Here is a 57,671-nt window from a genome sequence, read left to right as displayed (position 1 = left end):
TTCTGCTGCTGATAAAGCGCATGATGATGCCGCTCACGGGATAACCGGTGGATTGCTGACTAGAGATATTAAGGTGGTTTTGGAAGGAGAGGAGCATGCTGTGACGGTATCTCCTGATAAGACTATCCTTGAAGCTGGACTCTCACAGAATTTGAATATGCCTTATAGCTGTCAAAGTGGCCTTTGCACCGCTTGTAGAGGTAAATTGCTTAGTGGTAAAGTGAAAATGGATGAGGATGCAGGACTTAGTCCACATGAAATCGAGGCAGGCTATGTGCTATGCTGTGTGGGACATCCACTTACGGATGATGTGAAGATCACTATTGAGTAATTCAGAAAATCTTATTAAGACTCCTATTTTGGAAATTCAGGAATACAGGAAGGTTTACAAAAACCTTGATCGACTTATTTTGATATTATTGGTTTTGGTTCTTCCAATTTTCGGGATGATCTATTTATATCAATCCTCCGGGAAAGTAACCTGGAATCTTCCAGAGTTACCGATTCTAGTAGGTCAGATTTTGTCTGGAGCTGGAATAGGTCTTCTTTTGGCTCAGTATTTACTTTTTCGTAAAAGAGTACAGGCTGTTTTTCGGGCAGAGGATTTGTTGGCAAAGCTAAAAATATATGCGAATGCTACTCGTGAGCGATATGTGATGCTTTTCGTGGTTGCTTTGATTTGCTCGGCGGGATTGCTCTTTTTTGGATCGGCTATCTATAATGTCATTTTTGCCATAGCACTTTTCTTTTTTTCTGTGGCTAAGCCTAGTCCAGAACGAATCAAAACTTTGCTTAAACTGAACAAAGAAGATGCTGAGGTTATACGATTGGCATCTAGACCAGAGTAAGTTTTTTTAGATGTTAGACATTAGAGATAAGATGTTAGAATCAAGAGGTTAGAGCCAAATTTTTTTTAAGGGCTGAAAGCCCTGAATACTTCAGCCCAGCTCGAAGGGCTGGGCTGAAATTGATAGTAATTTATAGCTCTGAAGGAGCGCAATAATACATACAGAAGTTATTTCGCTCTTTCAGAGCTTTTTTTTAACCCGGACTATGCATTAGGCTTTGTAGCGAGGGTTCAAACTGCAAGGAAATCAGTCACTTTGTAGATCGAGTCGTCCCGTACGAACGGGACCGGGAGCCTGCCGGCAAAGGCAGGAGCGAAAAGTGAAGCATAGCGACTGATTTTGAGGCGGTTTGAAGCCGTAGTAGATTTGCTAATGCATAATTCCATCTAACTTCTCCTGCAGTTAGCCGCTCTACGTTACTTTTCGCAAGTCTTAGAATGCGGGTTTAACATTCGGAATTTCCCAACCCGGCCCTAATAGGCCGGGCTTTGATATATGGGGCTTTCAGCCCAATTTTTCTGACCGCAATAATCCCAGTGCTCTTAGCGAAAACCTCCGTGCACCCTGCTGTTAAAATTTTCCACGAAAAAAGCCAACCCATACAGATTGGCCTTTTAAGATAATCATAGCTAATTAATTTTCAATCGTGATGTTACCTGATGAAATGGATCCTTTCACCCATGCGGACGCGTCGTTGTCAATTTCAAGGTTTTTACCCGTATTGATTCCTCCCACTCTTAGATTGCCCGAAGAGGCTTTCAAGGAAAAGTTATAATCTTTCAAGTTTGAAGGGGTTTGTATTTTGAAATTCCCTGAAGTACCGTTGAAATTGGTATTACCACTTAATCCAGCGTTTGTAGCCCGAATGTTTCCAGAAGTAAATTTCATAGAGCCTAAAGATCCAATGTTACTCAACTTAGCATTTCCAGAGGTTAGCGCCAGGCTTAGCTCGCCTTTCACTCGGTCTGCTGTCAAAGAGCCACTGGTGGATTGGTAGTCCACGCTGCCGCCCACATTGCTGATTTCCGCATTTCCTGAAGTTACCCCTGCATCAATATCCCCTGATACTTTATCTATATAAAGTGAACCTGAACTTGCTTTGATAGCTAAATCCCCCGAGATATTTGTTGCTGTGATTTTACCTGAAGAAACTCTCAAGTCGGTCTTATCACCAATTACTTTATCTACTGTGAGGGTTCCTGAGGAGTTTTTCATGTTTAGATCTATATTCATCGGTCCTGTGATTTTGATATAGCCCTTGTTTCGGTTATTTCCCCAAGATGAATTTCTGGAGCTTTGTTCGTAGGAGATTTTCAACACATCACCTATAGTCACGAAAATGATATCCTGGTTATCATCGTTTGATTCCAGATAGGCTTCCACATTGACATCAGAACCTGATCCTCCCATATAGGAGACATCCAGCCAGCCACCGCTTACTTCGATGGCTTTGATGTTAGGATAGTTTTTATTGGCATCTACCAATACATTCTGCGCAAAGCTGACAACTGAGATCAGCATCATGGCTAAAGCCAAGCTTGATAATTTAAAGTATTTTTTCATAGTTCTGATGTTTATCTGATAGCAACTCCGAAGCTCAGTGCTTGAACTTCTGGGCCTAGGTTTTCTTGGAAAAGGTTATTTAAATCATAGTTAAAGAATAGCGTGACATCGCTTACACCTATTTCTGCACGTGCTCCATAGCGGAAGTTTTCTACGTACATGTTAGACTTTTCAAATTGCTTTTGTTTTTTGCCATTTTCATCGTCATATACATATTTGCCTCTTCCTCCGATTCTTACACCTGCATATCCACCCAGCCCAAGTCGTAGTTTTTGATTATTGGAAAGTAGGGTAGGCACTAGCGTGAAATTGAGATAGGAAGCTGAAATTTTGGATTTAGTACCAGTGCCAGGCCCGGCAAATTCTACCCAATCTATACCATCTGGATTTTTTACCGCTATTAGGCTTCTGTCCTCCAGTTTGAAATTGTACCAGTTAACTCCTAAGGAAGAATATAGGTGGAAATTTTTGGAAACTCTGGTGGTTCCCAAGATATTGATAGCATAGTACCAAGATCCCCATGGCTTCACTGTTGGCATTCTGTCAGTAGGAGTTACCTGATTGATTCCTAGTTCGGTGTCCAAATCAGCTGTAAATCGACTTCTTTTATGAATATCACTGATTTTCACTTCATCATTCTCTTGGACGTCAAGAATCCATTTTCCATCTTCTTTCTGCTGATAAGTCCAAGTGTTTCCAAAAACTTTGATGACTTTACTTTTAGTGTAAATCACCGTGTCGGGCTTGTCCTGAGCAAAGGCATGGGTTAGCGTAAGGATAAATAATAGTAGTGGTAGTAGGGTAGTTTTCATTTTTTTAAAAGTTTAGGAAAAGNCAAAAACTTTGATGACTTTACTTTTAGTGTAAATCACCGTGTCGGGCTTGTCCTGAGCAAAGGCATGGGTTAGCGTAAGGATAAATAATAGTAGTGGTAGTAGGGTAGTTTTCATTTTTTTAAAAGTTTAGGAAAAGGGCTTTTTAAGCCCTTTTGATTAAAATACTATTCCAAAAGTGATAGGGTTAAGTTCTGGACCTTTGCCTTCTTGAAATAATTCATTCAGGTCGTAAGTGGTGAAGAATTTGACTCTTCCTATTCCAAGTTCTCCCCGTATACCATATCTGAAGTTCTGGAGGTAAAGGCCAGTATCTTGCTTGTCTTTGCTACGGCCTGAACCTTCCAATTCCTTGTAGACATATTTTGATTGACCTCCAAGTCTGTATCCTGCATAAGGTCCTGCGGCAATTCGTACACCTCTTCTGCCATTGTCATTCATTTTGCCAAAATCCAATTCCAGCATTGTCATAGCAGTGAGGTAGGAAGCAGAAATTTTGCTCTTGAATCCATCTATATCTGTTCTTTGGATGAAGTCAATCGATTCATCGCCTCGTATAGCCTGAAAGTCTCTGTTTTCAAACTTGAAGTTGTAGAACTGAAATCCCAAGCCGAAGTCCCAGTAGAATCCTTTAGAAATTCGCTGTGCAGCCATCCAATTGATTCCTACATTCCAGCTACCCCAGCCTTTTACAGCATATGGCTTATCAGAGGTTGGGAATTTGCCATCTTCCAGGTAATTGTTTACACCCAGATCCAGGTTAAAATAGGTTCTGAACGGAGGGTCACTTTTTCTTTTCAAGCCTGGCTCAAAGCGTACTTTGGTGTTTTCTCCTGTTTCATCTACCAAAAGTCTCATATTTCCTATATAGACTTCAGTCTCAGTTCCATCTTCTGTCACCTTTACTACTTGCCTAGAGGTGCCATCTTTTTTCTTGATTTCCACGATGGTAGTTTCTCCGCTTTCTTCATCTTCTTCCAAGTCCAACTCTCTGATGATCTGATTGATATTCATCAGCTTGAGCTTTTCAAAGTCTTCTTTGCTGTCTACGATGATGACGATTCTTCCGGATTTCCCGAATTCTACCACGACGCTGTCACTTGCAACTTTGTGGTCTATTGATGGCACAGTTCCGGCAAATCCCATTTGCACGATTGCCATCAAACAAAATAATAGAAGGTATTTATTCATGTTAAGTTTCGATTAATGCTAGTTGGTGAAGTTTACTTTTCTGCTTTGGTTTTGCGGGTTGTGATCGAGGCGAACAGATTGTCTTTTGCATCCTGCAGGTCTGCAAATCCCTGATCTACTTTGCCTAATAAGCCCTCCACTTCGTTGACAGTTTTGCCGATCTCGGCTAATAGGTTTTTATCTTTAGGCTCCTCAGTCAGTCCGTTTGAATAAATTTTCACTCGATAAGTAGGCTCTTCCTCAGCAGGCTCATTTACTTCTGCGACTGCATTTTCCAAATTTAAAGTAGGGAGTTCCGCTTGTGCGATTTCAGGAGTTTCCAAGGTGATTTTTGGAGCTTCTTCTTTCGCTAGCACTACAGGATTTGCTTCCTCTTTTTTCTCTTCCAAAGCAATCAGATTTTGAGGAGTAGTTTGCTGAGATTTCTGCGTTTTAGAAGAAGAATCAGCAGGCTTTGCTTTAGGTTTTGTGGTAGTAGTTGGCGTAGTTTTTAATTCCTCAGCAGCCTGCTGATTTTCTGTACCGGTTTGTTTATTATCAGTTTCTTCTGGTGTATTGATTTCGGGTTGAGTTTCAGTCTGAGTTGGAGAGTCAATTATTTCTTCCGTCTGACTATCAGCCAACATAGGCTTTTCTACGGATACATCTCCTTCTCGCAATACCAAGTAGCCAACTGTGAAAAGGATAGTCAGTGAGGCAGCAGCTGCCCACCAAATTCCTTTGTAGGATTTTGATTTCTGAGGAAGCTGAGACTCCAGTCTTTCCCAGGCAAGTTTGCTTGGTCTTTCTGTATGGTTTTCGAGTTTTTCTTTGAAAAACTGATCCAGGTTATTTTTTTCCTTAGCCATTGATTGTCCTTTCTTTTGGTGTTTGACTGGCAATTTTTTCCTTCAATGTATTTCTTGCCCGATTGAGCTGAGACTTTGAAGTGCTTTCGCTTATTCCCAAGAGAGCTCCAATCTCTTGGTGAGAGAAACCTTCGATTGCGTAGAGGTTGAATACTGTCCGATATCCTACCGGGAGGTTTTCTACCATTCTCATCAGATCTTCAGTTTCCATGTGATTGAGTTCGTAGTTGTGATCCTGATATTCCGAATCATTTTCCATATTGATCTCCATCATGAGATGACGGTGACTTCTCAGCGTCATAAGTGCTTGCGTGACGATGATCCTTTTCATCCAGCCTTCGAAACTCCCTTTTGACTGAAACTGAGATAGTTTTTCGAAGATTTTCATAAAGCCTTCTATCATCACATCTTCGGCATGTTCCCGATCTTTTAAGTATCGGATGCAGATGGCCAAAAATTTCCCCGAGTACTGATCATACAAGTGGCGCTGCGCCATTCGGTCGCCTTGGAGGCATCCTTGTATTAATCCTGATTCGGTTGAAAAATTGACTCTGCTGAACATTCGATTTAGCTTTCAATTAGGTAGATGCCCGTACTGAAAAAATGGTTGCGTGGGTTAGTGAAAAAAAGTTAATATTTTTTACTTACTGAGATGCTCTGGACTTTTGTCAATCGTAAATGACTTGAAATAAGTGATTTACGGGAAATTTAACAGCACGTTTTATATTCATTTTTATTGTATCAAAATTAAGGATTAAAATGTAAAGGTCTCCGCATGATCAAATTATCATCATGCGGAGACCTTTCTGTCCTCTTTGAATCAATATATTTGAAAGCTGTCGAACTATTTGGTTCAACCCTTTCAAGGTTGGGAACCTGATTTTTGTTCTTATTTCCACGGGTTGCACCCATGGTTATTCATGGTTTGATCCTTTCAGGATCATTAATTTGATTGAATTAAAATTTCGAATTCTTCTGAATTAGTACGCCGCCTTATAATTCACCACTACATCAAGCAATGTCCATTCATTTTCTTTTACCGTAACTGGCTGGATATTGCCATCTCCGTCAAATATGCTGGCGAAAAGCCCGCCTTCCTCTACGGTCAGAATGGAATATCTACCAGGGCTGAGATTGACAGAGTATCGTCCGTTTTCGTCAGTTTCGATTTCGGTGATGGGTTTGGCAGCCACAGATTTGAAAAGTCCATCTTCTAAGGTCACATCAGAGATTTTCATTAATGGATAGACACGCACTGTTCTTTTCACTGGCTCGCCTATAGTTGTCCTCTTATTCTTCTTGCCTTCCTCCGCTATCATAGGCATCTGGTTGCCTTCCAGCCATGTGACCTTTCCTACCACACCCTGGCCTTCAGGCTGATATGGTGCACATTGGAAAAGCATTAAGGTAAATGCAGAAGCGAAAAGCAATTTTACTAGTTGGTTCATGAGTTGATGGATTAATGGGTTAGTGCATGAGTAAATACTCTAGCTTATCAAATTCCCTCAAACAGCATAAATGATTCCAAATAATTTGGGATGATAGTATTCCACCCTAATTCCTCTTTTAGTTTTTGAGCAAGGACAGACGCACTCTTTTCTTCACCGTGAACAATAAATGCGATTTTTGGTATTTGGCTAAATCCCTCTGCCCATTCCATCAATTCATTTTGATCAGCATGTGCAGAAAGCCCTTCTACACTAAAGATTTTTGCCTTCACTGGAACCCCCTGCCCGTAAATTCTTATCTCAGGTTCTCCATTCACAAGCCGTCTTCCACGGGTGCCTTCTGCCTGATAGCCTACGAAAATGACTCCATTCTTTTCATTTGGTAGGTGATGGTATAAATGGTGCAACACCCTTCCCCCCGTCGCCATTCCACTAGCAGAGATGATAATTGCTTTTCCCCGGAGATCATTGAGGGTGCGTGATTGCTCTTGTTTTCTGTAATAATGAAGTTGAGTATGCTGAAATGGATGCTGATTTGTGTCATCCAAGACTGCTGTCAATTGATGATCTTGGTGAAATTCTTTATACAAATTAGACACATTGATAGCCATCGGAGAATCGAGGTATATAGGCACATTAGGAATTTTTCCTTTTTTCAGCAACTGATACAGATAGAACATCACAAGTTGCGTACGTCCCACCGCAAATGAAGGAATAATCACTAATCCATCACGGTCAAACACATCATTTATAGCACTAGCAAGTTCGTCTTCTGGCTTGACAGGGGCGGAAACACGATCTCCATAAGTGGACTCTATCCATACTGCATCTGCTTCAGGAATTAGGGTTGGAGGGTATAGCAAAGGGTCATGGTATCTTCCTAAATCTCCTGAGAAAACTAGCTTCTTGGTTTGGGTATCCCCTTTGATGGCAATCTTGGTAATAGCCGCGCCAAGTATATGGCCAGCATGGTAATAGGTGACTTCTACGGAAGGGTGTATGGAAAAAGGCTTTTTGAAGTCCTTGGGAACCAAAAGTGGAAATACAGCTTCAGCATCTTCAACAGTATATAGTGCCTCTGGATTTTCATGCTTGGAATATCCCTTCTTTCTTGCGTACTCAGCTTCCTCTTCCTGTAGCTTTCCAGAGTCTAGAAGCAGGATTTTTGCAAGTTCGGCAGTTACAGCTGTGCAGTAGATTGGGCCTGAGAAACCATTCTTAACCAGCCTTGGTAAGTATCCAATATGGTCCATGTGGGCATGGGTAAGCACTATGGCTTCCATTTCTGTAACATTCATGGGGAATTTGTCCCAGTTTCTGCGACGCAGTTCTTTTCGCCCCTGAAAGAGTCCACAATCCACTAGGAATTCAAAGTCTCCGAGATCCAATAAATAACGGGAACCGGTCACTGTGCCTGCTGCTCCTAAAAATTTTACACTTACATTCATTTTCTTTTGGGTTTAGTCCAAAAGATACAAAAAAAGAGGCACCCGTTTGGATGCCTCTAAGCTTAGTCAATTATACTACTGCTATCTGCAGGGATGTTGGATTGATTAAATTTCGCCCTGCTGATACTATCGAGTTGCTCACGATTATATTCTCCGGTATCTGGCTCCTCAACTTCGAAATTAACTCCTTCTGAATTTTCATCTTCGTCTTGTTTCACTTCCTCTTTGCAAGTCAGACACACCAAGCCTTGCTGGTTAAACGTCCAGATCGTGTTTTGAGAAACATCACTGGATTTAAATCCATTTCTATAGATTGTGTTTCTTAGGATTTCGAGAACTGATCGTTCCATAATGAAGGGTTTTTCGTAAGGAATCTCAAGGATCAAGTTCAGCTTTTGGTCACGGAACGTTTCCAAATTTGAGATATCGTATCCTTCGTCAAAGGTGATGATGGAATCCAATACAGCGTAGTTATAACCAATCATTTTAGCATTGTTCATTGCTTCTTCCTTGGTTTTTCCTCTTGAGAAGAAATCTTCCCGAAGTGTCACCAAGCTATCAGCAGTGCCTTCAATCTTTAGATTCACAATATTGAAGGTAGATTCTTCTCCTATAGGGTTCAATCGGAGGATCATAATGCCTTCGGTCACTGGGACATTATTCTCGATTTTATGCCAGTTTTCCTCTTTAAACTGTGCTACGATCAATGGGATCTGGAATGCACAGATTCCCACACAAAGTAGCCATAAGCCAAGAGCTACAAAACCGAATCTTGCTCCTATCAGGTTCTTTTGCATCAACACACTAAGTCCTAACAGGATGATGATGATTCCTGGGATAATCAATAAGAAAGATGCACCAATTACCAGCCAAAGCGGAACAAGATTGGAGAATAACTCTACTGGAAAATTGTCCATCAAGACTCTGTAGTCATCATTGGTAAATATACCCATGTAAACTGCGAGGCTAAATATCGGAGCGATGGTCAGTCCTAAGCCGAGAAAGAATACAAACAAACCAAAGATTACACGGATCACATTTAAGAAGAAAATCCCCAAAGGACCCAAAGCACTTCCGATAGCCTCGATTACCTGTCCAATTATTCTGAATGGAGTCAAAAGAATTTGTCTGGTTTTTGACTCAGGAGCCTTGGGCATAGGATTGATATTTTCCTTTATTGTGTAGTCAATATTATCCAAGGTGATCTCTCCACCTTTCATGCGGATACGTTCTGTAATGGAACTTGCCACGGGAGTGATAATCCATAGAATAAGGTAAATGAGGAAACCAGATCCACCGGCAAGTATCAAAAACACCAAGGCCAATCGGGTATAAATCACCTCTACTCCAAAATAGGCTGCCAATCCACTGGCTACACCTCCTATTACCTTGTCATCAGGGTTTCGGTAGAGCTTCTTGATGTTTTTGTCTTCTTCGATTTCATACGAAACAGGCAATATGATCCAGAGTACGATGTAGGCTATAGCAGCAAAAATCCCAAAACTAAGGTTGAGTCTGAAGTCATCAAAGGGAAGGATGTCCAGAAACCCCAAATTGAAACGCAGATTACCGCTAAAGAGCAGGAGGATAGCGATCAGTCTGGTCCACAGCGGATCAATGGAAAAGTAATGAGCCATTCCTGCGCACACACCACCTAGAATCTTTCTGTTTTCGAGACGAACCAGCTTCTTATAGCCTTTTTTATCCGCATCTGGCGGTGTTACATACTTATAGAAATCCTGATCATTCGCATCGTTTTCTTCTTCTGGATCTAAGTCAGCTTTCTCTTCTTCTACAGAAGCAAAATCCGCAATGGTGCCCATTTTCTCGATGAGTTTATCGACGTTTTCTGCGGTGATTACCTGCTTATTGTTTTTTAGGTTGCTTAGAAAAATCTCAGCAATACGATTTTCAATATCAGATATAATCTCCTGATTGTCTTTATAAGAAGAAAAGTGGCGATTGATCGCATCCAAGTACTTACGGAGCGTATCGTAACCGTCTTCTTCGATGTGGAAAAGAATCCCACTGATGTTTATACTTATCGTCTTTTTCATCTGTTTATAATTTGCTTTTCAAAGGTCAGATAGCCTGTCCCGAACTTGATTCGGGAGAATCTCGCATTACGGATGATCTTCCCTACGTGTGTTGCCTGTAACATGCTCGATTTCATGATCAATTCTTTGAGGTGATTAGGAGGGTGGAATTGACTAGTGAATCCCAGGTTTTAGAAAGTGTGCCTAAAAAGGCCCGTCCTTCTTCTGTGATTGAGTAGTATTTCCTTGGCGGTCCTGATTCGGATTCTACCCAGCGATATTCTACCAATGAGGCAGACTTCAGTCGATTGAGAAGTGGATACAGCGTACCTTCCACTACGATCATTTGAGCCAGGGTCAGCTCTTCTATCAGATCTGAAGTATAAACCTCGCCTCGGGAGATGATGTGCAACACGCAAAACTCTAAGAGTCCTTTGCGCATTTGGATCTGTGTGTTGGCGACATTCATTAGTTAGGTGATTATGTGTCAATGTTTCGGGAAATCCATACTCCCGTCCCTTCCTATGGGAGAAAAATTATACCAATCTTTTCTAAGCTACCTTGTATAACCTAATTCCTTGTGATAAACAGGTAGTAGGTATAGTAAAATATGTATAAAAAACTGCTTCAGTTGATCTAATCGGTGATTCTGGTTTTCCAGTAGCTGTTTGAAAAAATAATTTCTGAAAAAATACTGCAAGTATGGTTTTAATAAAATGTTAACTTATTGAACATATTTATGTACGGAGGCGGACAGGAGCTTAACTGATTTTGAGGAATTTTAGTATGAATTGAAATAGGATTAATAAAATCGTTTATTTTAGAATGTGAAATATAAAATTAAGGGTCAATTTTTTTTCTGGGTCATACTATTATCATTTTGGGCGGGTCATACTGACCTGTTTTCACAGGATTTGGCTCCCAAATATTCCAATGAATTTCTAAGTATTGGGGTAGGAGCAAGAGCGCTGGGCATGGGCGGTGCGCAGGTCTCTGCCGTAAGGGATGTGACAGCGGCCTATTGGAATCCGGCAGCGCTGATGGGAATCCAGCATAAATATGAATTCAGCTTGATGCACTCAGAATATTTTGCCGGGGTGGCACAATACGATTACCTGAGTTTTTCCACGCCTGTCAAAGATCAAAGCCAAGTGGCCGTTTCGCTTATTCGATTCGGTGTAGATGATATTCCCGATACGCGATTTCTTTACGATGCTAATGGCGCTTTGAATTATAATAACATTCAGTTTTTCAATGCAGCTGACTATGCTTTGCTGCTTAGCTATGCGAGAGACCTTTCAGACAAATTCAAAGTGGGAATGAATGCCAAAGTCATCCATAGGAATGTCGGGAAATTTGCTCAGGCTTGGGGATTTGGACTGGATGTAGGAGGAATCTACGTGAAGGATAAGCTGACCCTTGGACTGATGGTGCGTGATATTACCACAACTTTCAATGCTTGGTCACATAATGCGGAGCTAGTCAGGGAGATTTATTCACAGACAGATAATGAGATTCCGGTCAATTCGGTAGAACTGACTTTACCTCGTGCGATATCCAGTGTGGCTTACAACTGGAAGATTGGAAACCAATTCAGTTTACTGACCACAATGGATTTGGATATGACTTTTGATGGGCAGAGAAATACAGTGATCAGCACATCTTTGCTGAGTATTGATCCCCGGTTTGGATTGGAGGCTGGTTTTCATGATATAGCCTTTCTCCGTGCTGGTGTCGGAAACTTCCAGTATATCAAGGATTTTCAGGGTAATGAAAGTTTGAATATGCAGCCTAGTATGGGAATTGGTGTTTTCATCAGCGAGCGATTTCAGATTGATTATGCTCTTTCAGATATTGGAAATGTGTCCGAGACGCCTTATTCCCATGTATTTAGTGTAAAAGTGAGTTTGGAGAAAATGGATCCTGATTTCAGGAAATTTAAAAGCTGGACAGACAAATGATAAAAAAACTACTCTTCGTTTTTCTGGTATTTTTTATGCTTTCCGAGTTTGCTCAAGCTCAGCAACCTGTTTGGTATAATTATGACCAGACATACTACAAAATCCCTACAGCTACAGATGGAATTCACCGCATCACAGCAGCAACATTGAGTAGCTCAGGAATCAGTCTGAGTGGATTGGATCCGAGAAATATCAGGCTCTATCATCGTGGAGAAGAAGTAGCGATTCATATTGAAGGAGAAAATGACGGGAATTTTGATACGGGCGATTACATCGATTTCTATGGAATGAGAAATGATGGGACTTTGGATAAATTACTTTATTCTGATTTTGAAAAGATTCCGAATCCATACTTTAACACCACTTCTGACACCACCGCTTTTTTCCTCACCATAACAAGCGGTCAGAACGGAAAGCGAATGAATCTCCGGTCTGCGCCAGAAGTGGCTTTGCCGCTGGCAACTAGCTATTCCTCGGAAAATTTACTTGCATTGGGTGAGCAATACTCACTTGGGATTGGATATGCCTTGGGTTTTAGATTATCCAAGTTTGATCTGGGACAAGGCTGGATGTCTTCGGTGATTACCAAGGGCAATACCCGTCGAATTACCTTGGACCAGTTGGGGACGATGGCGAATTCTGGATCGGCAAAATTGGAATTTGGGCTGGTTGGAAGGTCAGAAAATGCCCATACCACAAGAATCTACGCTGGCCCAAATGCCACCGCACAGCGATTACTAACAACAGTGAATTTTTCCGGATTTGATTATCCTCAGCAATCGATTGACCTGGCGATGTCTGATTTCAACTCGGATGGAAGCGTAGTAATTTCATTTGAATCAGCAGGAGCAGAATCTGTAGATAATATATCTGTTGCTTTCGCTAAGATCACCTATCAAAATACTGTGAGCACTGGAGATTTCGCTTCTGAGCTTTTTATTTCCCTTGAGGGAAATCAGCGGATTCAACTCTCACAACTTTCGGGTACGTATTCAGCTTTGGAGATTTCAGATCCAATAAATCCTGAGAAAGTGCAGCTATCTGCCGATGCTCAAACCCTAGCCTTCAGAGCTTCTGTTCCAAATGATTCGAGCCGTGTTTGGGTGCAAAATGAAGAGAATATCACTGAAGTTACCTCACTAGAACGGGTGAAATTCAGAAATTACCTGGCACAGCCTGCCAACTATATCTTAGTAGGTCATCATGCATTGGAACAGCCTACCACCCAATTTGACAATCCGCTAAAAGCCTATGCCGAGCACAGAGCTTCTCCGGCAGGTGGAGGGTTCGATACGCTTACTGTGAAAGTTGAGGATTTGTACAATCAATTCGCTTATGGAGAATATTCTCCAGTAGCTATTTATGAATTTTTGAGAGCGTACTATCCAGTACATAAGCCCACGCATATGCTCTTTGCCGGGAGATCACTGGCTATGTATTCCACAGCCCGTGCAGGCGGAGTGACTTATTATTACAGAAACAATCCTGCGGCTTTTAGCTTCCGGGACTTGATTCCTGCAGGAGGGTTTCCTTTTTCCGACAATATCTATACACTGAATCTTGATGCTTCCAAGCCATTGACTCCTGCGCTGGCAGTGGGGAGAATTCCAGCAAGAAATGCCCAGCATCTGGCGGATTATCTGAGCAAAGCGATCGAAAAGGATGCGGTAGGAATTTCTGATCCTTGGCAAAAGGAATTGATCCACCTTAGCGGAGGTGTGTCTGAATTTGAACTGGACAGGTATTTCAACTTTCTGAATGGCTTTAAGACTATTGCCGAAGGCCCTTATCTAGGAGGGAAAGTGACTACCTATAGAAAGCGATCAAATTCTACCGTTGAAGTCATAAATATCGCAGGGGATTTGAATGAAGGCCGATCCATGCTTACGTTTTTTGGGCATGGAGCTCCTACTGTAATAGACATAGAAATTGGTTTTGCCTCCGATCCTACGCTGAACTATCAGAATAAAGGGAAGTATCCGGTTATGCTGTTCAATGGCTGCGACTATGGCAGTGCATATGGAAATAGCTATACCCAGGGTGAAGATTGGGTGATTACACCGGATAAGGGAGCCGTATCCGTGATGGCCAACTCTTCGATAGGGGTGGATGTCTATCTCCGTAGGTATTCTGATCTGTTTTATAAAAAAGCCTTTGGTGACAGCACACTGATCTATCGCACATTAGGGGAAGTGAAGCAAGAAGCTGAAGAGGATTATGTCGCTGATTTCGGTACCAACCCGCTTTCCTATTCCCACATGGAGCAGATGATCAATTATGGTGATCCAGGGTTGAGGATTTTCCCTGCGGATAAGGCTGACTATGCCATTAACCTGGAAGAAGTATCCGTGGATAGTTTTGATGAGGTGCCTGTTTCCGTGCTTTCAGACAGCTTGAAATTAAGTTTTGTCTTGCGAAATCTCGGTAGGGTGGATACCGATTCCATAACATACAAAGTGACCAGAAAATTAGCTGACGGTACCATGGAGTCTTTTCCTCCGGTGAAAATTCCCTATGTCGCAAGGATTGATTCCCTCTTTTTTACCATACCTAATACCAACCGTAATTCTGCGGGAGAAAATACCTTTACCATGGAGGTAAACCCATCTATGGATGTGGAGGAAATGACTTTTGCCAATAATTCGGTGACCTATACCAAGTTTATCCAGCTGAGCGGCACACTGAATTTATACCCTGTGGATTATGGGATTGTGAATAGCACCGACACAAAACTGGTCGCTCAAGTTCCGGGGAAAACTACCGAAGACCGTACAGTTATTATTCAGTTAGACACCGCGGCAGGGTTCAATTCTGCTTATCGTAAAGAGCTTCGTGTCACCACTCGGGGTTTGGCAGAAATGCCTTTGTCACTCGCTGCATTCTCAGACAGTACGACATTCTATTGGAGATCAAAATTTCAGGAAGCCAAGCCGGGTGAGACGGATGCTTGGACCAACTCTAGTTTCTCCTACATTCCATCCGGTCCTGAAGGCTGGACGCAGCGAACCACCTACCAACTCGACGAGGATCAGTTGACAAACTTGGAGATCGGAGAGGCTGATAGAAGCTGGAAATACCTGGATGTGCAAGCCAATATTGAAGTATTCACCGTTGGCGCAGGAGTAGACTCGCTTTCCTTTAGAAATACACAATTTTACCTAGATCAGATTCCTCAAATCATTGATAATGTAAACAATGCCAATAGCCGCCTGTGCCCGAATGGCTCGCTGGGTTTGGTGGCATTTGAGCAAAAGAGTCTGATGCCATACTTGGCGATTCCTGTTCCGGGCTTTGATATTCTGGATTCCCGGGCTTGTGGAAGGGTACCCCAAATGATCCAAAGCATCCAGAATTCTTGGATCACCACACCGGGTCAAACTATGCTGGTGGATTATGTAAATAATGTAAAGGAGGGTGATTACGTGGTGATTTTTTCTGTGGGTAATGTCACATTTGAAGCTTGGCCGGATATCGCCATTGAGAAGTTGAAGGAATTTGGTGCTAGTGAAGCTACGCTTAGAGCCTTGAAAACAGGCGATCCTTATATCTTGTATGGTAGAAAAGGCATGCGTCCTGGTGAGGCTATTGAGATCGTAGGCGATAAGAATATGGAAGTGCCTTCATCTCAACAGACCTTATCATTTGACACCGAGCTTGCAGGCTACCTGACTTCTGGAATGATTCTGACTCCAAGAGTTGGTCCGGCATCCTCATGGGAGCGATTCTTCCAACATGTGAATTCCAGAAACTGGATCAATGAAGAGGAGCGAACCTACTTTGATATTATCGGAGTAAAGGAAAATGGTGAAGAAGATCTGCTGATCGGGAACACCTTTGATCAGGAAATGGATCTTTCATTTATCAATACGGAAACTTATCCTTACCTGAAACTGCGCTACAGCATGAATGATCCTGAGTCTACTGCTCCGGCTCAGCTGGACAAGTGGCAGGTCAATTATACAGGAGTACCAGAAGGGGTTTTGATCTTGAAATCAGCCAAGGATCAGGTGAATCTCAGGGAAGGAGAAGCTGGACTTTTGGAGCTGCAGTTCAAGAATATTTCCAAATACAACTTCCTGGATTCCATTCAGGTAGATTGGAAAATGACCAACCTGACAAGCAAAAAGGTGGAGGAGTTTTCCAAGAAATTCCCGGCGCTAAAAGCTGGGGAAGCTTTTGACTTTACAATAGAGTTTAATTCCATCGGAAAATCAGGTGAAAACCGACTGGAGATTTTTGCCAATCCAAGAATACAGCGGGAGCAGACGTTCCGAAACAATCAAGTGGATATGGGTGCTTATTTTGTAGTAGAAGGAGATAATTCTACGGCATTACTGGATGTGAATTTTGACGGAATCTACATTATGGACGGGGATATAGTCTCTCCAAATGTGCTGATTACGACTCTCCTGAAAAACGACCAGACTTTATTGTACAAAAAAGACACAGTAGGATTAGACCTTTATCTGAAGCAAAACTGTGAAACCTGCGACTTCAAGCGGGTAAGTTTCTCCAATCCAAACCTGACATGGACTCCGGCTTCAGAAGATGAAGATTTCAAGGTTTCACTGATCCCTGGGCCCTTGGAAGATGGGATTTACACACTCCGTGTAGCGAATGAAGATTCTTCCGAGCCGTATGAGATTACATTCGAGGTGATCAATGAATCCCAAATTACCAATTTCTATCCATATCCAAATCCCTTCAGCACGGCGGTGCGGTTTGTCTTTACAGTGACGGGAATGGAAGTGCCGGATGAGATCAAGATTCAGATTATGACCGTGACGGGAAAAGTGGTCCGTGAGATCTTGCAGAATGAATTGGGACCGATCCGCATCGGGAATAACCTGACCGAATTTGCTTGGGATGGCAAGGATGAGTTTGGAGATCAGCTGGCAAACGGAGTGTATATCTATCGGGTGCTGGTTCGGAAAAACGGTCAATTTATGGAGCATAGACCAACTGCCGGAGACAAGGCTTTCAAGAAGGGCTATGGGAAGATGTATTTGTTGAGGTGATAGGGAGCCTTTCTAGCGACGCTGGAGGGAATGAATATGGCGTGAAATTGAAAGATAATAAATACTCAAAGTGTATATAATTGACCAAATGGGACTATATATTGCATTATTGGAAGAGTAAATAAGTATGTAATTAATATAAAGCCAAATGATACTATCAATAAATACTTGGAACTGGGAATTAATTTTGGCAATAATTGGAGCTTTAGCTTGGATTCCGTGGCTTGTTGATAGATATACCCAACCAAAAATTTATGGTCGGTTAATAAGTAATTTGATTAATCAAGGGCAAATTCAAAATGGCGATGAATTTATCCATTCTACAATGCACTTTCTAAAATTATCAATCACATGTATCAATAAAAATTTCAATGTAAAGGATATTTCAATTAGGGTTAAATATCAAAACAACAATGAATGGTATACTGGAAATATAAATTGGGCACATACTTCAATTTGGGCAATGCCTGGGACAACTGGTGAAACGAAGAAACTAATTCTTCCCAACGAACAATTTCTTGGGTTTACAAATTGGATTGAAAAAGACGTTTCAAAATTCTATTATCTGACATTTTTTGTTGAGAAGGAGGAACTTCAGGAATATGAAACTATCGTCCTCACATTTCAAAATTACATTCTAAACTCACAAGAAATAAGGATTGTAGCATCCGAAATAGACCGACATCAAATATTGTGGGATGATAGTATTTGGTTAAATCAAGGAGTATAACTGGGCTAAATTTTAGCACCTTTGAGTGTAGTCTAGGCGTTGGGACCCCCGCTGAGCGTAGTCTAGGCTTTAAGCTAGGTGTAATTTGTAATTACACCTTTCTATCCCATTCAATTGGAAATTGATAAGGATATTAGGGTGAAGTTACAAACTCACCCAGGCTCGGGGACAGCAATTATTTTATTTATAGGTAATATTTTATTCAATTATTACCCGAACCTTTTACAGCAATACAACAGAATAAGATATAAGAGAATTATTGAAAATTATTCTAAATAATTGATTTGGAAATGATTGGAGCACGGGTAAGCAAAGCAATCCAAGCTTTTTGGCCCACAGCATCTTTTTCGTAAATAAGCTAAATTGCTTCTCTATAAATCTACACGTTAACAATTTGTAAATATGGAAAAGGAACAGCTTAAACTTGAGAATTCCTGCATTGAAATAATTGCGGACAATATGATGTTGGATGAATCGGTATTCACCAATGTCAGTATGCAGAAAATCAAGATAACTGACGCTAACTTAAGTGACCTACACGTAGAAGGAGCTCAACTTGGAGGTGCAATTTTTGAAAATATCGGAATGCCTCCAGAGGATCATCCAGCTTATGATGCGAATCTAGAGCAACGCCCATTGATGTTTGAAAACAGTGATCTCAGTAAGAGCAGGTTTGTGAACTACAATCTAACTCAGGTAGAGCTTGTCGATTGTTATGTGAAAGGATTGATAATAAATGGGATCTCGATTGAAAGTTTGTTTTCTAAATTAGATCAGTAGAGATCAAATCAGCACGAAATTGATATTGTTTGATTATGGATAGTAAACTGTCCAAACGCCTTACCGAGATTGTGGATGCCCTTCCATTAACTGAAACTTCGAGAGTTTTGGAAATTGGATGTGGACCGGGTGCTATGGCAAGAGAAATCTCAAGACTAATTAGCAAAGGACATATCCTTGCTATTGACCGTTCAGCAAAAGCTATTCAGCAAGCCATAGCAAGTTCTCAAGCTGAAATAGAATTAGACCGTCTTTCATTTAGGCAAGTGGCAATTGAAAACTTTGAACTTAGATCTGATGAGCAACTATTTGACATTGCCATTGCAGTCAGAGTAGGGGCATTGGATGGAAGACATCCCGAAATTGAGAAACAAGCATTGACCCAAATTGCCAAAGCACTGACAAGAGATGGAAAGTTATTTATTGATGGGGGAAATCCCTTGATAGAAATATCACTTGATGATTATAAGTCAACCACCTCTAGTTGAAATAGAATGTAGCTAATAATGAATTACCTACAACCTGTCCAAGTGAAGATACATGCTATTACAAAAATGGAAAACCTTGGTTAGGTAAAGTTATTTACAAGAAAAAAAACCATTGTTTGGTTATCTGTATGGATGGAGTAAATCAAAGCAAGGTTCTATTTTACCCATCGTCAGGGTGTTAAACTCTGTTAGTAAAATAGATGAATCTTCAAACCAATAGGAATTATATGTTTCTAATTTTGGAAACTTTATTTATCTTTATGACGTTAACCATGTCAATATTGAATGAGATATTTTGAGACAAAATTTTTGGAAGAAGCGGACGAGTTCATTTCGCAACTAGACTCTAAGACAATCAAGAAAATATTTTACAATATTGACCTTGCTGAACAAACCAACGATCCAAAACTTTTGAAAAAACTTCAAAATGATATTTGGGAGTTTCGAACAAAATACGCTGGGCTTCAAATCAGACTATTAGCGTTTTGGGACAAGACCGATAGTAAGGCAACCTTGGTTGTTGCCACCCACGGACTTATTAAAAAAGTTGACAAAGTTCCGAAGAAGGAAATTGACCGAGCAGTGAGAATTAGAAATGAATATTTTAACAACAGATAGAAAGTAAACAATATGACAACTAGAAAAATAAAAAGTTATTCTCTTGCCGAGATGAAAGACAAGTATATTGGTAAAGATGGGACCAAAGAACGTGACGAATATGAATATGAACTCCGTATGGACGTATTGGGAAAGATGATTAAAGCAGCCAGACAAGAAAGAAATTTGACACAAGAAGAACTAGGGAAACTTGTAGGAGTGCAAAAAGCTCAAATCTCAAAACTTGAAAGCAGCGCTAACAGTGCGACAATTGATACTATTTTGAAAGTGTTTAAAGCATTAAAAGCAGAGATAAATTTTAATGTGAAACTGGAAGACAACTATGTTAATCTTGCTTGACAGAAGAGAAAGCCAAATGCACAACATTTTAAAAGGGCAATAGCGGGTATAGTAAAAAATCATAGGTCCGTGCATTTGATAAACCTTGGTAGTGGCCGACAGCTAATCTTTTTAAAATCCCCCTCTCAGCGTAGTCTAGGCGTCGAGCTAGGTGTAATTTGTAATTGTATCTTTCTATTAGTAAAATTTGTAATTCGATTTTAGTCCAACTGAACAATCAATTCCATAAAATGAATCAAGAAAAATTAGAAGCATTAACAGACCAAGAATTGCTAGCAGAAGCAAAAAAAAGTAAATCCTCAAAGATTTACGATGCAGTCATCATCGGTGTACTAATAGGGGTTGCAATTTACAGCACTGTTATAAATGGATTTGGGCTGTTGACTTTTCTTCCTTTGGTCTATTTGCCGATTGCGGCAAAGAACAAGATCAGAAATTCAGAGTTGCAGAAGCATTTAAAGGGAAAGAATTTAGAATAAACCATTCAGATCCCTTTATCTTCGCCGAAAAATACACTTCGCGATTTGGCCAAATGAAAAATCAGAATTCTTTAGAATATTGTAAAAAGTGTGAACTTGAAATCAGTGGGAATTATTGCATAAGCTGTGGGAATGCCAAAGAATTGCGACGGATTGATGGGAGATATATAGCCAAAGAGGTCAGCGGTGTTCTAAACTTTGATAAGGGAATATTATATACGATCAGGGAATTATTGATCAGACCTGGGGCAGCTGTCAGAAGGTTTATTGCTGAAGATAGAAACCGATTGGTAAAACCGGTGATTTTTATCTTAATCAGTTCATTGATTTATTCGGTTTTAAGAGGATTCTTCCACTTTGAAGATGGATATATCAAATATGATGATTCCAATTTTACAACGGCAACTGTCATTTTTAAATGGTTACAAAATAACTATGGCTATGGGAATTTGATAATGGGGGTATTTATAGCCTTTTGGACTAAGTTACTTTTTAAAAAATATGGCTATAACTTCTATGAAATACTGATTCTTCTATGCTTTGTAATGGGAATAGGGATGATTATTCTGGCTGCGTTTGGAACAATTCAAGGGTTGACTAGTCTTAAGGTTTTAGATTATGGAGGGATGCTTTTTATAGTTTACAGTTGCTGGGCAATTGGGCAATTTTTCGATAAAAAGAGAGTTGCCAACTACTTCAAAGCGCTTTTTTCCTACATATTAGGTTTGATTACATTTATGATTGCGGTATTATTGATAGGTTATTTGATTGATTTGGTGATAAAATAGACATAGTCCTAACAATAGGGGGTTTTAAGGAGTTTGGGTTGGTTTATTTCCTTGCCTTTTCCTCACATAGCTATAAATCCCTCCAACCCCAATAATCAACAGCGTCAATCCAATTCCCCATTGCAGAGGAGTATTCATGGACTGCTTGGCTTCCATATAAGAGCTCGCCGCCACTCCCGCAGCAAATGCGAGTACTGTACGGGAAAGCATTCCGGGGACTCCATATACCAGCACCTTCCATAGTTTGATGTTCAAATTGGCAAACAGGAAGTTGGAAACAGCAAAGGGAACTACCGGAGAGATCCTTACGAAAAAAACCAACGAGCCTTCTTTTTCTTTGCGTGACTCCAATGCAGCATGAAACTTTGGATTCTTTTTAAACAGCTTTTCTGTCAACCCCATATTAGACATTTTGCCCAGCCCATATCCCAAAATAGAAGCGAGTGAGTAGCCTAAAATCAAAAATGGCAAGGAGATCCAGCCAAAATAAAACCCGGAAGCCAAGGCAATCAGGGTGGTTGGAAGAAGTGCAAAACCCATCAGTAAGGCTCCAAAAGTGGTATAAGCAAAGTAATCCATACCTGTTTGAAGCTTGTACGCATCCAGCAAGTTATAATTTGCCGCAAAAATTACGCTTCCTACAAATGGCATAGCGGTGACCCAAAGCCATGCAAAAATTCCGGCAGGATGCGTACCGAAGTACCGACGGATAGTTTTGAATATCCTGCCCTTTTTTGTCATATTTGATTCATCATATGTTGATTCACTGGAAATGTCTGCAAGTTTAACATGCACAGCCTAAAATCACCCCGAAAATCTAAATAGATTTTCTTTTTCCTAAAATCCACATTAATCTAAATCAATTACGAATGAAATTTGGAACAAAAGCCATACACGCCGGCATAGAGCCTGATCCAGCCACTGGGGCAATTATGACTCCGATTTATCAGACTTCCACCTACGTGCAAAAGTCACCTGGTGACCATAAGGGTTACGAATATTCCCGTACCCACAATCCAACACGAACAGCTTTGCAAAATAACTTGGCGGCTTTGGAGAATGGAAAGCATGGGATTTGTTTTTCTTCAGGTCTCGGAGCCATCGATGCAGTGATCAAGCTATTCAATCCAGGCGATGAGATCATCAGTACCAATGACCTTTATGGAGGGACATATCGTCTTTTCACCAAAGTCTATGAGAAATATGGCATCAAATTCAAGTTTGTGCCTATGGCAGATGCGACAAGCATATCAGAGCATATCACCGAAAATACAAGGATGATCTGGGTGGAAACACCTACCAATCCTATGATGAATATCATCGATATTGCTGCGGTGGCAAAGCTAAGTAAAGGCTATAAAATCCTTGTGGCTGTAGATAATACCTTTGCTTCTCCATACCTACAAAATCCGCTCGATCTGGGTGCAGATCTTGTAATGCACTCGGTGACAAAATACCTTGGCGGGCACTCAGACGTAGTGATGGGAGCCTTGGTGGTCAATGATGATGAGTTGGCAGAAAAGCTGGTGTTCATCCAAAATGCTTCAGGCGCAACTCCAGGGCCTCAGGATTGTTTCTTGGTGTTAAGAGGAATCAAAACCCTTCATTTGAGAATGGAGCGCCATTCTCAGAATGGTAAAACCATAGCTGCTTACCTGAAAAATCATCCTAAAGTAGAAAAGGTGTTTTGGCCTGGCTTTGAAGATCATCCTAATCATTTGATCGCCAAAAAGCAGATGCGTGATTTTGGTGGAATGATTTCTTTTACCCTAGTGGGAAATAAAGAGTCTGATGCGAGAAAAGTGATGGAAAACTTCCAGTTGTTTTCGGTTGCAGAATCCCTTGGAGGCGTAGAGTCACTTTGTGGACATCCAGCTTCCATGACGCATGCGAGTATTCCAAAAGAAGAGCGAGAGAAAGTAGGGTTGGTGGATTCGCTTATACGATTGAGTGTAGGGGTGGAAGATGCTGAGGATCTAAAGAACGATCTGGCAAACGCCCTTTCAAAGATTTAAAATTTCAGATCTATTATATTTGAGCCGTTCATGTTTTGTGGACGGCTTTTTTTAATGTCTATCCTAACCATGAAGGACACGGAGGTGAGCACAGAGGACACGGTTTAGAATCAGTGGAAACCATCGCCGCCGTTCGTGTCACACGAATGGCTTTGCTATTGATTGTTATCCTGCTTCTCCAGAAGCTGGATCTGGTTTGAATATTATTTACATTCTTGAAGTCAACTAAATTATTTCCCGCAGATCTTCACAGAAAAAGACGCCGATTTTCGCAGATGTTTTATAATTAGGTTAATTCATCGCCGCCGTTCGTGTCGCACGAATGGTTTTGCTGTTGATTGTTATCCTGCTTCTCCAGAAGCTGGATCTAAGCTGACTTCTGCTTTTCGCAAAGCGCCCCGACTTTGTCATTTTTATACCACATGGGTGAGCTTAAGTTTTATGAAATTTGAATATCATATAACACCTAAAAAAATGGATGCTACTAAAAGAGACAAAATTATTTTCTGGACTGCCACTACCTTAATCTTTCTTTTTGAAGGTGTGATGCCCGCCCTTACTTCTCAAACTGAACTCGCTAAAGAAGGAATTCACCATTTGGGATATCCTGCATATTTTGGACTTACCTTGGTTGTTTTCAAAATCGGAGGGTCTCTTATTATAATGATTCCACAATTACCAAAGGGCCTCAAGGAATGGGCTTATGCAGGATTTACTTTCGATTTTATTTTTGCCTTCATCAGTCACTATGTGGTAGATGGTATGGGGTTCCAGACAATATTTCCTTTGATTATTTTGGCGATTTTGATGGTTTCTTATGTCTATTTCCACAAGCTTAATCCAACTTTAAAAAGCTTTCAATCGATTGGCTAATTGCATTCTAATGGAGCTCAGTTTTTCTTAGCTATTGATTTCTCTTAGAGTTCCCAGATAACTCTGAGCGTTGAGTTGATCCGGTCTGTTAACATTTCAATTAGTTCTGTATCCAGATACTCGTACTCATCTTCTATGTGCAGAACTTCAATTTCAGGTAGTTCCATGTGTCGAAAGGCACCAGTAATTCGTCTGCTTTGACTATCCTCCATTACAAATATTAAATCTGCCCAATCAATATCCCGCTCTTTGATTTGTCGTTCACTTTTGGGACTAAGTCCAACAGAACGAATGCTGAATCTTTGATCGTTTTTAAATATGTGCTCAGCAGTTCTGCTTCTTCGCTTATTGCGTCCACACACTACAAGAATGTTGGGTCTTTCTTTCATGTGTTTATAATTGTTTTTAAATGGTCAGATAGCCTGCCCCGAACTTGATTCGGGAGAATCTCGCATGGCTGATCATCTCGCTGTCTGTAAATTTTTGGTAAATAATCAAATCGAAATTAAGGGTTGCGTTTATATAATCCAGCCCAGAGGATTTGCGTTCTCATTTTTTTGGCTTTTCACCCCCATTCATTTTTAGACCCACTTGCTGAGATTGTAGCATGAGAATCCTATAAATTAAAAATATCAAGAAATTTGTCCCTGTTTGGAAAATCAGCTTCGTCATAGAGTCATATACTTAACCAAAAAAACAGTACTATGAAAAATGCAATCAACTGGTTTGAGATTCCAGCGAAAAATTTCGAAAGAGCTAAATTGTTTTATGAAACAGTGCTCGATGCCAAGATGGAAACCATGTCTATGGAAGAGATGGGTATGACCATGGCGTTCTTTCCCGCCGATTGGGAAAATGGAGTAGGGGGTGGGATTGCTTTCGGCCCAGGTTTAGAGCCATCAGCCACCGGATCTTTGGTTTATTTGAATGGTGGAGATGACCTCACTATTCCGCTTTCACGGGTTGAAGTGGCGGGTGGGAAAATCATCATCCCGAAAACTTCGCTTGGCGAACATGGATTTATGGGGCAGTTCATTGATTCGGAGGGAAATAAAGTTGCTTTCCATTCATCGAAATAATAGAATTGCTTTCGCTTCTTTTTGCTCAGTGAAAAGAAGACTTTGAAATAATTTTTAATAAAACACGACACATTTAAAACCAGAATTATGAAAGATTTTATGATGATTTTTATCGGGGCTGATTACGAGGAGTTGGGATTATCTCCAGAGCAGCTTCAAGAGCGAATGGGGAAATGGTTTGCCTGGGGTGAAAAAATGAAAAGCCAAGGCATCTTGCGCGGTGGCGAAGCATTACACGCTACTGGAAAAAGTATCTCGGGGCCAGATCGTATTGTGACTGATGGGCCCTTTACCGAAAGCAAGGAGATAATCGGAGGTTACTATACTGTAGTGGCAGAAAGTTATGATGAGGTAATCTCCGTTGCGCAGGATTTTCCAGATTATGATTTGGGAGGTACAGTAGAAATCAGAGAAGTAATGAAATTTGAGCAATAGCAGAGAAAATAAATTAGTTGACCATCTTTTCAGACATCAGTATGGAAAGATGGTCGCTATTTTGTCTAAAATCTTCGGCCTACATAATCTGGAACTGATCGAGGATGCCGTTCAAGATACTTTTTTGAAAGCAGCTCTTCACTGGAGAAATGAGTTGCCTGATAATCTTGAAGCTTGGCTTACTCAGGCAGCCAAGCATCGAACCATAGATCTTTTGCGCCAGCAGAATGCCACAAAGGAAAGGCATGAAGGCGTTAATGAAACACCTATTGGTGAAGAGATCAACGATTATTTTTTAGGTCATGAAGTGGCAGATAGCCAGTTGCGAATGATCTTCGTGGCTTGTCACCCTAGTTTTTCACAGGAAGAGCAGATTGCATTTGCATTAAAAGCCATCTCGGGCTTTTCTATGAAAGAGATTGCTGCTGCTCTTCTTCAAAACGAAGAAACCATTAAAAAGCGCTTAGTGCGTGCCCGGAAGAAAATTCAGACGTTAGATATCACGCTTTCATACCCTTCTCCAAATCAAATTCCAATTCGGATCTCGCGTGTGCTCCATATTATTTACCTGATTTTTAATGAGGGTTTTCACTCTACTAAAGCGGATGAATTGATTTCAAAGGATCTTTGCGGAGAAGCGATTCGACTCTGTAAACTATTACTTCAGAAAGAGAAGTTTAGAACTGGAGGTACTTATGCTCTTTTTGCACTTATGTGCTTTCATGCATCTCGCTTGGAATCAAAAATGGGCAATTCCGAAATCATTGACCTCAAGCATCAGGATCGCTCAAAATGGTATTTGCCACTTATCTTACTCGGAAATGATGCATTGCAAAAGTCGGCAGAATTTGACGATCATTGTATTTATCATTTGGAGGCAGCTATTGCTTCTGAGCATGTGCGGGCAGTTCAATTTGAGAATACTAACTGGCAGCGCATACTGAAGTATTACGATGACATGTATCTGATGATGCCCTCGGATCATGTTTTGCTTTCAAAGGCAACCATATTTTTACAACTGGGAAAACTAAAGGAAGCGAAATTAGAACTTGTCAGAATTGCACCTAAGTCGCTAAGCCAACGTAGGTATTTGTTTTATGGCTGCTATGCAGAATATTATGAAAAAGCTGGAGATATTGACAACGCCTTACAGCAAATAAAACTAGCCATTGACTTTTGTTCAAATAGTATGGAAAAAGATTATCTCAGGAAAAAGATGCAGTCTTTAGAAGAGAGATTATAAATTCTCAGTTGAAACGGAGCATTTTCCAAACCCCGCAAGATTCGGGTTTTGCTATTCTATGAATCACGCTACTTTTGGGTTACCTAGCATTTAGAATATGAGCGAGAGCCAGTCCATCAATTACCAGCGTATTGCCGAAGCAATTGCTTATATCCAAACCAATTTCAAAAGCCAGCCCTCTTTAGAGCAAATTGCAGAGCAAGTGCATCTGAGTCCTTTCCATTTTCAGCGCATGTTTAGCGACTGGGCAGGAGTGAGCCCAAAGAAATTCATGCAGTACCTCAGTGTGGAATATGCTAAACAGCTATTACAAGGCAAGGAAGCTACACTCTTTGAAGCTGCACAGGAAACCGGGCTTTCCGGTACCGGGAGGCTTCATGATTTATTTGTGAAAATAGAAGGAATGACCCCGGGGGAATTCAAAAATGGAGGAGAAAATCTCCAGATCAATTACAGTTTTGCTGAAAGCCCATTCGGAGAAATCATTGTAGCCTCTACACCGAAAGGTATTTGTCATTTGGCTTTTTTCACTGATCTAGCCGAAGGAGAAGAGAGAATGAAATCCCGCTTTCCAAATGCTTCTTACCATCAGCTTGTAGATAACATTCAGCAAGAAGCCTTGATTATTTTTCAGCATGATTGGAGCAAACTCAATCAGATCAAATTACACTTGCATGGTACCCCGTTTCAATTGAAAGTCTGGGATGCCCTGCTAAGAATACCGCAAGGGAATCTCACAACATATGGTGCAATAGCTGAGGAAATAGAAAAGCCAAAAGCTTCCCGAGCCATTGGAACTGCAATTGGTAGTAATCCTGTTGCTTTCCTGATTCCATGCCATCGTGTGATTCAATCCAGTGGTAAAATCGGTGGTTACATGTGGGGAAATACCAGAAAATCAGCAATTATAGGTTGGGAAGCAGCCCAACTAACCAGAGAAGGATAACACAACATCATGGATTTATTTAATCAGGGTTCGCTGGAAAATAACAACCTATTGCCCAAGGACGGCATGGTGAATTACTACGGCAAGATTATGCCTACTATCGAGGCATTGAGTTATTTTGATTATTTGTTGAATGAAATTCAATGGAAGAATGATGTAGCTGTTATTTTTGGAAAACGCATAGAAACGAAGCGTAAAGTTGCTTGGTATGCAGAGAATGCTTTTGAATACACCTATTCCAATCACACTAAAACAGCACTGCCTTGGACCAAGGAATTGCTAGAGCTAAAAGAGTTGGTAGAAAAGAAAACAGGAGAGACTTTCAATTCCTGTTTGCTGAATTTATACCACAATGGGAGTGAGGGGATGGCTTGGCATAGCGATGGAGAAAAGGATTTGATAAAAAATGGAGCCATTGCTTCGGTGAGTTTTGGAGCCGAGCGCAAGTTTGCTTTTAAGCATAAAGTTTCGAAGGAGACAGTCTCGCAGGTTTTGGAAAGTGGGAGTTTGCTGGTGATGAAAGGAATTACCCAGACACATTGGATGCATAGGCTTCCGCCTACAAAGCTGGTATCCAAACCGAGAGTCAATTTGACTTTTCGGACGATTGTGCGGTGATAAGTTATCCTGCTTCTCCAGAAGCTGGATTAATTTGAAATTTCCTCCCCATTTTAACCGCGGTGGGCACGGAGAGTTACGCGGAGAGCGCAGTTCAGCGACAAATTCCTAGCAATCTTTACTTCAGTCCTAAGTTATCCTGCTTCTCAAGAAGCTGGATTAATTTGAATTTCATTGCCTCAATGGACGCGGAGTCCCGATAGTCATCGGGAGAAACAGAGCACGCAGTTCAGCGATAATTTTGAGTAACTGGCTGACTTTACATAATAAATCTAACCTTCCCGAGTTTTTGATCTTTTTGAAGTATAGGGTCAAAAAAAGTGAATTCTGTATTTTTCGACGGGCATTTTTCAATTCACACCCTGAAATTTTACCGAGTCTGTATTTTTATTTTTCTTAATCCGAGGATAGCAGTACTTTGATAGGACTATTAAACCCAATAGTATCAGTAGAAATATAAACCATAAACTTTAACCAGGAGATCAATTGAAATCGAGCAAGATGAAAAGAAGAGATTTTATCCACCTTTCCGGAATGGGGCTTGGTGCCCTTGCCACTTCCGGACTTGTAATGATGGGGAATCCGGTCTCAGCAGAGCAATTGCTCGTGCCGGGAATCGATGCCGCCGCCAAGAAAGTCCTTGCTGATATTGCACTCAATTCAGCCATTGCAAAGGGCGCTACCTATACCGATGTTAGAATTGGGAGATACTTGAGACAGAATGTGTTTACCCGCGACAAAAACGTTCAGAATATCTCCAATGGAGAGACTTTTGGCGTTGGAATCCGAGTAATTGCCAATGGAACTTGGGGTTTTTCCTCTACTTCCGATGTTTCCCCAGACGGGATTAAGCAATGTGCAGAAACTGCTGTATCCATAGCAAAAGCAAATTCCAAGCTTCAGAAAGAGCCTGTTGAACTTGCACCGGAGCCGGGACACGGTGAAGTAACTTGGAATACACCAATTAAGAAAAATGCTTTAGAAATACCGGTAAAAGAGAAAATTGAACTTTTGCTCAATGCGAACAATGCTGCAATTGACAATGGAGCTGCTTTTGTCAATTCTGCGCTGTTTATGATCAATGAGCAGAAGTACTTTGCTTCCACAGATGGCTCGTACATCGACCAGGATATCCATAGAATATGGCCTACATTCACCGTTACAGCGGTGAATAAAGAATCTGGAGGATTCCGAACCAGACAGGCGCTTAGCGCACCAATGGGTATGGGATATGAATACATGGATGGCTTGGCTGAGGACAAAATCATGAACCCGGCTGGTTTTAACAGCTACAAAAACACCTACGATATAGTAGAAGATGCCACCAACGCAGCCAAGCATGCTCAGGAGAAAATAGCTGCAAAATCTGTAGTGCCGGGCAAATATGATTTGGTATTGGATCCTGATCACTTGGGATTGACTATTCACGAATCGGTAGGACATCCGCTTGAGTTGGATCGTGTACTTGGATATGAGGCCAATTACGCAGGAACTAGCTTCGCTACGTTGGAAAAGTGGAAATCAGGAGATTTCAAATACGGTTCAGATAAAGTAAATATCGTTGCGGATAAGACTCAGCCTCTTTCCCTTGGGAATACCGGCTATGATGATGAAGGTGTCAAAACAAAAGAATGGGATCTGATCAAAAATGGTGTGCTTGTGAATTATCAGGCTATTCGTGACCAGGTAGGCATATTAGGAGAAAAGGAATCCCATGGATGCTGCTTTGCCGATAACTGGAGCTCGGTTCAATTTCAGCGTATGCCAAACGTTTCTTTGCGTCCAGGCACTGAGAAGCTGAGCCCTGCAGAAATGATTAAGGATGTGGAAAAAGGTATTTACATCTTGGGACGTGGTTCGTATTCCATTGATCAGCAGAGATATAACTTCCAGTTTGGAGGTCAATTATTCTATGAAATCAAAAATGGTGAAATCGCTGGTATGCTTGAGGATGTGGCTTATCAGTCCAATACTCAGGAATTCTGGAATTCTTGTTCCCAGATTTGCGATAAGGATGACTATAGGTTCTTTGGTTCTTTCTTTGACGGGAAAGGGCAGCCATCGCAGATATCATCAGTATCACATGGTAGCTCTACCACCCGTTTCGACGGCGTGAATGTGATCAATACGGGAAGAAATATTTAACCTCAACACCAGCATTATGGCGATTTTAACTAAAGAAGAAGCAAAGCAAATAATAGATAAAGTACTTTCCTACGCTAAAGCGGATGAGACTGAGGTGACAATCTCCGGTGGCAGAACCGGAAATATTCGCTACGCAAGAAATTCGGTGAGCACCAGTGGAGAGACAAATGAAATAGGATTGAGTATTACCTCAGTCTACGGCAAAAAATCCGGCTCATCCACAATCAATGAGCTAGACGATGAATCCCTTAAAAAGGCAGTGGCAAGGGCAGAGGAAATTGCACAGTTGGCACCGGAGAATCCTGAATACATGCCAATGTTAGGTCCGCAGGAGTATGTGGAGAGTAAAACTTTCGTGAGCTCTACTGATGAGATTGATCCTGATCAGCGCGCTCAGATTGCAGCAGATAGCATTGGTCCTAGCAGTGAAAAGGATCTTACTGCAGCTGGATACCTGGAGGATTTTTCGGGTTTCGTGGCACAAGGCAACAGCAAAGGGCTTTTTGGCTACAACAAAAGGACATCTGTAGATTTCTCAATAACAGTGCGAACTCCCGATGGTACAGGATCCGGATACGCTATCAGGGATTTCAATGATGTGAATCTTTTGAATTCTAAAGATGTCACAAACATCGCCATGCAGAAAGCCCAGGCATCACAGAATGCCCAAGCAATAGAGCCAGGCAAATACACAGTAATTCTAGAGCCTACGGCTGCAGGAGACTTGATGGGCTTATTGACTAGAAGTCTGGATGCCCGAAGTGCTGATGAAGGCAGAAGCTTTCTAAGCAAAAAGGGTGGAGGAACCCGACTCGGTGAAAAGCTGTTTGACGAGCGTGTAAATATCTATTCTGATCCATTAAGTCCGCAGATCCCGGGTTCACCATGGGACAATGAAGGATTTCCTCAGAAGCCAATGAAATGGGTAGAAAACGGTGTGGTAACAAACATGTTTTATTCACGCTACTGGGCAGAGAAACAAGGTGTGGAACCTACAGGAAGGCCTAGCGGGATGATTATAGCCGGTGGAGACCAATCGATAGCCGATATGGTAAAGAGTACGGAAAGAGGTGTTTTGGTTACCCGATTCTGGTATATCAGAGCAGTAGATCCTCAAACCTTGCTATACACAGGTTTGACGCGTGACGGAACTTTCTACATAGAAGACGGCCAGATCAAATTTCCGGTGAAAAACTTCCGATTCAATGAAAGTCCTATCATCATGCTGAACAATATCGAATCGCTGGGACAGCAGCAGCGGGTTGGCGGTGATTTGATACCTGCTATGAAAATCCGGGACTTTACGTTCACCAGTTTGTCTGACGCAGTTTAATTAAGTTGACAGTGGTCAGATGACAGTGATCACTGAGACTGAACACTAATCCCTACAATGCAACCTTTCTTCTTTACCAGGATAAAATACAATTCCGGCAATTGGGACACAGATCAGCGCATGCCTGTCAACTTGCTCAATTCCCTTGTGGAATACACAACCATTCCTGTGGACGAAAAGGAAAGAGTAATAGAGCTGAGCAGCAAGGAAATTTTCAAAAGTCCCTTTTGCTACATCAGTGGACATAAGTTGGTGGAATTCTCCTCAGAAGAGCGACAGAATTTCAAGACTTATGTAACTAACGGAGGCTTTGTTTTTGCAGATGATTGCAATCATGACATAGACGGGCTTTTCGCCAAATCCTTTGAGGCCGAAATGGCCAAGACCTTTGGAGAAGATGCACTCCAGAAAATCCCCAATAACCACCCAATATATTCATCCTTCTTTGAGTTCGAAGATGGCCCACCCGCAACCTCCTTTGAACTCAATGGCTGGGGAGATGACCTGATACATGATTACTTAAAAGCTATCATCATAAACGACCGAATAGGAGTGCTTTACAGTAATAAGGATTATGGTTGTGAATGGGATTACGATTTCAGAAACAAACGCTTCTTAAAAATTGATAATACCAAGTTTGGTGTCAACATAGTGGTTTATGCATTAACACAATGATTTTGGAAAACACAGAATTAACAGCATATAAAGAGTTGGTGGCTAAGATTCCCCAGCTTAAAAAAGAAATAGCGAAAGTCATCGTGGGTCAGGAGTCTGTGATCGAGGAGATTATTATCACACTTTTGGCAGGAGGGCATTGCTTGCTTGAAGGTGTTCCTGGTTTGGCAAAGACACTGATGGTAAATTCCCTTTCTCAGGGGATGGAGATGAATTTCAAAAGGATTCAATTCACGCCTGATTTGATGCCGGGAGATATTTTGGGCACAGAGATTTTGGAAGAAGATCACGAGACAGGCAAGAAATTTTTCCAGTTCAACCGAGGTCCGATTTTCGCCAACATGGTTTTGGCAGATGAGATCAACAGAACTCCACCCAAAACCCAAGCTGCACTGCTTGAAGCTATGCAAGAAAAGATAGTGACATACGGTGGACAGCATCATCCACTTCCGTCTCCTTTCTTGATTATTGCTACGCAAAATCCCATTGAGCAGTCTGGAACCTACCCACTGCCAGAAGCGCAACTTGATAGATTTCTGTTGTACATCAAATTAGGATATCCATCTGAGCAAGAGGAACTGGATGTCTTGGAAAAAACTACAGGAACATACAAAGGCAAACCCGACGCAGTTTACTCGGCTACGGATATATTGAACTTACAAAAACTCACTAGGGAGGTCCATATTGATTCTGAATTACTTGTTTACATCAATAAGTTAATTCGAGCTACCCGTCCTGATAATTCAGAAATTCAAGCTGTTATAGATTATGTGGAGTGGGGGGCAGGCACCCGTGCAGGCCAGGCTTTAATTCTTTGTGCTAAAGCAAGGGCATTGGTGAAAGGACGCTATGCGGTCACTCCAGAAGATATCGAGACGCTGGCTTTTCCGGTATTGAGACATAGACTCTCTTTGCACTTTCGTGCGGAAGCTGAGAATATTCAACCGGATGTAGTTATCTCCAAAATTCTAGAAGAAATGCCTATCCATGCAAGCAAGTAATCTGGAAATTATCAAACTCAACAATTTGAAGCTTGCCGCAAGAATTATCAGCGAGCAGCTCAAGAACGGAGTGCACCTCGGCAAGCGCGTGGGGGTAGGTTCTGAGTTTGAGCAGTACAGGTACTATGAACCCGGAGATGATCCCAAGAGGATAGACTGGAAGTACTTCTCCCGCTCAGGCAAGTACATGGTCAAAGAATCACAGACAGAAAGCCATTTGCATATCCGTATGATGCTTGATCTATCGGGATCGATGAATTATGAGGAAAACGGAATCAAACGGCTGGATTACGCTAAAAACCTGATTGCTTCGCTTTCTTATTTGGCACATCAGCAAGGAGACTCATTGAGTTATTTTGCCTGTCAGGATGGGAAAGTGGAGCAGAAGGTAGCAGCCTCACCCAAAGCATTTCAACGCATGCTGTATTATTTACAGGAAGAAACAGCGGCTGGATCTTGGCCGATAGGGAAGCAGGATTTTCCTCTATTGAAAAGCAAGCAGAAAGAATTGATAATTCTAGTTTCCGATTTTTTGCAAAAAGATAATGAGTGGGTGGATATCGTGGAGCAAATGCGTCATCCAAAAAAGGAGATTGTGTTGTTCCAAATTTTGGGAAAGCAGGAAGAGAAGTTTGACCTAAAAGGAAATTTTAGCTTTAAAGATTTGGAGTCAGATCAAACGGTAATTCTGGATCATAAGTCGATAGATAAAAACTATAACCAATCTATAAAAAGCTATTTATCAGAATTTAAACAATCTTTACTTCTACCACAAGTTCACATGTTTCAGGTGGGATTGACAGAGTCCATTTCTGAAGTGATCAGTAAATTTCTGTCCCAAAGATCCTTGTTCTGATGCAGTTTCTTCAGCCTATATTGCTTTGGGGTTTGCTGGGAATCAGCATTCCAATCCTGATCCACCTTTGGCAGGGAACAAAAGGTCAGGTCATCCATTGGGCAGCTATGCATTGGCTTTCCAAGGAGGAAAGTTCCGTTGCTAAAGGTTTCCGTCTGGAGAATATCCTGGTGCTTTTGCTGAGGATTCTTATGCTTGTGCTACTGGTGTTACTGCTAAGTCAGGTGTTTATCCCCATCCTGAATAATACGCCTGAAGAGCACGTCATTCATTTGGTTCAGCCAAATGAACAAGTGGTGGAAGAGTTTAAGTTTGAGCTTCAGCAAGCTCTGGAAAAAGGCGAGAAGGTCTATTGGTCGGATGATAAACTTTTTCCAATTAGTGACTTAGATAATTTAAATACAGATGATAAAGTTAGTAGTATTCAAGCTTCACTTGATCTTATTCCAAGTTACGTTACTGCACTCAATTTTTACATGGCTAATTCCCAAAACGGGTTGAAATCAGATTTTTTCCTTAGCCCACTCAAACCAAATCTCTATTTGGGGAGGGCGGATTTAGCTACCCTTCAAAAGCAACTTATCTCAGTAGAGGGAGGAAAAATGCTTGAAGTTGATCCAAGTGGCTTGGTGGTCCCTAGTTCAGAGGAAAATGAAACAGCAGCTTCAATTAGGTTGGAAAAGGAAGATTTCGGGTACTATCTGGGGGATGTTTCTTCAAGCGAGCGTGAATTCATTATTGCATCTCTGGAAGCAATCAAAGATGTGTATGGATTTGGCTTCAAGGAAAAGGTACAGATGGAGGAAGCAAATTTGATATTTGATAGACAAGTTCCAGTTGATAGTAATGAAGACAAATTCTTCTTTATCTCAGACGACTTCTCTTTTTCTGAACAAGCCAATCTTTTAGTTTTTTCGGAGAAATTGAATTTTGAGCATTCTGAATTGGTGCAGACTGGAAAGCTGCCTGAAGTGATTCTGGAGATGTTTCTGGAGTTTTCGGGTATCGAGAAGAAAGATGTGCCCTTAAGTCACTCTCAGATGGAGAACAGGTTTTTGGTAGAGCATCCCAAGGGAGAGGATAAGAAGGCTAATCTCAATTTGCTTTTATTGGGGCTTTTTGTGCTGTGTTTTGGAGCCGAACGATACTTTGCCAATAAGGAAGGGTTATGAGCAGGATAGCACGTTATATCGCCAAAAGTGAGTTACAATTGCATGTGCAGGCTGGACTGAAATCTTTGCTTGCAGGTCTTTCAGTTGCTGTGTTTGCAAGGATTTTTACATTATCCTTTCCTGTTATCAGTTTGATTGCTCTCCTGGGTTTTATCGTTTCTGGATATGTTTTGGGTTTGTTCCATAGTATGCGATCTCAGGCTATCCAGCTTATGCATCGGCAGTTTCCGAATCTGGAATTCAGTCTGCAACTCCTCGACAAGTCCACCAAGAATATAGCTGAGCAGCTTCAGTGGGAGCGGGTGAACGCTAACTTTCAGGGTGGAGAAATCCAGATGTGGTATAAGAATACCTGGCCTTTTCTGATCGCCTTGCTTCTTACCTCGGGTGTTTACGGGCTATCACTTTTGAGTCTTCCTGAAGAAATGTTACCAACCATTCAGGCCAAATTGGAGAATAAAGTGGAAGGAGTTTCCGTAGGAAATATGCCTGTAGAAATGATCTCTGCATCAGTATCTATCACTCCTCCCTCTTATACAAGACTACCAAAAGTAAATCAATCTTCACTTGAAGTAAATGCTATAATTGGCTCTGATATAGAATGGCTTATTTCATTTTCAAATGCTCAGGATCTCACATTGGAGTTAATCAATTCCAATGGAGATGGGTTACAGTTTACAAAAGAGCAAGATCATTTTGTCCTTCTTGATCGGGTGAAGAGTTCAGGAATTTATTCACTTCGTGCGAGTAAGGATAATGAGCTAGTCTTTGAGTCTGAATTTTTTTCTTTACAGGCTGTCTTGGATACGCCTCCTGTAATTCAACCTTCGGATAAGGAACTGTACACCTATCATTTTACCCATGACCCAAAAATCGTAAATGTGAACGCAAAAGTCTCGGATGACTTTCAGGTTCGGGAAGTATTCTTGGTGGCCACTTTGGCTCGTGGTTCCGGTGAAAATGTGAAGTTTCGGGAGAATAGAATTCCGATTCCAGCCCAGAATTTTAAGTCCAAAAATCTTTTGGTGGAGCTGGATCTGAATTCCCTGGATTTCAAGCATGGAGATGAGCTTTATTACTATTGGGCTGCTATAGATAATAAATCCCCTGAGCCAAACTTTTCGCGAAGTGATACCTATTTCATCAACTATGTGGATTCGGCAGGAATGAGTGAGGAGGAACTGGTAGGAATGGCCATACATGTTATGCCAGCGTATTTCAGAAGCCAGCGACAGATCATCATCGATACCCAAAAACTTTTGGCTGATAAAATGAACCTCACTGAGCAGGAATTCAATATTATTTCCAATGAAATAGGCTACGATCAGAAAATGCTGAGATTACGCTATGGGCAGTATCTAGGAGAGGAATTCGAGGAAAATGCTGGGGGTGGACAAGTAGCGGACAGCGAGAATTTGTTAGAGGGATATGAGCATAGGCATGATGAGGAGCATGAGGCAGGAATCACTGCAAACGTACTTATACCTTCTCAAGCTCTTGAATCCCATAATGAGGCTGAGTCACATGCTTCGGATGATTATGGTGGATTGGGAGGCTTATTGGACTCGTACCTGCATAATCATGAGGACGGGGAAGCCAACACTTATTTTGAAGAATCTACAAAAAGCACTCTTAAATTAGCTTTGGATCAGATGTGGCAATCGGAATTGCAGTTAAGACTTTTTGAGCCTGCTCAAGCTTTGCCTTATCAGGAAAAGGCGCTGGAATATTTGAAAACTGTTCAGCAGAAATCTAGAGTTTATGTGAAACGTACAGGTTTTGATCCGCCTCCGATCAAGGAGGAGGAAAAGCGATTGACGGGTGATCTGGACGATCTGAAAAATCAAATTGAAGTTGATCAACTTGAGCTGACCAATCGCTTGGCACCACTCGCCGCGGAAGTCTTAGGAATGCTTCCCAAACAACAGCTTTCGGATCTTGACAAAGCCGCTGTACAGAAACTGGGTGAAATTTGGACTTCTAGGATGAACTATTCAGGAATGGAGGATTGGTCTATTTTGGTAAGACTTCAGGAGTTGAATGCAGGAAAAATAGACGAAGATGGAAAGAAGGAATTATTCCAAAAACTGTATCCTCTGATAGCCCAAAGTGAAGGTGTGAATGCATCTTTTCTCAAACAGAAAGAACTCGAAAAAGCCTTTTGGAGCAAGTTGCAATGATTCAATTCGAACCTTTGATATCCTGGACATGGGCCTGGTTGTTTGTCGGGGCAATTATTGTCATTTTTTGCTTTCAGCTTTTATGGATTCTAAAGTCCAATCATAAAGCTTGGAGAAAAGCAGTCAAGATCTCATTGAATGTACTTTTTGCCCTAGTGCTGATCACATACATGTTTCAGCCAATTTGGATCTCCAATCGTCCTGCGGAAGCGGTATTGGTTCATTCGGCAGCTATCACAAAAGATAAACTCCGCTACTGGAAGGATAGTCTGGAGATAAAAAAGTCTGTGGCCATCACTGATTATAAAAGTCTGGGAAACCCTATCTATCTCCTAGGGTCGGATTTCACCCAGAGAGATTTACTAAAATTCACAGCCAAGGATGTTAGATGGATTGTGGATATTGAATATGGTTCAATTATATTTTTGGATTGGAAGGGAATGCTGCGTGAGGGTGAGTTGCAAGCAGTAAACGGCAGAATTGAAACCAGCGATTCGTTAAGAATTATTCTAACTCAACAAGGAGAAACGCTGGCTGAAACAATTGCAGACCCAAGTTCTGGTACTTTTAGCTTAAGATTCCCCGCGAAAGTTGTGGGAAGAAATGAGTTGAGTTTGATGGTGAATGATAGCTTAGTCGGCCATGTGAATTTCTTTGCGCAAGCTGCTAGACCCATTCAATACAGTTTGCAATTTGCTTTTCCTGATGCTGAAATCAGGATGTTGAGACAGTTTTTGATTAACTCAGGCGAACAGGTAAATGAGCGGATTGATATCTCAAAAAACTCAATTATCCGTTCAGGAAATTCGGAATCAGATTCACTTCAATTTCTGATCATTGATCCGGAGCAGCTTTCCAAAAAGTCAACCCAGGATGCGGTCGATAATGGAGCCTCAGTTTTGGTAATTAATTTGGGAGAGGTAGGGAATGATATCCCTGCAATTAATAAGGCATTTGGAACCAACTTTAAAACTAAGCGAATCACAACCCAAGAGAGCAGGGAAATTGAAGGAGGGCTCGAAGCATTGTCCTATGCGATAGAGAACGCTATTGCACAGAAATCATCCTTTGACCAAGCTTTTGCAATGCAGCAAGTTGGTAATGGTAAAATTGGTGTGAGTTTGCTGGGCAAGACTTTTCCACTCAAATTGGGCGGTGATAGTTTGAGGTATCAGGAGATTTGGCAGGAAATCTTAGGAGCTATGCTTCCTCAGGAATCTGGTTCTATTGAATTTCAACAGCCTGCGTTTGAAGGAATGCAAGCTGAAATTCAAGTGAATCAAGTGAACTTCACAGAGGACTTTATAATTATTGACTCTGATTCAGTTTTTCTTCAACCTTCACTTGTCAACCCCTTTTCTAGAATAGGAAAGTTTGTAAATCTGGATTCGGGATGGGTTTCAGTGGCAGATAGTTTAGAATTCTACAGCTATGTTGCTGATAAATGGCCAAGTTTGAGGGCTAAGAAATTACGGGCTGATTTTTTACGCAGTTATTCTAAGAAGGAAATTTTTTCCTCTGATTCTGTAGCAAAGGGCAAGATTTCCGATTGGGTATGGCTTGGATTATTTCTATTGATTTTGGGGATGATATGGCTGGAACCTAAGGCTTTGAAATGAGATTATAGTCACTATTTCTTGAGGTGTGACTGTAGTTTAAAAACTTTTTTTCTCCAATTTGTATCTCAAGCGACAAAGAAATCCAGCCTAAGGAAAGTTCTTTGAGTATAAGTGTAAGTTGCTGATTGAATGGTCAGCTAAACCTTAAACATGTATTATTATGAATGATTATGTAAGAAAAGTTGCCTTCGGTTTCGTCATGATGTTGTTGATTTCTGCGTCTTACGCTCAAAAGCCGGAAATATTTTCCGAAAATAGCAAAGCGATAAAGGGGTATGATCCTGTCGCTTATTTTGCAGAATCAAAGCCAGTGATGGGAAAAGAAGAATTCAAGTTTATCCATGAAGGAGCAAATTGGTATTTTTCTTCCCAGAAAAATCTTGACCTATTCAAATCCAACCCTTCGAAATTCATGCCTCAATACGGTGGGTACTGTGCTTTTGGTCTGGCTGGAGGCTATAAGGCTCCCATTTCCCCTGATGCTTGGAAGATAGTTGATGATAAATTGTATCTGAATTACAACAAGAAAGTGCAAACGGACTGGATGGCTGATCAAGCTGAAATGATCAAAAAAGCAGACGAGAACTGGCCGAAGGTCAAAAAGGACAAATAAAGCATGCAAGTAGTCGCCAAAGAAAGTCTAGACGCAGCTGAGATTTCACCCACGGATTGGGAAAAACTGACAGATCCCACCCGTATGTTCAACTCATTCGAGTTTAGGCCAGCTTGGTGGTTTCATCTACCCATGTTCCTTATTGGGGTTTCTTGGGCTATTCGGCTCCGAAAAGCAAACTTCTTTGCGGCAGCCAATCCTGCATTGGAAAATGGCGGTTTATATAATTACTCCAAATTTGCTGCTCAAAACCATTTTCCTTCGCTCAATTTGCCTAAAACTTGTCTGCTTTATTCAGAGGAAAATATCAACTTGATTTTGGATCGGGTTAGAAAGCAAAGGATACTTTTCCCTTTCATTATCAAGCCTGATATGGGTGAGAGAGGAAAAGGTGTAAAGCTCATCCGTAAGTGGGAGGAATTGGAAACCTATTTGGCCGAACAGCCGAAGGATGCTTACATGATTCAGGAATTCATAGGAAAGAGGCAGGAATACGGTGTTTTCTTCTTTAAAAATCCTGTAACCGGAGAATTCTCGATTTCATCCCTTACGAGAAAGATTTCGCTTCAGGTGATTGGTGATGGGACATCCAGCATCTCAGAGTTGATCCAAAATCACCCAAGAGCGAATCGATATCAAGACCTGATTCAACTACATGATCCCACTTCCATTCCTTCTGGAGATGAAATTGTGAAACTCAGTCCTATGGGCAATCATTGCAAAGGCGCAGTATTTTTGGACTATAGTGCTTATATCAATGCTGAAATGACTACGGCTTTTGAGATGATTTTTGAGAATGTAGAGGGGATTAATTATGGCAGGCTAGATGTGAAGGTGGATGATTTAAGTGAACTGACAGGTCCGGGGCAAGTAATCATTTTGGAAGTAAATGGATCCAATGCAGAGCCTATTCATATGTATTCTCCTGAAAAAAGCTATTATGAAAGTTTGAAAACCATCAGTTTCTATTTTCAATACATGGCAAAAATGGCCAAGCTTAATCTTGTTGGAAATCGAGAAAAATACAAGGATAGGGATACCTGGAGAAGTCTGATGCAGTATTTGAAAAAGTGATAAGCTAATTCAGCAAAAAGTAATTAGGCAGACAATCCTCGACTACAAGGACGACTATCTTTAGCTTTTAAACTTTCTATCAATCATGATAAGTAATAAATCACAATCGAAAAGCAAAGTAACAATTCTGAGTTGGGTTTTACGCTTGCTTGCAAGTGGGATTTTGCTTCAGACTTTATATTTCAAATTTGGAGCACATCCAGATTCAGTCGCCTTGTTTAGCCAACTTGGAGTGGAGCCAATTGGAAGAATAGGTTTGGGAATTGCTGAGTTGATTACGGCCATCTTGATTGTAGTGCCTAAAACTACTGCAGTTGGAGCAATCACTGGGGTGTTTTTGATGTTAGGAGCAATTTTTTCTCATGTGTTTATCATAGGAATTGAGTTTAGAGGAGATGGAGGAGCTCTTTTTTCTCTTGCAATCACTTGTTTCTTGGCTTGCTTAATTCTTTGTGTTATTTTAAAAAACCAGATATTAACCTTTATAAAAAATGCGTATGCTAGCTAAGTTGAATTCGGAGGTCTTAAAAGAATTATCAGATTTTTTGATTCAACTGAAAGTCGAGGATTATGCTGATTTTTCTCCAGTGTTAAAAACTTCAAGTATTGGGAACCATGTTCGCCATATTTTGGAATTATACGGTTGCCTTATTTCCCAATACGAAACGGGAATCATTTGTTATGATGACAGAAAGAGAGACAAGACCCTGGAGGTGGATATTTCTTTTGCCCTAACAAAAATCAAAGAGATTCAGTCTTTGATTGCACTTCCTGACAAAGAGCTTCTTCTGAAAATGGAAGTAGGATCAAATTTCGAAACCATCAGAAGTAGTTATTATCGGGAGCTTTGCTATAATCTAGAGCATTGCATACATCATCAGGCACTTATCAAAGTCGCCTGTATTAGTTTCGATTACTTGGTAATTCCCGCAAATTTTGGAGTGGCAAAATCGACCATTGACTATGTAAAAAGCTTAGAATCTATGTCTAATTGACCTAGTCAATGGTCGATAATAGTTAGTTACATTCTCAGATTTTCCATTTCTGTAAGCTTTGGATAGAATGGCTGATCATACAATCTCTTTCCTGTAGCTTTATACAAGGAATTCCCCAATGCAGCAAAAACAGGAGGGAAGAGTGGTTCTCCAAGTCCGGTTGGTGCTTCATTATTTTGTACAAAGTGCACCTCTATTTTCTTCGGAGCCTCTTGGTGGCGGATCATTCGGTATTTGTCAAAATTCGTTTTAGTGGGAACTCCGTTTTCAAAGGCCATTTCCCCATAGAAAGCATTTCCTATTCCATCAACGATCGCGCCTTCGCCCATATTTGCTGCAGCATCCGGATTAACCACGATACCGCAATCGACCGCGGCATAGACATTTTCAACTACCGGCTGATTGTCTTTTATGCTCACACCTATGACTTCAGCAACATAAGAATTATGACAGAAATACGCTGAAACTCCTCTTGAAATACCATCTTGGGCACTGGACCAATTGGATTTATCCCTTACCAATTCAAGTACACCTGCATAACGTTTTGGATCGTAGTCGTTGTTCTTGCCCACAGGATTAGTCTCCGCTCTTTTTAATAATTCCAATCTGAAATCAATCGGATCCTTGCCCATTTCTTCCGCCAATTCATCCAGGAAACTCTGTTCGGCACCTGCGATAAAATTCGATCCCGGGGCTCGAAATGCTCCAATTGTAATGTTTGACTCAATTTGCCAACCTTCAGCTATGTAATTGTCTACAGCCCCAGCTGGGAACCTGTTTGCGTGAATCGGAGATTCCGGTATCCCTCCAGCTTTTACATGAAGAGCAGTGAGGTTATTATTTTCGTCCAATGCTGCTCTGTAAGTAGCAGAATATGCAGGTCTATAAACTCCTGCGGCCATATCATCTTCACGGGTATAGACCATTTTTACCGGAGCTTGGATTTGCTGTGAAATCAAAGCAGCTTCAGTCATATGATGACTATATGCTCTTCTTCCAAAACCTCCCCCCATACGGGCAAGGTTGATTTGAATATTTTCTTTAGGTATTCCAAGACTGCTGGCAATCGTACCTCGGATCATCTCTGGAGCTTGAGTAGGTCCATATATAACGGCTTTGTTGCCTTGCACATCTGCAAAACAGTTCATCGGCTCCATGGTATTGTGCGCCAAAAATGGAGCCGTATAGGTTCTTTCGATCACCCGAGCAGCATTCTTAAATGCAGCTTCCGGATCTCCGTCCTTTCTTAAAATATTTCCAGGTTTAGAGATATATTCAGCCATTTTTTCGCTGTGTTCACTAGAGTTTTCCAGTCCACTTGGGATTTTAACATCTGAAACGTCCCCGCTCCAGCCAGACATTTTGAATGTGCTTTCCGGTGCTTTTTCCCATTCTACTTTCAGATTTTTCTTAGCCTGCATCACTTCCCAAGTGGAATTCCCCACAATGGCGATAATTTCTGGAAAAGTGGTGGTGTCAAAAAAGTTTCTGACATAGTCATCCTTAAAAACTTTGACTTCAAAGACATCTTGGATTCCCGGCATGGAAGTAACGGAGCTTTTGTCAAAAGATTTCATCTTCATACCAAAGGCAGGAGGATGGACGATGGAAGCGTATTTCATGCCTTCCACTTTGTGATCCAAGGCAAACATAGGCTTGCCCGTGACGATCTTAGTTCCATCTACATTCTTTTTAGAATTGCCGATAATATTAAAATTAGCGATCTCTTTCAGCTTTACTGTTTCAGGGTCCGGAGCTTCCAGAGTTCCTGCCAGAGAGGCCATCTCACCATATCCGGCTTTTTTACCTGAGGATTTATGTTCAATCGTCCCTGCCTTGGTAGTGATTTCACTTGCGGGAACATTCCAGGTTTGAGCTGCTGCGGCAACTAGGAGATGTCTAGCCGTGGCACCAGCGGTACGAAGCGGAATCCATCCTGACCGGACTCCTTGACTTCCTCCTGTAAATTGGCGGTCGAAGCGCTCAGGATAAAAATCTGCTTGCTCCACAAGCACGTTTTTCCAATCTACACCTAGTTCATCTGCCAGGATCATAGGAAGGGAAGTTTTCACGTTCGACCCAAATTCTGGATTAGGGTTGAAAAGGGTGACTAACCCGTTTTCACCGATTTTGATGTAGCTGTTGATTTCAAACCATTCCTTAGGCATGGTCAACACTTCTTCCGGAGTAGGTTTACATCCGGCAAGCCAGCTAAAGCTCAACATCATTCCTCCTCCTGCGAGTGAGGAAACTTTCAAAAAGGATCTTCTATCTATTTTTTTCTTTAATAAAGTCATGGTGCGGCGGATTAAAGTGATTGAGAGGCAGTTTTAATAGCGGCCTTGATACGGGTGTACGTGCCACATCTACAGATATTTCCATTCATCGCAGAGCTAATTTCCTCATCCGTTGGATTAGGATTTTCAGCCAATAAGGAAGCTGCTGTCATTATCTGTCCGGACTGGCAATAGCCACATTGTGGCACATCATGTTCTATCCATGCTTTCTGAACGGGATGATCACCGTTTTCCGATAAGCCTTCTATGGTGACCACTTTTTTCTCACCAATCACACTAACAGGATAGGAGCAGGACCTAATTGCTTCTCCATCTAAATGAACTGTACATGCACCGCATTGTGCAATTCCACAACCGAATTTGGTACCGACTAGATCTAAATGATCTCTCAGTACCCAGAGCAAAGGTGTGTTGGAGTCTACGTCTACGCTGAGGGATTTTCCGTTGATATTTAAATTGTACTGTGCCATATGATTTGTATTTGTTCATGTGTGTATAATTTGATTTTTTAAAGCCACATGGAATCTCGCAAGGTTAATAATCATCCCAGTGTTTGACGATTGAGTCATGCCTGCCTGTCGGCAGACAGGCTCGATTTAATCTGTATATAATTGTTTTCCATAGGTTTATAATCATCCGGCTGTGTGTCGTTCTTCGACATGCTCGATTTCTAAGTTAGGGAATTATGAAAAATGATTCCTTACGAAAATCAAACAAACTGTTTTTATGAATATCGTTCATAGTTTTTCATTCCAGATATTTTCGCAAAAAAGCCATCACTTTCATTCTGATTTCCTCCACGTCAAACATAGGCCCGAAGTGGGGAGCCCCTTTGACAATAATCAGTTCATTAGGTACTCCTTTTACTTTTAGCCAAGAACTCAGCAGATGAGATTGTCTCGGAGAGACCAAATCGTCTTTTTCACCATGGATGATCAGAAATGGCGGATCATTTTCATCTACAAAACTCACAGGGCTGGCATTCTTGGCCAAGTCGGGTCTATCCAATGGAGCTGCTCCGATCAAAATACCTTCAGGTGAGTTTGCATCATTGGCTCCGGGAAAAAGCGTCAAATCTGCAGGGCCATAGAAATCGACCACACCTTTGAAACTGAAATCTTTATTGCTGCCTGGAATGAAGAAATCATCCACCTCATTGTTTTTGGCCAATCCCACCATAGATGCCAGATGTCCACCAGCTGAAAAGCCCATGACTACCATGCGCTCGGTATCAATCCCATAGTTGTCCGCGTTATCCACCAAAAAGGAAATGGCCGCATTACAATCCAGCATCTGGGCTGGGAAAATAGCTTGCGTGCTAAAACGATAATCGATCGAAGCCAAAGCATACCCGCTCTCAAGGATTTCAGAAACGGTCTCCTTCATATAACCCATATCGGCATATTTATCGTTACTCAGCCATCCTCCTCCATGAATAAAAACTATCAGAGGAACTTTTTCACTGACATTTGCAGGTAAGTAAAGGTCTAACAAATGCTTTTTTAAGGTGTCATTTTGGTAGGGGAGGTTGGCATGAAGCACGGTTCCTTCCGGGAAAAGATTCATTACCCGATTGCTTTGAGAAAAGCATTGAGTGGAGCCAAGGCAGAGTAATAGAAAACCTAAAAGTGTATTTTTCATTCAGTCTTTATTTTGGGTTGATAATGTGATAGTTAAAAGTTACTCCAAGTGAGTTTGATATCAAAGTCCTACGATCTAGGTATTTTGGAATATGCATGAACCTGGATTTTTTATCTTCTAACCCAATCTATACTTTGGCTAAGCGTAATTGTATCTAAATCTTTCTATTTTTTGGATCCCATACGCATACAGATGTCGGGAGTAATTCCATTTCCAAAAAGTTCAACCCCATTCGGGGTTGTCGTCCCCGTTCTTGAATTGGCTCCGCTACGGCCAAGTTATTAAGAAGTTCGATCCTTTCAGGATCATTAATTTTCCCTGTAATGCTTTCAATTTCCGACCCCGAATGGGATCAAACTTTTCAATAACCGCGGGTGAAACCCGTGGACTACGAAACGACGACACGATTCCCCACGACCCCGAAGGGTGTCGAACATATTTCCCGTTTAACAAAAGTTCAACCCCATTCGGGGTTGGCGTTCACATCCATCAATTGGACTAACTAAAAGGACTTCTACCTTTTGGTCATATTATCCAAAGGCAATAAATCAATTCCCGACACCGAATGATGCCAATTTCCATATAACTTATTCGCCACCCAAATGAGCTGATGCTTGGCTCTGGGTTTCACCCATGGACACGAAGACAAACACTGTCTGCAGGTATTCATCATACTCAAATTCATTTGGAAAAATAAAACGATGCGTTGGGACAGGAAAAAGAGTCGCTCGACCTAGGTTATGCTTTTCGGAACTTAATTGTCATTATTTTAAACAAGGTTATCAGCATGAATGATACCTATCAGGGTAAGATCGTTTTATTACTATTCATAGGTGAAATACCACGCTATTTATTGGTTATATCTTAAAATAAATTCCTCAAATATGAATTTTTCCAGAAGATTGTTTTTAAAGAAATCAATAGCTGCCTCTGTGGTATCCGCATTGATTCCTATTCCTTCGGCTGTATTGGCTTTGGGAGACTCCAAGTCAATCAGCTGGGTTCATGTCAGCTCAGAAATGAATGAAGAGACCATAAGGAATCTCATGGAATCCAGCTATGCAAGGAAGTCTTCCCCGATTTTTGTCAGTACGGGTAGATATAGAAGTGCAAAGGACATGATTAGTAATGTGTCATCGAAACCTATTACCCAGCTAATCAATTTTGACCCCGGTCTTTTGAAGCTTTCTGAGGATGATTTGCAAAAGAGAATTGCGGACACACCGTACCCCCTTATCAATTCTAATTTTGAAAAAAGTACAAGAGGTGCATTGGCTGCCATCAAGGAAAAGGTGATTATCAAAGTGAATGGAGAAAAGATCGGAGTATTAGGTATTGCCTTTACAGGAAGTAACCAAAGTATTACCCAAATTCTCAAGGTAATCCAATCAAAAAGTCAGGATTTGAAAAATGAGGGATGTGATAAGGTCATCTGTTTGTTGGAAAACCCCAAAGATGTTTTTCCTTATTTGGATTACAGGGACTTTGTAGAAAACAGCCAAGATGTCGATTGGTTTTTTACAGATTCAAATACGTCAGTTAAGTCAAAGTGTTTTTCATTTAGAAACAAAGATAATCAGGAGGTATTCCTGCAAGTCCATTCAGAAAATTCCAAAAATTTTGGAGTTACTACTATTAACATGCATAAAGGAATTATAAATCACTACATCATTTAAACAAATAAAAAAATGGAACCATTTCTAGGACAAATCATGATGGTAGGCTTCAATTTTGCCCCGCGAGGCTGGGCACTTTGCGACGGTCAAATTTTATCTATTGCACAGAATACAGCTTTATTTTCATTGCTAGGCACCACCTATGGTGGCAATGGTCAAACAACTTTTGCTCTGCCCGATCTCAGGGGACGAATGGCTGTTCATCCGGGTCAGGGACCGGGGTTGCCTTCTTATAGTCAGGGTCAAAGTGGGGGCTCAGCCACTACCACTTTACTCGTTAGCAACATTCCTCCTCATAATCATCCAATACAAGCTTCATCAGCAGATGGGACCCAATCAGATCCTAGCGGCGCATTCCCTGCCAATGCCAATGTGGTACCGGAGCGGGGAGCAGATCCTATAGGGGTGGATGCTTATGCCACAAGTTCTAATGGGACTATGGCTCCTGGCATTGTTGGAAATTCAGGTGGGGGACAACCATTCAACAATATGCCTCCCTATTTGGCAGTATATTATATTATTGCTCTAGAAGGAATATTTCCTTCGAGGTCATAAGGGGTGAGATTTGACTTATTTTTCTTTCATCATTTTACTGCGACTGCCATGAAACTTTCATACTCAAGACAAATATTTTTATTCATTTTCGTTTCGATTGCTTGGTCCCTACAAAGTTTCGGGCAGCAAACTACCGTTAATTTTGACAGCTACACCGAAAACCAAGGGCTTTCTAATCCGCATGTGGAGGGAGAATTGAGGTTTGAGGCAATTAAAGGTGCTTCGGCTACATGCACGGTTTGCGTAGGAATAGATATTAATGAAGGGAATAATGGTGGCCCGGGATTAGATGACAGCAACCAGGAAATAGGAGGCATAATAGGCTGGAAAATATCCCAGGCCGACGATGCCTCTTTTCAGTTTTTAAGTATTTGGCTTCAGGATCGGGATATTTCAAATACTTTGGGAACATCTGATGTTGGAACAATCAAAGCATTTAAGGGAGGTGCACAGGTAGGAAATACAAAAGCTATCAATTTTGATAGTGGAACCTCGGGTCTAAAATCTTTTGCCACTGATCCTGATTTTTTTGATGTGGACCATATTTTAATAGAAGGGGTGGATCTTTTTTTGATTTTAGATGACGTTACTTACAATGTTCCATTCGTTGATGGGAATGATACACCTCCAACAGTTTTGGCGGTTAATTTGATCGGTGCTCCGCTTAGTACAGCCACATCAGTTACTTATAATGTAGAATTTTCAAAAATTGCAGAAAATGTCACGGCAGATGATTTTGAATTGACCAAAACTGGCTCTGCAATCGGAACAATAGGTGCAGTTTCAGGGTCAAATGCAACTTACTCGGTTCTTGTCACAGGATTGTCCGGTGAAGGTACCATTAGGCTGGATATCAAGGCAGGTACGGACATATCGAATGAAAATAATGTAACCGGTACAGCTGCCTTCACCTCAGGCCAAATACATAATGTTAGCCCATGCCTGATCGAGGATTTTGAAGATGAAACCGATGCCAGTAATACTTTTTCTCATGGGGGAAATAATTTTTCGATTACAGGAAATTTAGAGGTCCATACAGAAACACCTCCAATTGGGATCAATGGGTCCCGATATGTATTGCTGAATACAGGAACTGGGCCTTATGTAATTAATTCTCTATCGAGAGATATCAACCTGAAGAAATTCGCGGTTTATCTTTCATCAGACGCTGATGGTAATAATCCTACAAATGATGGAAGTATTACAGTAGTTGGAAAGAATGATGGTGCCCAAGTTTATTCCATCACAAAATCATCTGGATTCCCGGAAGACTTTAGTGCAAATAGTGGGTATTACATTTTTGATTTAAGGACAGAAGGAGGGGTAGATAATTCCTCAGTCTTTATCGATCAATTGGAGATTTCTTTGGGATCAGCTTTCCAATATTTAAACATAGATAATTTCGAATTCTGTTTGGATGCCATAGACCCTGTCATCAGCGACTGTCCAACAGACATTATTGTTAGCAATGGTGAAGGCAGCTGCGGTGCTGCAGTCACTTGGACCGCACCGACAGCCACAGACAACAGCGGTTCAGTGAACTTCATAAGCAACATTGCACCTGGAACGGTCTTCGAAGTGGGAACCACTATGGTAACTTACACAGCCACTGACGGTGCAGGCAATCAGGCTACCTGTAGCTTTACGGTTACCGTCAATGATACCGAAGCTCCAATTATCACTTGTCCTGCCAGTGTCAGCGAAACAGTCGCTTTTGGAGAAACAGGTAAAGTGATTAATTACGCTACGCCGACTTTCAGCGATAACTGTACAGGAGCAATTATTGAAAGAACAGCAGGTTTGGCAAGTGGCTCGACTTTCCCGGTCGGCCCAACTACTGTTACCTACAACGTGAAAGATGCATCAGGCAATGTCGTCGAATGCAGCTTTACAGTAACAATAACAGAAAATGCTGATTTAATTAATCCTGTAATCAGCAATTGTCCAAGTAATATTTTGGTATCCAACGATTCGGGCACATGTGGTGCTGCAGTCAGTTGGACTCCGCCATTAGCGACGGACAACGGAGGTTCAGTGACCCTGAACAGCAACTTTGAGCCTGGTGATAACTTCCCTGTGGGAACTACTATAGTTATTTATACAGCCATTGACGGAGCCGGCAATCAGGCAACCTGTACTTTTGAGGTGAAGGTAATCGACGATACCCCCCCTGTACCGCCCGCATCACCTGGAGATTTGAACATACGATGTGCTAGTGATATTCCGGTACCTTATGAGTTAACGGCGATAGACAACTGTGACGGTGAGATTACGGTATTACCATCAGTTACGCAAAGTTCGACAGGTCCAAATAGTTATACCATAACTTACGAATGGGCATTTATAGATGCTGTTGGAAATGCAGTATTTGTTAGTCAAAGAATTAATGTTAGTGATAATGTATCCTTGAGCATTGATGCTTCTGAATCAGGGAATCCTGTTCCGGTAGGTAGTGATGCTACGCTTAGCGCAATGGTTACTCCTGCAACTGAAGGTGTCGAAGTAACATTCCTCTTGGATGGCGTATTCAAAGGAACTGCTCTTTCTGATGCATCCGGTTTAGCAACATTAATGGTACTTGCTGCTGAATTGGGCAGTCTGCCTGTTGTTTACAAAGTTTCGGCGATTGTGGAGGGATGCACCGGACTTGTTGAATCAGTGGCTTATCTACCGATTTATGACCCTAACGGAAACTTCGTAACCGGCGGAGGTTGGATAATGTCACCTGCAGGTGCATACAAGGCAGACGAAAGCCTGACAGGTAAAGCGAACTTTGGATTTGTATCGAAATACAAGAAGGGTTCTAACCAGGTGGATGGTAACACTGAGTTTGAATTCCATGCTGGAGATTTATATTTCAAATCTACTTTTCATGAATCAGGATCCTTGGTTATTTCCGGTAAGAAAGCCACCTACAGAGGTGAAGGAATGATCAATGATGTGCCAGGATATAAATTCACCTTGGTTGCCCTGGACGGTGACTGGAATGGAGGAACAGATCCAGATCAGTTTAGAATCAAAATCTGGGGTGCATCAGGTATAGTCTATGACAATGGATTGGGAGCAGATGACAACTCAGATGCTTCGACTATTCTAGGTGGTGGATCAATTACTATTCATTCGGCTAAGGGTAAAGGTAACAAGCGGGTGATCACTGATCCGACATCTGAGGTATTGAACAATTTATCCGAAGAAATTGGGCTTAAGTTTTCTCAAGAGCTGAAGCCCGGAGAATTCCTGCTCTATCCAAATCCTGCCCACACAGAAACATCTGTCATGGTGGATCTGGATCAGGGTGCTACTGTTGCCATCCGCATCTATGATGCAGTAGGTAGATTGGTGGTGGACAATGAAGCGTACAGAGAAGTTAGCTTTGTGCAGACCTTTAGCCTTGATGGTTTGGCCCCGGGATTCTATAATGTCCAAGTGAAAGTAGGGGATATCATGATGACCAGGCGACTGATTAAACAGTAATCATCCTATATATTTGATTTTAATCCCGCCTTTGACAAGGCGGGACTTTTTTTCCTATGGTCTAAGTAAATAATATGTAATTGACTTATCGTACCCCGCGTAAACTATTACAATTCACCTTTGAGGTTCGCTTGACGATAGATGTAGTCCCACCTCGGCGTAGTCTATTGTCTTTCAGGTTTGAGGTTCAGGAAGACGCTGGGTGTAATTTTCCTACCCTGCATGCCGGACTAAGCCTAAAACAATCCACTGGATTGTTTCCATACGACTTATCCTACCCTAATATTTTTTGGAATTTGTAATTCCATTATTAACATGTTCAACCCGCTTCGGGGTTGTCGTCCTCGTTCTTAATTTCCCTTTTCCCTAGGTTTCACCTAGGGTTATTGAAAGGTTTGACCACTATGTGGTCGTTCTAATTAATCAAATGGATGTCCCGATCAAATGGATAAAAAAACGACCCCTTTGTGTGTTGCTGTAGAATATGCCTTTCTGCCGACTGTCAGGCTCGATTTCATAATGTATTTGTTCTGAAGCATTAGTGGTGATGGTAGAAATGTAAATTGAACTAAGGAATCAGATTTTCACCACAATTTTTCCTTTGGCTTGGTTGCTCTCCATCAATTGATGGGCAGAAACGATTTCAGAAAAAGAGAATACTTTGGAAATTTCAGGTCTGATTTCTCCCTTTTCTATTTTCTGCAAAAACTTCTGAAAGTAAGGGGCTGGAACTTTTATGGAACCACTATCAAATGTTGTCAGCCCTACTGTGGATGGAATGTAATCCATTGGAGCAAAGTCTTTGAACGACCAGTTCTCAGAAAGCATCCCGGTAAAGCAAACCAGGCCTCCTGGCTTTATGCACTGGAGTGTGTCGGCAAGGGTATTGGTACCCACTAATTCCAGTCCTTTATCCACTCCACCTGGGTAGTGTTTTCCAATTTGTTTGGTCAGAATTCCATCGTCTTCCAAAACCAGATCCACACCGTTTTTCAACAGCAATTTTTCATTCAATTTATTTCTGGAAGTGGAAATTACAGTGGCTCCCATTGATTTTGCAAGTTGAGCTGCGAGCAAACCTACGGAAGAAGTCCCTCCTCGAATTAAGAGTGTTTCAGATTCTTTCAGTTTCAAAGCCAATTTGAGTGAACCGAAGGCCGTTTGGAACATTTCGGGAAGCGCACCCAAAATCTCCCAGGGTAAACAGCTTTTAAAAGGGGTTAAAATTGACTTTGGAAGCACTGCAAACTCCTGATAACTGCCATCAAAATCTCTTCCCATACCGCCCATTGATGCTGCAACTTTCTGTCCTGGCGAAAATTCCCCGGAGGGATCTTCCACTATTTCTCCTACACATTCTATCCCCAAGACTCTTGGAAAAGTCACGGAAGGAGACAATCCTTTTCTGGTCATCAACTCAGAACGGTTCAGGCCAAAAGCCTTAATCCTTATAAGCACCTGATCCAAAGATGGCACAGGTAAGGGTCGCTCAAGAATGGTGAAATTCTCAGCTCCTCCCGATTCGTTTAAAACCACTGCTTGCATCATGGGTAACTTTATTTTAGTAGCCTGGTTTTTTATACAGGTTATCCAATTCTGGCTTTATTTCTTTATCATATACTGTTTCCATCCATTCTGATTCAGGCACATCGGTAATTGAAATTGAAATAAAATCTTCGGGCTTCCCTGTTGTGCGGATAATGGCATTAATAATTTCCTGGGTAAGATTTACTTTTTCTTCTTCTGAAATCGGATAGGTTTTAATAGTTACATGTGGCATGGTATAGATTGTTTAGTTATGCTTACTTCTTCCGGAATAAGCGGTTATCAATTTGATTTACTTAATTAATTATCAGATCCTTAAAATACCCGATAGTCCCAATATCCACCCAAAGACCAATGCTTCCGGATTGGGAACTCCCTAATAATTCTGAGACTAAAAAAGCAGCTGATTCCTGATCATTTAGATATAAGTAGGCCTTTTCATCCCGGAATTCAATCCGGAAAGTGATCCATTCATCAAGGCCTATGTCTGCATAGGTTTCATATTCTCCATTGGACTCAGCCCGTAACCTATCAAATTTAAACCCGCATTCTAAGACTTGCGAAAAGTAACGTAGAGCGGCTAACTGCAGGAGAAGTTAGATGGAATTATGCATTAGCAAATCTACTACAGCTTCAAACCGCCTCAAAATCAGTCGCTATGCTTCACTTTTCGCTCCTGCCTTTGCGGGCAGGCAGGCTCACCGTCCCGTACGTACGGGACGACTCGATCTCCAAAGTGACTGATTTTCTTGCAGTTTGAAGCCTTCCCGAAAAGAATCGGGACAGGCTGTTACGAATCCTAATGCATAGTCCGGGTTAAAGTCTGGATAAGTATAATATTGAATGGTATGGTTTCTCCGGAATTGATCATCTGCTTTACCGTTGGTTGGCCGGATGTAAATAGATTCATACGCAGTATTATCCTCATTTACCCGAAAGGCAAGTCCGATAAATCCCCTTGCAAATGCAGGAGCAGTAGGAAGCAATCGACTTAACATCTTCACTTCCACTATTCCATTTTCAAGGTTAAACTCTTTCAGTTTGACAAAAGTAGGTTCGTCTACAGTGGCTTCTAGCCGCTCCGCGTCAAATGGCAAAGCTTCCAGATCACGCTCAATCCTTAAAACTTCATCACCATTCAGCTCTTCTACTGAGGCTTTGACGTTAGAAAGTTCAAATTCTTTTCCTTCAAACTCGATGGTTTGGACCTGTGCTCCATAGATCATGGAGAACAAAGTAAGTAGTGTAAGTTTCAATTTGTTCATGTCTCTTTTTAGAGGTTATGTTCTAAAGCGTCTGTCTTTAAGAACCCTAGGACTTCATTTTATTTAAAAGGAAGTCCTTAAATATCAGTCACCTTTTCTTCTCGCTTTTTAACCTGTAGAGCTCTTTTAGTAACCTTGAGATTTCTAAAATATCCTATTGTCCCTATGTCAACATAGAGTCCAACATAGCCTTTTTTCGATTTTCCTAGCATTTTATCCACGATGAAGGTGGAATGCTTCAGGTCATTGATATACATTTCTGCGGACTCTCCATTGACCACTATCCGCATGGTAAACCACTCGTTCAATGCCACCGGTGCCGATCCCTCATATCGAAAAGGAGCAATTTTCCGAAGGGTGTCAAATTTGAAGTCTGGATAAGAAAAGTATTGTACTGTATGATTTCTGTGGAGTTGGTTATCGGCTCTACCCACTTTTGGACGCACATAAATGCTTTCAAAAGCAGAATCATCTTCTTGTACTCTGAAAAAAAGGCCGATAAATCCCGCTATGCCTGAGTAAGGGGCAGGAACTTTTAACTCACTGTACATTTCCACTTCGATCGTCCCGTTTTCAAAGTCGTCCAGTCCAAGCAATCGGGCATAATGCGGTTCATCGACTGTGGCCTCTACCCGTGTGGAATCAAAAGGAATAGCATTTAAATCCCGCTCGATTCTCAGGACTTTTTTGCCCTGAAAGTCGACAATGTCTCCGGTAACATTGTGTAGTTCAAACTCTTGATTTTTGAGTTTAAGCTGTTGGGCATCGGCGCTAAATGTTGCCAGTGCCAACAATAAGATAATAGTATGTCTTTTCATTTTCAAAATTTCATGAAGCTTAAATCCTTCTGGGTAAATCAAAATAACTTCTCCTGCGGAGGGGTCACACCGGCAAGCCGGAGGTAAACTGTCGTTTGTCCTCTATGGTGAGTTTGGTGCTCAAAACACTTGGCAATGGCAGTTCCTTTGCTCATCTCAAATTGACCGAACAATTGGGTTGTTTCGTCCAGTTGTGTAGAATTAAGGGTTTTGATGCTGCTGATCGCAAAGTCATAACCTGCAGTTACTTGCTTGATGACACTTTCTTTGGATTGATCTGTTGATTTTTCTGAGGCTCCCATGCCTACTGGGCTTTCCACGCCTGTTGCCGCTGATATAAAGCCAAAATTGGCATCAGTCAGATGGAGCATTTGCTGGGCAAAAGTCCTCATTTCAGGAGTGGGCTTTAAATCATAGTTACCTGCAGGCATCGCTTCCATATATTCCAGGGTGTAGGCCTTGGCACGTTCCCAGTCTTTGACCATATCATCAACAGGACTTTGGGCTTGTACTAAGGTGCAAATGCAGAAAAATAGACAGAGTGTAGCTAGAGTTTTCATGTTTTTAGGGTTAAGGTTTGTAATGATGGTACAAATATCCCCTTTGGTTCTTGGACCAACCCTTAATCTACCTTAAGAAATCATTTATCATGAATAGCTGCTTTTTTGCCAGTGCTAATCTAAAAGTAATTGGGAATAAGGTTAATTCTAACTATTAGGATGCTTCTGTCTCCCGTCTCCTGTCTTCCCGTCTGGCACCTTTGCGAATAATTCTATTGTTTATTTTGACATCAGATCCCTCCGGACTTTACTTAGAAATTCGGGAGTAATTCCCAAATAGGATGCGATCTGGGTATTTGGAAGCCGGTTGGACAGGTGAGGGTATTGTTCCAAAAAACTCAGGTAGCGCTGTTCAGCTGTTGAACTGAAATTCTGTAAAACCCGGTTCTGAAGTTCTATGTATTTCAATTCCACCAGGACTTTGAATATCCGGTCCAGCTTGGGGATATTCATGTATAAAAAATACAAATCCTGCTGTTTGATCTGCAAAATTCGACTGGACTCCAAGGCCTCAATATTTAACAAACTGGGCTTCATGGTATGGAAACTGCCTATATCCGCAATCCAATCATTCTCGGCAGCAAACTGGATATTATGATCAAATCCTTTGTCATCAATCCCAAACATCCGAAAGCAGCCTTCCACCACAAAAGTATACTGCTGGCAAACCTCATTTTGAGCTAGGATTTTCCCCCGTTTTTTGACAGTCAAGGGGAAAAAACGTTCCTCGATCTGACGCTTCTCAAGAGCTGTGAGTGGAATAAAGCTTTCGAAGTGCTGAATTAAGGTTTGGTGAGCCATAGGTAAATATAACTGCCCTAATCAATCTTGCCACATTGAGTTGATTAAGAGTTAGGTTTATTAATTCCGAGATTCTCTTTTACATGCAGCTGTGGATTTTCAATTAGCTTGGCAATAAAAGTAGCGAGACTTTTTTGTGAAATAACCGTTCCTTTTTCCTGATCCCCTTTTCCGCCTCTAGTCGTAGATTGTATCTACCCCTTTATATTTTTGGAATCCGTACAGCTGTCGGGAGTAATTCCATTTCCAAAAAGTTCAACCCATTCGGGGTTGTCGTCCCCGTTCTTGAATTGGCTCCGCCACGGCCAAGTTATTAAGAAGTTCGATCCTTTCAGGATCATTAATTCTCCCTGTAATGCTTTCAATTTCTGACCCCGAACGGGGTCAAACTTTTCAAGTGTGCCGGGCATGGCACTGTACTATAGGGTGAGCGATCTCAACGGAGAGAGCAAGTCCCGAGGGGGCCCGCTGACGGGAACCCCATAGCCAAAGCCAAGGGTGTTCCGGGCGACCGGAAATCTGAAGGAAGGCAGCGGCAAAGTCCAGATGTGGACGAACAGAAACTGAATAGTAGGCTTATAGATTCGGGGAAGCGCACTTGGAAGCGTCTAATCCCAATAGTCAGACAGAGAATCTAGGAGTAAATTCAGCCGCATCGGATGAAAGTAGAGTGTCTTACCCCGGGAGGTCTGTGGCTGGGGCAATTGCCGGTGGTACGTGCGAGTGCTGAAGGAATCCAAGTCAACAGAAG

54 protein-coding genes (1 of these 54 running past the window's edge) are annotated in these 57,671 nt (G+C 41.4%); 34 read left to right on the top strand and 20 right to left on the bottom strand.

The annotated features are described in order from the left end of the window. Positions 1-331, top strand: partial view of a ferredoxin--NADP reductase gene (locus SYJ56_RS21855; RefSeq protein WP_323837919.1) — the end only. It extends 773 nt beyond the left edge of the window; only the last 331 of its 1,104 coding nucleotides appear in the window; its start codon lies off the left edge, out of view; the stop codon is at positions 329-331. Continuing rightward, entirely contained in the window at positions 324-848 is a 525-nt protein-coding gene (locus SYJ56_RS21850; protein ID WP_323837917.1) for a hypothetical protein, read from the top strand. The genes SYJ56_RS21855 and SYJ56_RS21850 overlap by 8 nt, the downstream gene beginning before the upstream one ends. Positions 849-1,481: 633 nt before the next feature. Here the strand turns inward: SYJ56_RS21850 and SYJ56_RS21845 are convergent. The 9 genes from SYJ56_RS21845 to SYJ56_RS21805 all read right to left on the bottom strand — a co-directional run bounded on the left by SYJ56_RS21845 (position 1,482) and on the right by SYJ56_RS21805 (position 10,684). Next, positions 1,482-2,411: a DUF4097 family beta strand repeat-containing protein gene (locus SYJ56_RS21845; protein ID WP_323837915.1), complete on the bottom strand. Its 930-nt coding sequence runs from the start codon at positions 2,409-2,411 to the stop codon at positions 1,482-1,484. A gap of 11 nt (positions 2,412-2,422) precedes the next feature. Further along, positions 2,423-3,223 carry a hypothetical protein gene (locus tag SYJ56_RS21840; RefSeq protein WP_323837913.1) on the bottom strand — a complete coding sequence of 267 codons (801 nt, stop codon included), beginning with the start codon at positions 3,221-3,223 and terminating at the stop codon, positions 2,423-2,425. 180 nt (positions 3,224-3,403) lie between these two features. Next, entirely contained in the window at positions 3,404-4,435 is a 1,032-nt protein-coding gene (locus SYJ56_RS21835; protein ID WP_323837911.1) for a hypothetical protein, read from the bottom strand. A 32-nt stretch (positions 4,436-4,467) separates the two neighbouring features. Beyond that, a complete protein-coding gene (locus SYJ56_RS21830; RefSeq protein WP_323837909.1) occupies positions 4,468-5,283 on the bottom strand; it encodes a hypothetical protein in 816 nt (271 codons plus the stop codon). After that, complete coding sequence (locus SYJ56_RS21825) at positions 5,276-5,845, bottom strand: RNA polymerase sigma factor (RefSeq protein ID WP_323837907.1); 570 nt, start codon at positions 5,843-5,845, stop codon at positions 5,276-5,278. The genes SYJ56_RS21830 and SYJ56_RS21825 overlap by 8 nt, the downstream gene beginning before the upstream one ends. Positions 5,846-6,263: 418 nt before the next feature. Further along, positions 6,264-6,731: a carboxypeptidase regulatory-like domain-containing protein gene (locus SYJ56_RS21820; protein WP_323837905.1), complete on the bottom strand. Its 468-nt coding sequence runs from the start codon at positions 6,729-6,731 to the stop codon at positions 6,264-6,266. Positions 6,732-6,778: 47 nt separating this feature from the next. Next, positions 6,779-8,179: an MBL fold metallo-hydrolase gene (locus SYJ56_RS21815; protein WP_323837903.1), complete on the bottom strand. Its 1,401-nt coding sequence runs from the start codon at positions 8,177-8,179 to the stop codon at positions 6,779-6,781. A 62-nt stretch (positions 8,180-8,241) separates the two neighbouring features. Next, complete coding sequence (locus tag SYJ56_RS21810; protein WP_323837901.1) at positions 8,242-10,236, bottom strand: PspC domain-containing protein; 1,995 nt, start codon at positions 10,234-10,236, stop codon at positions 8,242-8,244. A gap of 118 nt (positions 10,237-10,354) precedes the next feature. After that, a complete protein-coding gene (locus SYJ56_RS21805) occupies positions 10,355-10,684 on the bottom strand; it encodes a PadR family transcriptional regulator (protein WP_323837899.1) in 330 nt (109 codons plus the stop codon). A gap of 397 nt (positions 10,685-11,081) precedes the next feature. On the opposite strand from SYJ56_RS21805, the gene SYJ56_RS21800 reads away from it, so the two are divergent. From SYJ56_RS21800 to SYJ56_RS21760, 10 genes are all read left to right on the top strand, one after another. After that, the gene (locus SYJ56_RS21800; protein ID WP_323837939.1) at positions 11,082-12,176 is read left to right on the top strand and encodes a putative type IX sorting system protein PorV2; all 1,095 of its coding nucleotides are present in this window, start codon (positions 11,082-11,084) and stop codon (positions 12,174-12,176) included. Next, a complete protein-coding gene (porU2, locus tag SYJ56_RS21795) occupies positions 12,173-17,194 on the top strand; it encodes a putative type IX secretion system sortase PorU2 (RefSeq protein ID WP_323837897.1) in 5,022 nt (1,673 codons plus the stop codon). Before SYJ56_RS21800 ends, porU2 begins: the two co-directional genes overlap by 4 nt. 148 nt (positions 17,195-17,342) lie before the next feature. Beyond that, positions 17,343-17,924: a hypothetical protein gene (locus tag SYJ56_RS21790; protein WP_323837895.1), complete on the top strand. Its 582-nt coding sequence runs from the start codon at positions 17,343-17,345 to the stop codon at positions 17,922-17,924. A gap of 138 nt (positions 17,925-18,062) precedes the next feature. Then, a complete protein-coding gene (locus tag SYJ56_RS26000; protein ID WP_416377829.1) occupies positions 18,063-18,203 on the top strand; it encodes a glycosyl-4,4'-diaponeurosporenoate acyltransferase CrtO family protein in 141 nt (46 codons plus the stop codon). Between the two features lie 123 nt (positions 18,204-18,326). Next, the gene (locus SYJ56_RS21785; protein WP_323837893.1) at positions 18,327-18,704 is read left to right on the top strand and encodes a pentapeptide repeat-containing protein; all 378 of its coding nucleotides are present in this window, start codon (positions 18,327-18,329) and stop codon (positions 18,702-18,704) included. A 35-nt stretch (positions 18,705-18,739) separates the two neighbouring features. Beyond that, entirely contained in the window at positions 18,740-19,192 is a 453-nt protein-coding gene (locus tag SYJ56_RS21780; protein ID WP_323837891.1) for a class I SAM-dependent methyltransferase, read from the top strand. A gap of 285 nt (positions 19,193-19,477) precedes the next feature. Then, positions 19,478-19,810 carry a type II toxin-antitoxin system RelE/ParE family toxin gene (locus SYJ56_RS21775; RefSeq protein WP_323837889.1) on the top strand — a complete coding sequence of 111 codons (333 nt, stop codon included), beginning with the start codon at positions 19,478-19,480 and terminating at the stop codon, positions 19,808-19,810. Between the two features lie 12 nt (positions 19,811-19,822). Next, positions 19,823-20,149 carry a helix-turn-helix domain-containing protein gene (locus tag SYJ56_RS21770; protein WP_323837887.1) on the top strand — a complete coding sequence of 109 codons (327 nt, stop codon included), beginning with the start codon at positions 19,823-19,825 and terminating at the stop codon, positions 20,147-20,149. A gap of 230 nt (positions 20,150-20,379) precedes the next feature. After that, complete coding sequence (locus tag SYJ56_RS21765) at positions 20,380-20,628, top strand: FUSC family protein (protein WP_323837885.1); 249 nt, start codon at positions 20,380-20,382, stop codon at positions 20,626-20,628. Between the two features lie 53 nt (positions 20,629-20,681). Further along, the gene (locus SYJ56_RS21760) at positions 20,682-21,416 is read left to right on the top strand and encodes a DUF3667 domain-containing protein (protein ID WP_323837883.1); all 735 of its coding nucleotides are present in this window, start codon (positions 20,682-20,684) and stop codon (positions 21,414-21,416) included. Between the two features lie 24 nt (positions 21,417-21,440). Here the strand turns inward: SYJ56_RS21760 and SYJ56_RS21755 are convergent, their stop codons facing one another. Beyond that, positions 21,441-22,157 carry a TVP38/TMEM64 family protein gene (locus SYJ56_RS21755; protein WP_323837881.1) on the bottom strand — a complete coding sequence of 239 codons (717 nt, stop codon included), beginning with the start codon at positions 22,155-22,157 and terminating at the stop codon, positions 21,441-21,443. A 128-nt stretch (positions 22,158-22,285) separates the two neighbouring features. Here SYJ56_RS21755 and SYJ56_RS21750 point away from each other — a divergent pair, with 128 nt between their 5' ends. Further along, complete coding sequence (locus SYJ56_RS21750; RefSeq protein ID WP_323837879.1) at positions 22,286-23,431, top strand: cystathionine gamma-synthase; 1,146 nt, start codon at positions 22,286-22,288, stop codon at positions 23,429-23,431. A gap of 474 nt (positions 23,432-23,905) precedes the next feature. Further along, entirely contained in the window at positions 23,906-24,304 is a 399-nt protein-coding gene (locus tag SYJ56_RS21745) for a DoxX family protein (RefSeq protein ID WP_323837877.1), read from the top strand. A gap of 44 nt (positions 24,305-24,348) precedes the next feature. Here SYJ56_RS21745 and SYJ56_RS21740 read toward each other — a convergent pair whose 3' ends face one another. Beyond that, entirely contained in the window at positions 24,349-24,693 is a 345-nt protein-coding gene (locus tag SYJ56_RS21740) for a protein-tyrosine-phosphatase (protein ID WP_323837875.1), read from the bottom strand. Positions 24,694-25,008: 315 nt separating this feature from the next. Between SYJ56_RS21740 and SYJ56_RS21735 the strand changes: the two genes are divergently transcribed. From SYJ56_RS21735 to SYJ56_RS21655, 17 genes are all read left to right on the top strand, one after another. Continuing rightward, positions 25,009-25,383 carry a VOC family protein gene (locus SYJ56_RS21735; RefSeq protein WP_323837873.1) on the top strand — a complete coding sequence of 125 codons (375 nt, stop codon included), beginning with the start codon at positions 25,009-25,011 and terminating at the stop codon, positions 25,381-25,383. Positions 25,384-25,470: 87 nt separating this feature from the next. Next, positions 25,471-25,818: a YciI family protein gene (locus SYJ56_RS21730; protein WP_323837871.1), complete on the top strand. Its 348-nt coding sequence runs from the start codon at positions 25,471-25,473 to the stop codon at positions 25,816-25,818. Beyond that, a complete protein-coding gene (locus SYJ56_RS21725) occupies positions 25,808-27,061 on the top strand; it encodes an RNA polymerase sigma factor (RefSeq protein WP_323837870.1) in 1,254 nt (417 codons plus the stop codon). The genes SYJ56_RS21730 and SYJ56_RS21725 overlap by 11 nt, the downstream gene beginning before the upstream one ends. Positions 27,062-27,158: 97 nt before the next feature. Next, positions 27,159-28,007, top strand: a complete 849-nt coding sequence (locus SYJ56_RS21720) for a methylated-DNA--[protein]-cysteine S-methyltransferase (RefSeq protein WP_323837868.1) — start codon at positions 27,159-27,161, stop codon at positions 28,005-28,007. Between the two features lie 9 nt (positions 28,008-28,016). Next, positions 28,017-28,625, top strand: coding sequence for an alpha-ketoglutarate-dependent dioxygenase AlkB family protein (locus tag SYJ56_RS21715; RefSeq protein WP_323837865.1), 609 nt, complete (start codon positions 28,017-28,019; stop codon positions 28,623-28,625). Between the two features lie 501 nt (positions 28,626-29,126). Further along, on the top strand, positions 29,127-30,770 hold the full coding sequence (locus tag SYJ56_RS21710; RefSeq protein WP_323837864.1) for a TldD/PmbA family protein: 1,644 nt from the start codon (positions 29,127-29,129) through the stop codon (positions 30,768-30,770). 16 nt (positions 30,771-30,786) lie between these two features. Then, positions 30,787-32,103: a TldD/PmbA family protein gene (locus SYJ56_RS21705; protein ID WP_323837862.1), complete on the top strand. Its 1,317-nt coding sequence runs from the start codon at positions 30,787-30,789 to the stop codon at positions 32,101-32,103. Positions 32,104-32,160: 57 nt separating this feature from the next. After that, on the top strand, positions 32,161-32,778 hold the full coding sequence (locus SYJ56_RS21700; protein WP_323837860.1) for a DUF4159 domain-containing protein: 618 nt from the start codon (positions 32,161-32,163) through the stop codon (positions 32,776-32,778). Between the two features lie 2 nt (positions 32,779-32,780). Continuing rightward, entirely contained in the window at positions 32,781-33,779 is a 999-nt protein-coding gene (locus SYJ56_RS21695; RefSeq protein WP_323837858.1) for an AAA family ATPase, read from the top strand. Beyond that, positions 33,766-34,635: a DUF58 domain-containing protein gene (locus SYJ56_RS21690; protein WP_323837856.1), complete on the top strand. Its 870-nt coding sequence runs from the start codon at positions 33,766-33,768 to the stop codon at positions 34,633-34,635. The genes SYJ56_RS21695 and SYJ56_RS21690 overlap by 14 nt, the downstream gene beginning before the upstream one ends. Further along, a complete protein-coding gene (locus SYJ56_RS21685; RefSeq protein WP_323837854.1) occupies positions 34,635-35,807 on the top strand; it encodes a BatA domain-containing protein in 1,173 nt (390 codons plus the stop codon). Before SYJ56_RS21690 ends, SYJ56_RS21685 begins: the two co-directional genes overlap by 1 nt. Beyond that, on the top strand, positions 35,804-37,987 hold the full coding sequence (locus tag SYJ56_RS21680) for a hypothetical protein (protein WP_323837852.1): 2,184 nt from the start codon (positions 35,804-35,806) through the stop codon (positions 37,985-37,987). The genes SYJ56_RS21685 and SYJ56_RS21680 overlap by 4 nt, the downstream gene beginning before the upstream one ends. Continuing rightward, positions 37,984-39,606 (top strand): hypothetical protein, encoded by a 1,623-nt coding sequence (locus tag SYJ56_RS21675; RefSeq protein WP_323837850.1) that lies wholly within the window; start codon positions 37,984-37,986, stop codon positions 39,604-39,606. Before SYJ56_RS21680 ends, SYJ56_RS21675 begins: the two co-directional genes overlap by 4 nt. Positions 39,607-39,766: 160 nt before the next feature. Next, positions 39,767-40,219, top strand: a complete 453-nt coding sequence (locus SYJ56_RS21670) for a YHS domain-containing (seleno)protein (protein ID WP_323837848.1) — start codon at positions 39,767-39,769, stop codon at positions 40,217-40,219. A 3-nt stretch (positions 40,220-40,222) separates the two neighbouring features. Continuing rightward, the gene (locus SYJ56_RS21665; protein WP_323837846.1) at positions 40,223-41,293 is read left to right on the top strand and encodes an ATP-grasp domain-containing protein; all 1,071 of its coding nucleotides are present in this window, start codon (positions 40,223-40,225) and stop codon (positions 41,291-41,293) included. Positions 41,294-41,378: 85 nt separating this feature from the next. After that, the gene (locus SYJ56_RS21660) at positions 41,379-41,801 is read left to right on the top strand and encodes a DoxX family protein (protein ID WP_323837844.1); all 423 of its coding nucleotides are present in this window, start codon (positions 41,379-41,381) and stop codon (positions 41,799-41,801) included. Further along, complete coding sequence (locus tag SYJ56_RS21655; RefSeq protein ID WP_323837842.1) at positions 41,791-42,288, top strand: DinB family protein; 498 nt, start codon at positions 41,791-41,793, stop codon at positions 42,286-42,288. Before SYJ56_RS21660 ends, SYJ56_RS21655 begins: the two co-directional genes overlap by 11 nt. A 26-nt stretch (positions 42,289-42,314) precedes the next feature. Here the strand turns inward: SYJ56_RS21655 and SYJ56_RS21650 are convergent, their stop codons facing one another. The 3 genes from SYJ56_RS21650 to SYJ56_RS21640 form a co-directional block, all read right to left on the bottom strand. After that, positions 42,315-44,585, bottom strand: coding sequence for a xanthine dehydrogenase family protein molybdopterin-binding subunit (locus SYJ56_RS21650; protein WP_323837840.1), 2,271 nt, complete (start codon positions 44,583-44,585; stop codon positions 42,315-42,317). Between the two features lie 11 nt (positions 44,586-44,596). Continuing rightward, positions 44,597-45,055, bottom strand: a complete 459-nt coding sequence (locus SYJ56_RS21645; protein WP_323837838.1) for a (2Fe-2S)-binding protein — start codon at positions 45,053-45,055, stop codon at positions 44,597-44,599. Positions 45,056-45,332: 277 nt separating this feature from the next. Next, positions 45,333-46,226 (bottom strand): alpha/beta hydrolase, encoded by an 894-nt coding sequence (locus SYJ56_RS21640; protein WP_323837836.1) that lies wholly within the window; start codon positions 46,224-46,226, stop codon positions 45,333-45,335. Positions 46,227-47,110: 884 nt separating this feature from the next. On the opposite strand from SYJ56_RS21640, the gene SYJ56_RS21635 reads away from it, so the two are divergent. From SYJ56_RS21635 to SYJ56_RS21625, 3 genes are read left to right on the top strand one after another with little or no spacing between them, the layout of a single operon-like run. Further along, a complete protein-coding gene (locus SYJ56_RS21635) occupies positions 47,111-47,902 on the top strand; it encodes a hypothetical protein (RefSeq protein ID WP_323837834.1) in 792 nt (263 codons plus the stop codon). A gap of 12 nt (positions 47,903-47,914) precedes the next feature. Next, positions 47,915-48,457, top strand: coding sequence for a phage tail protein (locus SYJ56_RS21630; protein ID WP_323837832.1), 543 nt, complete (start codon positions 47,915-47,917; stop codon positions 48,455-48,457). A gap of 48 nt (positions 48,458-48,505) precedes the next feature. Further along, positions 48,506-51,931 carry an HYR domain-containing protein gene (locus tag SYJ56_RS21625; RefSeq protein WP_323837830.1) on the top strand — a complete coding sequence of 1,142 codons (3,426 nt, stop codon included), beginning with the start codon at positions 48,506-48,508 and terminating at the stop codon, positions 51,929-51,931. Between the two features lie 576 nt (positions 51,932-52,507). Here the strand turns inward: SYJ56_RS21625 and SYJ56_RS21620 are convergent. The 6 genes from SYJ56_RS21620 to SYJ56_RS21595 all read right to left on the bottom strand — a co-directional run bounded on the left by SYJ56_RS21620 (position 52,508) and on the right by SYJ56_RS21595 (position 56,920). After that, a complete protein-coding gene (locus SYJ56_RS21620; protein ID WP_323837828.1) occupies positions 52,508-53,479 on the bottom strand; it encodes a zinc-binding alcohol dehydrogenase family protein in 972 nt (323 codons plus the stop codon). 13 nt (positions 53,480-53,492) lie between these two features. Continuing rightward, entirely contained in the window at positions 53,493-53,711 is a 219-nt protein-coding gene (locus tag SYJ56_RS21615) for a tautomerase family protein (protein WP_323837827.1), read from the bottom strand. A gap of 463 nt (positions 53,712-54,174) precedes the next feature. Then, complete coding sequence (locus SYJ56_RS21610; protein WP_323837825.1) at positions 54,175-54,741, bottom strand: hypothetical protein; 567 nt, start codon at positions 54,739-54,741, stop codon at positions 54,175-54,177. A gap of 77 nt (positions 54,742-54,818) precedes the next feature. After that, on the bottom strand, positions 54,819-55,559 hold the full coding sequence (locus SYJ56_RS21605) for a 3-keto-alpha-glucoside-1,2-lyase-like domain-containing protein (RefSeq protein WP_323837823.1): 741 nt from the start codon (positions 55,557-55,559) through the stop codon (positions 54,819-54,821). A gap of 38 nt (positions 55,560-55,597) precedes the next feature. Continuing rightward, positions 55,598-56,119: a DinB family protein gene (locus SYJ56_RS21600; RefSeq protein WP_323837821.1), complete on the bottom strand. Its 522-nt coding sequence runs from the start codon at positions 56,117-56,119 to the stop codon at positions 55,598-55,600. Positions 56,120-56,338: 219 nt separating this feature from the next. Then, positions 56,339-56,920 carry a Crp/Fnr family transcriptional regulator gene (locus SYJ56_RS21595; RefSeq protein ID WP_323837819.1) on the bottom strand — a complete coding sequence of 194 codons (582 nt, stop codon included), beginning with the start codon at positions 56,918-56,920 and terminating at the stop codon, positions 56,339-56,341. Positions 56,921-57,671 lie beyond the last annotated feature (751 nt).

The sequence above is a fragment of the Algoriphagus aurantiacus genome (assembly GCF_035156405.1).
In the GTDB taxonomy this organism is placed as follows: Bacteria; Bacteroidota; Bacteroidia; order Cytophagales; family Cyclobacteriaceae; genus Algoriphagus; species Algoriphagus aurantiacus.
This window is presented reverse-complemented; position numbering and strand designations above follow the sequence as displayed.

Bases quoted from the DNA above. Each gene is read 5' to 3' on its own strand.
- SYJ56_RS21845 (WP_323837915.1), bottom strand. From the start codon at position 2,411: ATGAAAAAATACTTTAAATTATCAAGCTTGGCTTTAGCCATGATGCTG.
- SYJ56_RS21840 (WP_323837913.1), bottom strand. From the start codon at position 3,223: ATGAAAACTACCCTACTACCACTACTATTATTTATCCTTACGCTAACC.
- SYJ56_RS21835 (WP_323837911.1), bottom strand. From the start codon at position 4,435: ATGAATAAATACCTTCTATTATTTTGTTTGATGGCAATCGTGCAAATG.
- SYJ56_RS21830 (WP_323837909.1), bottom strand. From the start codon at position 5,283: ATGGCTAAGGAAAAAAATAACCTGGATCAGTTTTTCAAAGAAAAACTC.
- SYJ56_RS21825 (WP_323837907.1), bottom strand. From the start codon at position 5,845: ATGTTCAGCAGAGTCAATTTTTCAACCGAATCAGGATTAATACAAGGA.
- SYJ56_RS21820 (WP_323837905.1), bottom strand. From the start codon at position 6,731: ATGAACCAACTAGTAAAATTGCTTTTCGCTTCTGCATTTACCTTAATG.
- SYJ56_RS21815 (WP_323837903.1), bottom strand. From the start codon at position 8,179: ATGAATGTAAGTGTAAAATTTTTAGGAGCAGCAGGCACAGTGACCGGT.
- SYJ56_RS21810 (WP_323837901.1), bottom strand. From the start codon at position 10,236: ATGAAAAAGACGATAAGTATAAACATCAGTGGGATTCTTTTCCACATC.
- SYJ56_RS21805 (WP_323837899.1), bottom strand. From the start codon at position 10,684: ATGAATGTCGCCAACACACAGATCCAAATGCGCAAAGGACTCTTAGAG.
- porU2 (WP_323837897.1), top strand. From the start codon at position 12,173: ATGATAAAAAAACTACTCTTCGTTTTTCTGGTATTTTTTATGCTTTCC.
- SYJ56_RS21790 (WP_323837895.1), top strand. From the start codon at position 17,343: ATGATACTATCAATAAATACTTGGAACTGGGAATTAATTTTGGCAATA.
- SYJ56_RS21785 (WP_323837893.1), top strand. From the start codon at position 18,327: ATGGAAAAGGAACAGCTTAAACTTGAGAATTCCTGCATTGAAATAATT.
- SYJ56_RS21780 (WP_323837891.1), top strand. From the start codon at position 18,740: ATGGATAGTAAACTGTCCAAACGCCTTACCGAGATTGTGGATGCCCTT.
- SYJ56_RS21775 (WP_323837889.1), top strand. From the start codon at position 19,478: ATGAGATATTTTGAGACAAAATTTTTGGAAGAAGCGGACGAGTTCATT.
- SYJ56_RS21770 (WP_323837887.1), top strand. From the start codon at position 19,823: ATGACAACTAGAAAAATAAAAAGTTATTCTCTTGCCGAGATGAAAGAC.
- SYJ56_RS21765 (WP_323837885.1), top strand. From the start codon at position 20,380: ATGAATCAAGAAAAATTAGAAGCATTAACAGACCAAGAATTGCTAGCA.
- SYJ56_RS21760 (WP_323837883.1), top strand. From the start codon at position 20,682: ATGAAAAATCAGAATTCTTTAGAATATTGTAAAAAGTGTGAACTTGAA.
- SYJ56_RS21755 (WP_323837881.1), bottom strand. From the start codon at position 22,157: ATGACAAAAAAGGGCAGGATATTCAAAACTATCCGTCGGTACTTCGGT.
- SYJ56_RS21750 (WP_323837879.1), top strand. From the start codon at position 22,286: ATGAAATTTGGAACAAAAGCCATACACGCCGGCATAGAGCCTGATCCA.
- SYJ56_RS21745 (WP_323837877.1), top strand. From the start codon at position 23,906: ATGGATGCTACTAAAAGAGACAAAATTATTTTCTGGACTGCCACTACC.
- SYJ56_RS21740 (WP_323837875.1), bottom strand. From the start codon at position 24,693: ATGAAAGAAAGACCCAACATTCTTGTAGTGTGTGGACGCAATAAGCGA.
- SYJ56_RS21735 (WP_323837873.1), top strand. From the start codon at position 25,009: ATGAAAAATGCAATCAACTGGTTTGAGATTCCAGCGAAAAATTTCGAA.
- SYJ56_RS21730 (WP_323837871.1), top strand. From the start codon at position 25,471: ATGAAAGATTTTATGATGATTTTTATCGGGGCTGATTACGAGGAGTTG.
- SYJ56_RS21720 (WP_323837868.1), top strand. From the start codon at position 27,159: ATGAGCGAGAGCCAGTCCATCAATTACCAGCGTATTGCCGAAGCAATT.
- SYJ56_RS21715 (WP_323837865.1), top strand. From the start codon at position 28,017: ATGGATTTATTTAATCAGGGTTCGCTGGAAAATAACAACCTATTGCCC.
- SYJ56_RS21710 (WP_323837864.1), top strand. From the start codon at position 29,127: ATGAAAAGAAGAGATTTTATCCACCTTTCCGGAATGGGGCTTGGTGCC.
- SYJ56_RS21705 (WP_323837862.1), top strand. From the start codon at position 30,787: ATGGCGATTTTAACTAAAGAAGAAGCAAAGCAAATAATAGATAAAGTA.
- SYJ56_RS21700 (WP_323837860.1), top strand. From the start codon at position 32,161: ATGCAACCTTTCTTCTTTACCAGGATAAAATACAATTCCGGCAATTGG.
- SYJ56_RS21690 (WP_323837856.1), top strand. From the start codon at position 33,766: ATGCAAGCAAGTAATCTGGAAATTATCAAACTCAACAATTTGAAGCTT.
- SYJ56_RS21685 (WP_323837854.1), top strand. From the start codon at position 34,635: ATGCAGTTTCTTCAGCCTATATTGCTTTGGGGTTTGCTGGGAATCAGC.
- SYJ56_RS21680 (WP_323837852.1), top strand. From the start codon at position 35,804: ATGAGCAGGATAGCACGTTATATCGCCAAAAGTGAGTTACAATTGCAT.
- SYJ56_RS21675 (WP_323837850.1), top strand. From the start codon at position 37,984: ATGATTCAATTCGAACCTTTGATATCCTGGACATGGGCCTGGTTGTTT.
- SYJ56_RS21670 (WP_323837848.1), top strand. From the start codon at position 39,767: ATGAATGATTATGTAAGAAAAGTTGCCTTCGGTTTCGTCATGATGTTG.
- SYJ56_RS21665 (WP_323837846.1), top strand. From the start codon at position 40,223: ATGCAAGTAGTCGCCAAAGAAAGTCTAGACGCAGCTGAGATTTCACCC.
- SYJ56_RS21660 (WP_323837844.1), top strand. From the start codon at position 41,379: ATGATAAGTAATAAATCACAATCGAAAAGCAAAGTAACAATTCTGAGT.
- SYJ56_RS21655 (WP_323837842.1), top strand. From the start codon at position 41,791: ATGCTAGCTAAGTTGAATTCGGAGGTCTTAAAAGAATTATCAGATTTT.
- SYJ56_RS21650 (WP_323837840.1), bottom strand. From the start codon at position 44,585: ATGACTTTATTAAAGAAAAAAATAGATAGAAGATCCTTTTTGAAAGTT.
- SYJ56_RS21645 (WP_323837838.1), bottom strand. From the start codon at position 45,055: ATGGCACAGTACAATTTAAATATCAACGGAAAATCCCTCAGCGTAGAC.
- SYJ56_RS21640 (WP_323837836.1), bottom strand. From the start codon at position 46,226: ATGAAAAATACACTTTTAGGTTTTCTATTACTCTGCCTTGGCTCCACT.
- SYJ56_RS21635 (WP_323837834.1), top strand. From the start codon at position 47,111: ATGAATTTTTCCAGAAGATTGTTTTTAAAGAAATCAATAGCTGCCTCT.
- SYJ56_RS21630 (WP_323837832.1), top strand. From the start codon at position 47,915: ATGGAACCATTTCTAGGACAAATCATGATGGTAGGCTTCAATTTTGCC.
- SYJ56_RS21625 (WP_323837830.1), top strand. From the start codon at position 48,506: ATGAAACTTTCATACTCAAGACAAATATTTTTATTCATTTTCGTTTCG.
- SYJ56_RS21620 (WP_323837828.1), bottom strand. From the start codon at position 53,479: ATGATGCAAGCAGTGGTTTTAAACGAATCGGGAGGAGCTGAGAATTTC.
- SYJ56_RS21615 (WP_323837827.1), bottom strand. From the start codon at position 53,711: ATGCCACATGTAACTATTAAAACCTATCCGATTTCAGAAGAAGAAAAA.
- SYJ56_RS21610 (WP_323837825.1), bottom strand. From the start codon at position 54,741: ATGAACAAATTGAAACTTACACTACTTACTTTGTTCTCCATGATCTAT.
- SYJ56_RS21605 (WP_323837823.1), bottom strand. From the start codon at position 55,559: ATGAAAAGACATACTATTATCTTATTGTTGGCACTGGCAACATTTAGC.
- SYJ56_RS21600 (WP_323837821.1), bottom strand. From the start codon at position 56,119: ATGAAAACTCTAGCTACACTCTGTCTATTTTTCTGCATTTGCACCTTA.
- SYJ56_RS21595 (WP_323837819.1), bottom strand. From the start codon at position 56,920: ATGGCTCACCAAACCTTAATTCAGCACTTCGAAAGCTTTATTCCACTC.